Genomic DNA, 50388 nt, shown 5'->3' on the forward strand with positions numbered 1-50388 from the left:
TGTTGACTATGTGATTGTGAAAGATGAAACGGCACCTATTGAAACGGAAATTCTCAAAGGCTGCAGTCGTGATGATATTGATGTCATTTTAACAAATGGCGGTACCGGGATCGCCAAGCGCGATGTTACAATTGAAACGGTTCAAAATCTTTTGGAGAAGGAAATTGTCGGCTTCGGTGAATTGTTCCGGATGTTAAGTTATCATGAGGATATTGGGGCCTCGGCCATCCTTTCGAGAGCGATTGCCGGAGTGGTCCAAAATAAAGCTGTATTCTCCACTCCAGGCTCAACAGGAGCTGTTAAGCTTGCAATGAATAAATTAATCCTGCCTGAACTAGGCCATGTAGTAAGAGAAATAAAGAAAGATTTATAAAATAGGCTATGTTAAAGAGCAGTGTTGATTTTTAACACTGTTGATTGGAGTGGAAGGCGCGAAGCGCCTGGAGCGCAAATCAACAACTAAGTTTAACAGAACCATAAAAAGAGAAAAACTCCCTGTTTGAGGGAGTTTTTTTAGTGATGGGATTTAGCAGATAAAGTTTGGTTTGCTCGGAACCATAACCATAAATCATTAATGATTGAGGCCAAATCTGCTATTTCGGTATTTAATTGACATGAACGCTTAAAGTCACTTTCATCGGAAAGCTGTGCTTGTTTATGATTGATTTCGTTTTCGAGATCGACAATCCGGTCAGGAATGGAGCCGCGGATTTGTTCCCAATTAAATAAAATGTCTTGCTGGGTTTCTTTACTAAATTCGTCCCAATCAATGGTTAAATCAGGCAGGAAAATACCAAGACGTTCATCGAAAGAAAAATGCTCTTTCATTTTTTGCCTCCAAGCTAGAGTTGTTTTATTAATTGTACTACACATCTAGTATTCATTCACGATAAAACTATTAAAAAAGCACGAAACTGGATTAGCTTCGTGTCTTACCGTTATTAATTTTCTTTTACTGTACGGACAACTAGAACGTCACATGGAGCATACCGGGTAATATGCTCAGAGACACTTCCGATAAAGAACCTTTCGACAACATTCAGTCCAGTTGCTCCACAAAGGATTAAATCTACCTTGTGCTTTCTAGCTAATTCCCTAGGGATTCTAACTTTAGGAGAGCCAAAATCAATTTCATATTGAACTTCTGGTAATCCAGCATCAATTGCCTGTTGTTGATAATTTTCAAGCATATCCTTGGCCAGCTTTTCTGCCCGATCTCCAATGACAGTATCGTACGCATCTACTAATGCAAATGATCTTGTGTCGATTACATGGACTAAAAGTAGTTTGGCATTATTTCTTTTAGCAATTTCAATTCCTTTTTTAAATGCCCAATCAGCTTCCTTTGAACCATCAACTGCGACTAAAATATTTTGATATTTAAGTCCCATGATCATCATCTCCTCACCTTTATTATACAAAATTTAACAGCGTATAAATGTTGCAATTTTTCGAACAATAATCAGGAATCTTACAATGAAAAGGAGAATAATATGATAATTAATCGTGACCCTAATAAACAGTTTTCATTTGAGTTTGATGAACAAGGGGCAAATGAGGTAAGCGAGCAAATTTTTGATTCGTATAATTCGGGTTTTATTGATCAAGGAACTGCGCTGGCTGATAGTGATGATTTTACGGAAGCAGAAGAATAGTAGAAATTTATATGAAGAAGAAGACTGTCCCTGAACTGGACAGTCTTTTTTTGGACAAATGTCTTGGGAAATTCGTATAAGAAGGGCATTTACCCAAGAATTCGGTTAAGCAAATGCATATTCTTTAGTGTGGAATTTTATTAAATATGAGGTGGAAAAAGATGAATACCATAATGCCTGCTGAGGTGCATTATGATATTCCAACCTGGTGCTAATAAGGCACCCCCCGCTAACCCAGTTAAGAATGGGAACCCGAAGCCAAAACCAAATGGGCAACCGAATCCACCAAATCCAAAGCCGGGTCGGCCCAATCCACCAAATCCACCAAAATGTCCAAAACCTCCAAATGGGATCGTTAACTTTCATAGGAATTGCTAATAGCTACATCTTCCTTAGGGAAAAGGTTATAATAAAATAGTCTTGGTATATTTTAGGATTGATAATTTAATGTGGAGGTAAGCGCATGCGGATCGGGGTACCTAAAGAGATTAAAAATAATGAAAACCGTGTAGCTATGACACCGGCAGGAGTGGTTAATCTTGTGAAATTTGGTCATGAGGTTATGATTGAAATTGGCGCAGGACTCGGTTCGGGTTTTTCCGATGAGGATTATAGCTCTGCTGGTGCGAAACTAGTAGAAACTGCAGAAGAAGCATGGTCAATGGAAATGGTTATGAAGGTAAAAGAGCCGCTTCCAAGCGAATATAAAAACTTCCGTGAAGGGTTAATCTTATTTACATATTTACATTTAGCACCTGAACCAGAATTAACGAAGGCGTTAATTGATAATAAAGTGGTCGGCATCGCTTATGAAACGGTTCAGTTAGAAAACCGCAGCCTGCCGCTATTAACGCCGATGAGTGAAGTAGCAGGGAGAATGGCTGCCCAGATAGGTGCTCAATTTTTAGAAAAAGTTTACGGTGGTAAGGGAATACTTCTCTCCGGTGTTCCTGGTGTTCATAGGGGAATAGTAACGATTATTGGCGGTGGAGTAGCTGGAACAAATGCCGCTAAAATGGCGATTGGCTTAGGAGCCAAGGTTACGATTATTGATTTAAATCCTGACCGTTTACGCCAATTAGATGATATTTTTGGATCAGATGTAACTACATTAATGTCTAACCCTTATAATATTGCCGAGGCGGTTAAGGAATCCGATTTAGTCATAGGTGCGGTTCTCATCCCTGGGGCGAAGGCGCCAAAGCTTGTAACGGAGGAAATGATACAATCGATGAAACCTGGCAGCGTGGTCGTTGATATTGCTATTGATCAAGGCGGTATTTTTGAAACAACTGACCGAATCACCACACATGATAATCCAACATACGAAAAGCATGGTGTAGTTCATTATGCTGTAGCCAATATGCCGGGTGCGGTACCGAGAACTTCGACGATTGCATTAACTAATGTGACTGTTCCATATGCAGTGCAAATTGCCAATAAGGGCTATCAAAAGGCGTGCCTGAGTAATGAAGCACTTTTAAAGGGAATTAATACACTTGGCGGTTTTGTTACCTATGAGGCAGTCGCAGAGGCCCATGGCTTAGAATTTAAAGATACGAGAACATTGCTGGAAAAATAAATATTTAACATGGCTTCATGAGGACAGCTCTAGTAGTTTTCGAACTAGTTCTGTTCTTATGGAGCTTTTACGAGGACAGTTTCCGTGGTTTTTGAGCTAGTTTTGTCCGCATAGAGCTTCCATGAGAACAGGTCCGGTGGTTTTTGGATTGATTTTGTCCACATGGGGCTTCCATGAGGACAGATTTCGTAGATTTTGAACTGATTTTGTCCTCAACCCGAATAAATAATTATTATTTACCAGCTTTTTATTCTACAAAATAGAAAAACCAGTTCCAAAATGGAACTGGTTTTAAGATTAAAACTTATGTAGCCGCCTTTGCCGTATCTATATAAGAAAGTTTTAAACCACCACTCCTCAAAGTGGGTGTTTTCAGAAACTTTTCTGCGTGTCCTCCATGTCTTTTAGACAGAGGCTTGTCATGCCAGCTTCGATGTTTAAACTCCCTATTACAGCTTAAAGGTTAAAACTTTATTATCATTACGTACAACGCAGCTTGTATTTGTATAATACACCAATTAGCCGTGTGATTCAATGTAAAAAAAATCCAATTACTTAATAATTTGAAGCTCTTTCGGGAATTTCGTTAAAATTTTAGCACCATCTGCTCCAATAAACAAATCATCCTCAATCCGGACACCGGCAACTTCAGGTACATATATTCCCGGTTCTATTGTATAAACCATGCCTTCTTCAATAATTAGCTGATTGGTCTCCGTTAATGACGGATATTCATGAACGCTTATACCAAGTCCATGTCCAAGGCGGTGTGGGAAATACTCGCCATATCCTGCTTCAGCAATAATCCTGCGTGCCGTTAAATCTACTTCAGCAGCAGACACACCAGGCTTACTTGCCTCAACCGCAGCAAGCTGTGCTTTTAAAACAGTATCATAAATTTCCTTTTGTTTATCATTAATATCCCCATAAGCAACTGTCCGGGTAATATCCGAACAATAGCGATCAACGACGACTCCTAAATCAAATAAAACTAAATCACCTTTTTGAATTCTCGTTGTCCCAGGATTGCCGTGAGGGGAAGCTGCATTTGTTCCAGTCAAAACCATCGTTGAGAAGGACATTTCAGTGACGCCCTTTTGTTTTAGCGCATACTCAACCGCATTTAGAACTTCCAGCTCTGTCCGGCCCTCTTTTATTTCACTTACACCGACTTCAATTGCATAATCCGCTAGGGCACATGCTTCTTCGATAATCTTTAATTCTTTGGCATCTTTGATCATACGAAGTATTCTTAGTTTTTCCTCTGCTGAAACATATGCTGCACCAGGGAATAGTCTTGAAAGATGTTCATAGCGCTCTACATTCAAATGTTCTTTTTCAATAGCAACCTTTGCAACAGCATTTATCCGCTTATTGATAGCATTTAACACCATTTCCCATGGATTTTCTATATCGCTGAATCCAATGATTTCATGCTCCCAGCCAGAACGTCTGGCATCATGGACTTCCATGGCCGGACAGACCAGAAACGGCTCCTGCTCTTGAAAAACGGCAAGCGCAAGCAAGCGTTCATGCGGGTTAGTATAATAACCGCTTAAATAAAATACGTTTTCAGAAGAGGTTAGGAAGCTAACTTCAATATCATTTTCCTTCATCCATGTCTGAAGCTTTTTTAAACGTTGATTCATTATTTGGAGCCCTCCTAAAAAATTCAAATCCACTATGAGATTATCAATATTAAAAGTAATTGTAAACTATCTGACCTTAGCATGTGCTAAAACAAATCAGTTCTGGATATAAATGAGGAAGGAAATCCAAGCTTTTTATGGAAGTACATAATAGAGCATATTTGAAAGGGGATAAAAAATGAAAATTTCTTACCATGGCCACTCTGTTGTACAAATTTTTTCTAATGGAAAAACGATTATGATTGATCCATTCATTTCAGGCAACTCATTGACAGATTTAAAAGTCGAGGATGTAAAACCTGATGTCATCATTTTATCACATGGCCACGGTGACCATGTCGGTGATACCGTGCAATTGGCGAAAAAGCATAATGCTCTTGTCATCGCCAACGCTGAGCTTTCTGAATTTTTAAGCTGGCAAGGAGTAAATACCCATGCTATGCATATTGGCGGTGCTTATCAGTTTGATTTTGGGAAAGTGAAGCTGACGCAGGCGTTTCATGGTTCGAGCTATACGCTAGAAAATAATCAAATCGTCTATTGCGGCATGCCTGCAGGAATTCTATTTATGAATGAAGGAAAAACGGTTTACCACGCCGGTGACACCGGATTATTCTCTGATATGAAATTAATAGGGGAACGTCATCCAATTGATCTCGCCTTCCTGCCAATCGGTGATAATTTTACAATGGGACCTGAAGATGCTGCTTATGCAGCAAAACTATTGAATGCAAAAACAGTTGTTCCAATGCACTATAATACCTTCCCGCCTATCAAACAGGATCCATATCAATTTATTGAAATGCTCGATGCTAAAAATGGTAAGGTGTTAAATCCTGGAGAAGCGATAGAATTATAAAGTTCCTGGGCATTCGCATACTTTTTTTCCTCCCAAATGCATAAAAATGAAACAAGCACTTATGAAGGAGGAAGAAAGTTGAAGAAAAATAGATATTTACTATGCCTGTTGCTCTGTGGATTTATGCTTTATTTTGCTGTACCACGATTATCGCTACATGCTGAGGGGCTAGAGGGTGCTTTTTCGCTCGTCTGGCTGGCCTTTGCATTAATTGTATTGGCAGGGAATTTAACAGGAATCTTATATAGTCCAAAGAAAACTGTTCAAAAAAACCAGTCTCAGAAATTAAAGAGAAAATCACGCTCTTTTCATTAATCCGTGAGAAACCGCATTGAATCAAGGCTTTTTAAACTTTATAATAAAATTTATACGTAATTTGCTAATCTTGACAGAATAGATTGGAATTTGATTATAAAGGGTGAAGGTCTTGGCTACTAAGCATGAACAAATTTTACAATACATTGATGGACTTCCAATCGGTGAAAAAATATCTGTGCGGCAAATCGCCAAGGCGATGACTGTAAGTGAAGGAACAGCCTATCGTGCGATTAAAGAGGCAGAAAATAAAGGCTATGTCAGCACGATTGAACGAGTTGGAACGATTAGAATTGAACGGAAAAAGAAAGAAAATATCGAAAAGCTTACATTTGCCGAAGTGGTAAACATTGTTGACGGTCAGGTTCTAGGCGGACGAGCGGGATTGCATAAAACCCTTAATAAATTTGTTATTGGTGCGATGAAATTAGAGGCTATGATGCGCTACACAGAGGCTGGCAACCTGTTAATTGTCGGGAACCGAACACAGGCCCATGAGCTTGCCTTAAAGGCTGGTGCAGCTGTCCTTATTACGGGTGGATTTGATACGGAGGACCATGTTAAAAGAATAGCAGATAAACTGGAACTGCCGATCATCTCCACCAGTTATGATACGTTTACGGTTGCCACAATGATAAACCGGGCTATTTATGACCAGTTAATCAAAAAAGAAATTATTTTGGTGGAAGATATTTTAACTCCTATTTCGGAAACCTTTTTTCTAAAAACCTCTGATAAAGTGTCAAAATGGCATGAATTAAATCAGCAAACAACACATAGCCGATATCCTGTAGTCGACCAAAACATGAAGATTCAAGGGATGGTGACGAGTAAGGATGTATTAGGTCAGGATGCGGATACTTCTATCGATAAAATTATGACCAAACATCCGATGACCGTAAATGGGAAAACAAGTGTTGCGTCCACTGCCCATATGATGGTATGGGAAGGAATTGAGGTTCTTCCAGTTGCGGATGACGCCAATCGTCTGGAAGGCTTGATCAGCAGGCAGGATGTCATAAAAGCTCTGCAAATGAACCAAAGACAGCCTCAAGTCGGTGAAACGATTGATGATATCGTGACCAATCAGATGGTGTTAATGCAAGGAAGGGCAAAAGGGGAAGATGTCTTTTCATGTGAAGTAACCCCGCAAATGACGAACCATCTAGGGACGATATCCTATGGTGTATTTACGACCATTGTCTCAGATGCCGCGAACCGAGTGCTCAGAAGCTACAAAAAAGGCGACCTCGTAGTAGAAAACATGACCATCTACTTTATTAAACCAGTTCAAATGGAAAGCAGGCTGGAGATTTTCCCAAAAATACTAGAAGTTGGCCGTAAGTTTGGGAAAGTGGATGTAGAAGTGTTCAATGAAGGAGTCTTAGTCGGAAAAGCGATGATGATGTGCCAGTTGATAGACCGGACATAAAAGGATATACCAAAAGAAAGCCGCTTCTTATGGAAAGAAGCGGCTTAGCTATTATTTTTGCATTTCTAGTTCTTTAGCTTCCTCAATCGCAAAAGGCAGGTAGTGTTTATATTTTTTGTATCCTACCCAGCTGAATAATGCTCCATAGATAATAAAAATTGCGGCAACAATGTAGGTGCCGGTTGACTGAGATACAAATAAGGAATTAATCCCAAAAAAGAAAACAAAAAGCCCAAGGGCAATATTTGATTTAGCAGAAAGCCATTTCTTTTCAACTAAACGGTTGCTTCGGATGTATTTTGTTTTATAAAATAAATAAAAAGCAAATAATATGACGATTAAAAAGGCAAAAACAAGCATTGTCTGTTCCTCCAAGTTTCAAAATCATCTATTATTGTAACTTTTATTTTTAAAAAACGCCATATTTCGTTGTAAAAAGGAGATCGTATGAAAGAGAAAATTTTAGAAACGATTGAACAATATGAAACGATTATTGTCCATCGTCATGTTCGCCCCGACCCAGATGCCTATGGCTCCCAAGGTGGATTAGTTGCGATTTTACAAGCATCCTATCCGGAGAAAAAGATTTATGCAGTTGGCCAAGAGGAATCGACTCTGAATTACATGCGTAGACTCGATGTGATTGAAGACGATGTTTATAAAGGAGCGCTGGTGATTATCTGTGATACCGCCAATGCTGAAAGAATTTGTGATAAGCGGTATTCACTGGGAGATAAGCTCATTAAAATTGACCATCATCCAAATGAAGACCCGTATGGTGACTTATTATGGGTCGAAACGAGCGCAAGTTCATGCAGTGAAATGATTTATGAGTTTTATCTGTATGGAAAAGATAAAGGCTTGAAAATGAATGATGAAGCGGCACGGCTGTTGTTTGCTGGAATAGTCGGGGATACCGGAAGATTTCTGTTTCCTAGTTCAACAGAAAAAACATTCACTTATGCAGGGGAATTAATCCATTACAATTTCTCTCGGACAGAGCTATTTGATAAAATGTACGAATTGGATGCCAATATTATTAAGCTAAAGGGTTACATATTACAAAACTTCGGGTTACATGAGAACGGCGTAGCCACTGTGAAGTTAACAAAAGAATTATTAGCCGAATACAATGCGAGGCCGGCTGAGGCATCGCTTCTTGTTGGGATATTAGGAGATGTAAAAGGGATTAAAGCATGGGTTTTCTTTATCGAGGAAAACGACCAAATTCGCGTGCGTTTACGCTCAAAGGGTCCTGTCATTAATGGGGTTGCCAGAAAGTTTAAAGGAGGCGGTCATCCGCTTGCTGCCGGTGCGTCCATCTATTCATGGGATGAGGTAAGCCAAGTCCTCAAAGAATTAGAGGAAGTATGTAAAGGTTAATTAATAAAGGCATTGTTGATTTTGAAACACTGTTGATTGGAGCGAAGCACCTGAAGCAGAAATCAACTGTTAAGTTTAACACAGCCAAAATAAAAATCGGTCCCTTTCAAATGGACCGATTTTTTATTTGTCAAATTGCAGCTCTACTTGAATAGAGAGGGTGGTATAAATGACCATTTCCTTAACCTTGAGCTTATATCTCTTTTCATTGATTTTCAATGGCTTGTTTTCAATGATTTTTTTCAGAAGATCCTTGCTTTTGTATACAGTATCTAAGTCCTTGGCAAGCATGATACTTAATTCATCCCTAACCGCTTCTTCGGTTTGAAAGGCACTAAAATAATCAAGCTTATACTTTTCATAATTAGTGATTTTAATGTTTATTTTTTGGACCGTAATTTTTTCTAGGTTCCGTTTATTTAACTCCTTATATTCTTCCTGCCAAATTTTCTTTTCATTATTTAAATCAGAAATATTATCCTGGAGACTAAGGATTTGTTTTGAATACTTCTCCTGCCAAACTCCGTGTATATATAAAAAAATGCACCAGCTAATCGCGCCGCCAATCACCATTCCAGAAAAAAATCGCTGCCAAGAGGGCCTGCGGTAATAGGGAGGGATTCTCATGATGAAATATGCTCCTGAGTCAGCCAATTGATGATAAGAGCCCCAGTCTGAGCGCCGCCTAATGCCGAGAGAATAAGTAAAAATTGTTTAAAAAGATCTCTTGTTTCCGCATTAAGGATTCCCCTCTCAAAACTATACACGGTATCAAACGTTCCGCCAATCGCCGCGACAATCGCCCAGATTCTAAGTGCTGAAGATAATCGGTACACCGTAGTTAACGGAGGTTGTCCAGTTAAGAAAGAAGCAATCCCCCCGATCAATGCCCCCCCAAGAATGACTCCTAAGGCAATAAAATAGCTTTCGATAAACGCAGGAAAAAAACCAATTTCTTTCATACCTTCATCCGCTCCTACAAAAAAATCCTTATATTCATCTATATGGACAAACCAATTTGATTATGTTCAATTTGAGAACTATCTAGCTGCAGCCCCTGGGCAAGGCGCTTCCGCTTTTAAATTAAAATGAGAACATATTTTCCTTTTTTAGCATGAAGTCCTATAATAGATAGTGAGATAATTTATAAGGGTGTGACGATTATGTCTTTTATTCACCTTCATGTATATAGTGCGTATAGTTTGTTGACCAGTACGGCTTCGGTCCCGGAATTAGTCGGAAACGCCCAATCAAAGGGCTTTCGGGCACTTGCATTAACTGACAGAAATGTAATGTATGGGGCCATTGAATTTTATAAGCTCTGTAAAAAGCATAATATAAAACCGATAATCGGCTTAACCGTGGATGTTGCCAGTGAGATAAACGAAAACGAAGCGTATCCACTCGTTTTACTCGCCGAAAATGATCGTGGTTTTAAGAATCTATTAAAAATATCCAGTGCTGTTCAAACAAAAGTAGAAAATGGGATACCGCTAAAATGGTTAAAACATTATTCAGATGGACTGATTGCCATCACACCGGGACTTGAAGGAGAAATCGAACAGCTTTTATTAAAGGGCAACGAGGATTCTGCCCGTGCATTAATTAGAAAATTAACCGCTATTTTCAGCAGCGGCAACTTTTTTTTATCACTGCAAAATCATCAGCTTGAGCAAGAGAGGACTATCCGAAATCAGCTACAGTCCCTTTCGAGAGAAATGAAAATCCCATTGGTTGCCTCCAATCGTGTCCATTATTTAGAAAAGGAAGATACCTTTGCTCACGAATGTTTGCTGGCGATTAAGAATGGTGATAAATTGCAGGATGATCTTAGAGAGAAATTGGGAAGCGATCAATTCTATTTAAAACCCACATCAGAAATGATAGATGCTTTCTTAGATGTTCCTGAAGCTTTAGAAAATGCCCTGAATATTGCCGATAGATGCCAGGTAAATATCGAATTAAATAAAACCTATTTGCCGACTTATCCGACGGAAAATGGGATACCCTCAGAGGAATACCTTGAAATGCTTTGTAAAAGAGGCCTTCTCGAACGCTTTTCCTCTCCTGACGAAGAGTATCACAACCGTTTATCCTATGAATTAGAAGTAATTAAACGAATGAAGTTTAGCAATTATTTTTTAATTGTCTGGGATTTTATGAAATATGCCCGTGAAAATGGAATATTAACAGGCCCTGGAAGGGGGTCTGCTGCAGGATCACTGGTTGCATATGTTTTATATATTACCGATGTCGATCCGTTAAAACATAATTTGTTATTTGAACGTTTTTTAAATCCAGAGCGGATTTCAATGCCTGATATTGATATCGATTTTCCAGACCATCGCCGCGATGAAGTAATTGAATATGTTGCAAAGAAATACGGAGAACTTCATGTCGCGCAAATTGTTACATTTGGGACACTTGCTGCCAAGGCATCATTAAGAGATGTCGGGAGAGTATTTGGCTTAAATTCAAAAGAGCTCGAGCAATTATCGAGGTTTATCCCTTCTCAGTTAGGCATCAATATCCAATCTGCCTACAATGAATCAGAGGGGTTTCAACGGTTTGTCCAGGAATCTTCGATCAACCGAAAACTTTTTGAAACAGCCTTAAAGCTGGAAGGCTTGCCGCGTCATACCTCTACACATGCCGCAGGTGTGGTTATTAGTGAAAAGCAGCTCATAGAGTTAGTTCCGATTCAAAAGGGTTCGAATAATGTCTATCTAACCCAATATTCAATGGAATACTTAGAAGAGATTGGCTTGCTGAAGATGGATTTTTTAGGACTTCGGAACCTATCGCTTATAGAATCCATCTTATCTTCCATTTCACGTCATACAGGAACGAATCTGGATATCAGGTCGATCCCGTTAGATGATCCAACTGTCTTCGATCTATTGTCAAAGGGGGAAACGACAGGAATTTTCCAACTGGAATCGGAAGGGATGAGAAAGGTTTTAACACGGTTAAAGCCATCAAGATTTGAAGATATTGTCGCAGTTAATGCACTTTATCGGCCTGGTCCAATGGAGAATATTCCTCTGTTTATTGACAGGAAGCATGGCAGGCAGGCAGTCGAATACCCACATCCGGATCTAAAGCCAATTCTTGAGAATACATATGGAGTTATTGTTTACCAAGAACAAATAATTCAAATTGCTTCGAAAATGGCAGGGTTTTCTCTCGGGGAAGCAGATCTGTTAAGAAGGGCTGTCGGGAAAAAGCAAAAAGAGGTATTGGACAAGGAGCGCCATCACTTTGTTCAAGGAGCGCTAAAAAAAGGATACAATTCATCCCTCGCCAATGACATTTATGATTTAATTGTCCGATTTGCCAATTATGGATTCAACAGAAGCCATGCGGTTGCCTACAGTATGATTGCATACCAGCTAGCATATTTAAAAGCTAATTTTCCAGTGTATTTTATGGCTGGACTACTGACATCTGCCATCGGAAATGAGGCAAAAATCGCGCAATATATTATGGAAACAAAGCAGAAGGATATCATTATTCTGCCCCCGTCGATTAATCAGAGCGGTTATTCCTTTTTAGTTGAAAAAGGGGCAATCCGCTATAGCCTTGCAGCGATTAAAAGCGTGGGCGGCACCGCTTTAAAAGAAATTTTTCAAACAAGGAAAACAAAGAAGTTTCTCGACTTATTTGATTTTTGTATTCGGGTTTCCCCGAAAGCCATTAATCGGAAAACACTGGAGTCTCTCGTTCATTCTGGAAGCTTCGATGAATTTGGCGAGGATCGTGCCGTAATGCTAGCCAGTTTAGATGTTGCCATAGAACATGCCCAAATATTTAAACCAGATGATTCTAATCAATTTGATTTATTTGAGGAAGAATTTAATCTCAAGCCCAAGTATGTTGAAGTCGACCCAATCAGCCAGGAAAATAAACTATACTTTGAGAAAGAAGCACTTGGACTCTACCTGTCAGACCATCCAATTTCTATTTTCGAAAAGAATCTAAAAAAGATAAGTGCGCAAGTATTGTTTCATCTAAAAGCTGATCAGCGAAGAGTTGGTGTGGGTGTCTATATTTCCTCAATGAAACCCATTCGCACAAGAAAAGGAGATTCGATGGCATTTTTAACAGTGGGTGATGGCAGCGGAGAAATGGAGGCAGTCGCATTCCCAAATGTATATAAAAAAGCTTCGCTATTTTTAGTGCAGGGAAAATTCGCCTGGCTGGAGGGAAAAATAGAAGAACGGGACGGAAAACGGCAATTTATCATTCAACAAGTATTTGATTTAGAACAGTGGCTAGAAACCAAAATAGGTAAACAATCCGTTTTGTATTTAAGAATTGTCAGGGAAAAACAGGATGAAAAATCGCTTATGCAAATTAATCATGTTTTAAAGGAAAATAAAGGGGAAACGGGAGTCGTATTACATTATGAAACAACTCGTAAAACCATTAAATTAGGATCAGAAAATAATGTTAATCCAACCTCAGTTTTATTGGATAAATTAATGTCCATTCTTGGATCAGAAAATGTTGTACTAAAAGATTAAATCTTTACAACTATCGAAGATATGTTATAGTGATAAATAGACAAGTGTGGTCTGACCACCAATTTATCAGTATATTCTATTAATTATATTGTAATTATTCGAGGGGTGACATGTCTTGACTTTACGTGAAGAAGCATTACATATGCATCGAATTAACAAGGGCAAATTAGAATCAAAATCAAAGGTCCAAGTTCGGAATGCGACTGATTTAAGCCTAGCTTATTCACCAGGTGTAGCCGAGCCATGTAAAGAGATTTATGAGAAACCAGAAACCGTATACGACTATACCATGAAAGGAAACATGGTTGCGGTAGTATCTGATGGTACAGCGGTTCTTGGACTTGGAAATATTGGTCCTGAAGCAGCTCTCCCAGTAATGGAGGGAAAAGCAGTATTATTTAAAAGCTTTGCCGGGGTTGATGCTTTTCCGATTTGCTTAAACACTACAGATGTTGATAAAATTGTTGAAACTGTTAAGTTACTTGAGCCAACCTTTGGCGGCGTAAATCTTGAAGACATTGCAGCTCCAAATTGTTTTGTTATTGAAGAAAGACTGAAAAAGGAAGCAAATATCCCAATCTTTCATGATGACCAGCATGGTACTGCGATTGTAACTGTTGCAGGTCTAGTCAATGCCTTAAAGCTTGTTGGCAAGAAAATGACAGAAATTAAAGTCGTTGCAAACGGTGCTGGGGCCGCTGGTATTGCTATTATTAAATTATTATATAGCTATGGTGTAAGAGATATCATCATGTGTGATACGAAGGGCGCCATCTACGAGGGCCGCCCTCATGGTATGAACAATGTAAAAGCAGAAGTGGCAAAATATACGAATCGTGACAATCTTTCAGGCAGCCTTGCAGATGTTATTAAAGGTGCCGATGTCTTTATTGGTGTATCCGTTGCTGGGGCTCTAACGAAAGAAATGGTAGCATCCATGAATCCTGACTCAATCATTTTTGCGATGGCTAATCCAGTTCCAGAAATTATGCCTGATGATGCGAAAGAAGCTGGAGCGAAAGTAGTGGGAACAGGCCGCTCCGATTTTCCAAATCAAGTAAACAATGTACTTGCCTTCCCAGGCATTTTCCGCGGTGCACTAGATGTTCGTGCTACCCATATTAACGAAAAAATGAAAGTAGCTGCAGTGGAAGCGATTGCGGGTTTAATCCATGAAGATGAACTAAATGCAGATTATGTCATCCCGGCTCCATTTGATCCAAGAGTTGCGCCAAATGTGGCAGCAGCAGTCGCAAAAGCTGCGATGGAAACAGGTGTCGCCCGCATAAAAGTAGACCCAGAAGAAGTAAAAGAAAAAACACAAAGGCTCGCTTTGATTGGCAAAAGTGAGTGATTCAGTAAGTGACAAGCTCAAAAGTATATTTAGAGATTGTAAAGCAATTACGAGAAATGATTACAATTGGTGGACTGAAGACAGGAGATAAAATCCCTTCAGAACGAGAATTGTCAGAGCGCCTGAATTTCGGGCGCTCTTCAGTTCGAGAAGCATTAAGAGCATTAGAATTACTTGGCCTAATTGAAACACGCCGTGGAGAAGGGACATTTATCAGAGACTTCCGCGGTCATCAGCTGGTCCAGCTTCTCGGCACATTTATTTTACAGGATGAAAAAGCCAAACGGGATGTGTTCGAAACAAAAAACTATATCGAGATGGATTGTCTGCGTTTGGTCCTTAAAAGGATGGACGAACATCATTTAGCCATTTTGCATGATTGGATAAATAAAGATGAACATTTTACTGATGATGAGTTCTTTTACCGAATCATCGAAATGTCTGACAATCACCTGTTCTTGAGGATTTGGTTAATTTTAAAAGAGTATTATTATTCTTTAGATCCCACCCGGGGTACCTATAAGTTTGAAGACTATATACTTTTACTAAATGGATTAGCTGAGAAAGATGAAGCAAAAACCCTTTCTGCTTACTGCAATTTAAGAAATTTGTCTTCATTCTAACGACAAGAACTAACAAATTTTGAACTCTTTTTATTTTATAGTGAATTCTGTACAAGCCCAATTTTAAGGGTATTTAAAATCATCCGGTGGTCTGACCACTTTTGTGAATATAAACGTATGAAGTTTAAATAAGATAGAAAGACTTCTGAATAGAACTATAGTGGGGAATCGTCCCATAATGCAGAAGCGAACCAGGGAGGTTTAATTTTGGCGCTTAAAGATCTATTTACAAAAAACCAAACAAAAAAGAAAAAATACGCAACTATACCGACAGAAGCAGCAAAAAGTGATGTTCCAGAAGGAATTATGACGAAGTGTCCCACATGTAAGAAAATCATGTATTCAAAAGAGCTCAATAAAAATTTTATGGTTTGTTTACATTGCGGACATCATTTTCCGATGAATGCGAAAGAAAGAATAGATAGCTTTATTGATGAGGGAAGCTTTGAAGAAATTAATGAAAATATGATTTCCAAAAATCCACTTGATTTTCCGGATTATTTGGAAAAGCTTGAAAAGGACCGGCAAAAAAGTAAGTTAAACGAAGCAGTTGTAACGGGAATAGGGACGGTTAGCGGACATAAAATCGTCGTGGCCATCATGGATTCATCCTTCCGAATGGGGAGTATGGGATCAGTTGTTGGCGAGAAAATTACACTTGCAATTGAAAAAGCAGATGAAATTGGTGTACCATTTGTCATTTTTACAGCCTCTGGCGGTGCTAGAATGCAAGAGGGTGCTTTAAGCTTAATGCAAATGGCTAAGACGAGTGTCGCTTTAAAGAAATTCAGCGATAACGGCGGCTTAATTATTTCCATCATGACTCATCCGACTACAGGCGGCGTTTCGGCAAGCTTTGCTTCATTAGGAGATTATAACCTCGCAGAACCTGGAGCGTTAATTGCATTTGCTGGACGGAGAGTAATTGAGCAATCAATCCGTGAAGAATTGCCGGAGGATTTTCAAACAGCAGAGTTTCTATTAAAGCATGGTCAGCTGGATGCAATTATTTCACGTCTTGAAATGGTAGATAAAATTTCAACTATTCTAGATATTCATCAACCAGGGGGTGAACTGGCATGATCGGGGAATTGGAATTTGAACGTCCGGTAGTGGAGTTAAGGAAGAAAATAAGTGAATTAAAGGAATTCACAAAAAACGCTGATGTGGATTTAAGCTCTGAAATTAAAAAGTTAGAGGGACGTTTACAAAAGCTTGAGCAGGATATTTACGAGAATATTAAACCGTGGGACAGGGTGCAAATCGCTCGTCTAGCGAACAGACCGACAACCCTCGATTATATTTCCTTCCTGTTTGAGGATTTCTTTGAATGTCATGGTGATCGCACCTTTGCTGATGATGAAGCAATTGTGGGCGGAATAGCTAAATTTAAAGGTCTTCCGGTTACGGTCATTGGTCATCAGAGAGGAAAAGACACGAAGGAAAACATTCGCCGAAACTTTGGAATGCCACATCCTGAGGGCTATAGAAAAGCCCTTCGCTTAATGAAGCAGGCAGATAAATTTAATCGGCCAATTATATGCTTTATTGATACAAAAGGTGCCTATCCAGGGAAAGCTGCAGAAGAACGGGGCCAAAGTGAAGCGATTGCCCGCAATCTGTTTGAGATGGCTGGTTTAAAGGTACCCGTTATTTGTATTGTTATTGGAGAAGGCGGCAGCGGCGGGGCCCTGGCACTCGGAGTAGGAAATCGCATTTATATGCTCGAAAACTCAACCTACTCGGTTATTTCACCAGAGGGGGCAGCTGCAATTTTATGGAAGGATGCCTCTTTCGCTAAAAATGCAGCCGAAACGATGAAAATTACAGCTCCTGACTTAAAAGAACTCGGTGTAATTGATGACATCATCCCTGAAATAAAGGGCGGTGCTCATAAGGATGTTCAAAAACAGGCTGAGGAAATTGATAAGGTTCTTAACGCCTCCTTGCAGAAATTGTTAAAATTATCTGAGGATGAGTTAATTTCCGATCGGTACAATCGATTCCGCACAATCGGTGAATATGCTTTGATCAATGATCTAATTGGAGTTAAATAAAAAATCGTGCTCACTGGGGCACGATTTTTTACTCGTTCAAAAAAGAAACACGGAAATTTCAAGGAAAAGACAATGATGACGCTTACAACGACTGATGAAACGCTTCCAGTTGACTAACTATTCTGTCTATTATAATTACTAATACGATTGGGTTGTTATGGCTATTTCTTCATGTTATTTTATTAATATTCAAAGGTTTTATGCTAATAATAAAAGAAGGTATTTTGGCATTTTCTGTGTTTCTTTCAAGGAATGATTACATAATTTTTTATTTTGATATTGAGGTGGTAGCCATGAAAAAAATTGGGGTACTTACGAGCGGTGGAGACTCCCCGGGGATGAATCCAGCCATCCGGGCTGTCGTTCGAAAAGCAATCTATCATAATGTTGAGGTTTATGGTATTTATGGCGGATATTCCGGATTAATCTGTGGAAATATTAAAAAATTAGAGCTTGGTTCCGTTGGGGACATTATTCATCGCGGTGGTACAATGCTGCATTCAGCACGGTGTCCGGAGTTTAAAACAAAAGATGTCCAGCAAAAAGGGATTGAGCAGCTGAATGTCCATGGGATTGAAGGTCTAGTTGTTATTGGCGGGGATGGTTCATACCGTGGGGCGAAGGCATTAACAGAGCTTGGCTATCCGTGTGTTGGTGTTCCTGGAACGATTGATAATGATATTCCAGGAACAGAACTTACAATTGGTTTTGATACGGCATTAAATACAGTTATAGATGCAGTAGATAAAATCCGTGACACTGCTACATCTCATGAAAGAACATTTGTCATTGAAGTAATGGGCCGGGACGCAGGGGATATTGCTCTATGGGCAGGACTTGCCGGCGGAGCAGAAACGATTCTTATTCCTGAAGAAAATTATGACATGAATGAGGTAGCAGAAAGGCTCCGTAAAGGACAAGAGCGTGGGAAAAAGCATAGTATCATCATTGTTGCTGAAGGCGTCTGCAGCGGCGTTGAATTTGCCAAGCAGCTTCAAGATTTAACGAACTTTGACACACGGGTTTCAGTGTTGGGGCATATGCAGCGCGGAGGATCCCCGACAGCTGCTGACAGAGTATTAGCCAGCAGATTAGGAGCAAGAGCAGTTGAGCTCCTCATTGAAGGAAAAGGCGGCCGTGCCGTAGGAATCGAAAAAAATCAGCTCGTGGATTACGACATTATTGAAGCTTTAGGTCGGAAGCATGTATTAGATCTAGAATTGTTTAAGCTATCAAAGGAATTATCTATTTAACTATTTTGTAGTATCGGAGGATATAAGGATGTTACGTAAAACAAAAATCGTTTGTACGATTGGTCCTGCTAGTGAAAGTGTCGAAAAGTTAACCCAATTAATAAATTCAGGAATGAATGTGGCCCGGTTAAATTTCTCCCATGGGGATTTTGAAGAGCATGGCGCACGGATTCGAAATATCCGCGAAGCAGCAGAGCAGACTGGAAACACCGTTGCCATTTTACTTGATACAAAGGGCCCGGAAATTCGGACAAACAATATGGTAAACGGTGCGATTGAGTTAAAGGCCGGAGAAAATATTATTGTTTCAATGACAGAAGTCGAAGGTACGGTTGAAAAATTCTCTGTTACATATCCAGGGCTGATAGAAGATGTGCATATCGGTTCAAAAATCCTACTAGACGATGGATTGATCGGACTTGAAGTTATTAAGATAGATAATGCCGAAAATGAAATTCATACTAAAATTTTAAACAGCGGCACGTTAAAAAATAAAAAAGGTGTCAATGTTCCAGGTGTTTCGGTCAAACTGCCGGGAATTACGGAAAAAGATCGACAAGATATCCTTTTTGGAATCGAACAAGGGATTGATTTTATTGCCGCTTCATTTGTTCGTACGTCAAAAGACGTGTTAGAAATCCGTCAGCTTTTAGAAGAGAATAATGCTGCACATATCCATATTATCCCTAAGATCGAAAACCATGAGGGCGTCGATAACATCGATGAAATTCTAGAGATTTCTGATGGTTTGATGGTGGCCCGTGGAGACCTTGGCGTCGAAATTCCTGCAGAAGAGGTTCCGCTTGTTCAAAAAATGCTCATAAAGAAATGTAATGCTCAAGGAAAGCCTGTCATTACAGCTACACAGATGCTGGACTCAATGCAGCGAAATCCAAGACCAACAAGAGCAGAAGCAAGTGACGTAGCCAATGCAATTTTTGATGGAACAGATGCCATTATGCTTTCTGGAGAAACGGCTGCAGGACTTTATCCGGTGGAAGCAGTTCAAACCATGCACAATATTGCTTCTAGAGCAGAACAAGCTTTGGACCATAAGGAAATTCTCTCAAGCCGCAGTAAAGACACTGAGCACAATCTTACCGATGCGATTGGCCAGTCTGTGGCACATACAGCTTTAAATTTAGAGGTAAATGCGATTATTACTCCGACTGAGAGCGGACATACAGCAAGAATGATTTCTAAATATCGTCCAAAAGCTCCGATTGTTGCGGTTGCTGCTGATGATTCTGTTTCCCGCCGTTTATCTCTTGTTTGGGGCGTTTATCCGCGAGTTGGAATAATGTGCGCAACAACTGATGAAATGCTTGATATTGCTGTTCAAGAAAGTTTAAACAGCGGGATTGTTAAGAGTGGTGATTTAGTAGTCATTACTGCAGGTGTGCCAGTCGGTGAAGCTGGAACAACGAATCTGATGAAAATTCATGTTGTCGGCGATATTATCACTAAAGCTCAAGGAATTGGCCGAAAGTCTGCTTTCGGTAAAGTGGTCATTGCGCATAATGCACAGGAGGCTTTAGAAAAAGTAAAGCCAGGTTCGATTCTTGTGACAATTGGTTCGGATCGTGATATGGTTCCTGCGATTGAAAAATGTGCCGCTCTCATTACTCAGGAAGGCGGATTAACAAGCCATGCAGCTGTGGTTGGATTAAACCTAGGTATCCCAGTAATTGTCGGCGTAGATAATGTATTGGAATTATTGAGAGATGGCCAAGAGATAACCGTCGATGCAACAAGAGGAGTTATTTATAACGGGCATGCAAGCGTCTTATAATAAGAAAGTCAGCTTCCTATAGGGAGCTGACTTTTTTATGCTATGCTTGCTTTCCTTTTATAAAGGACCACACATCATGAAAAACATTGGCGCGATATAGAGTGCTAATGATGACGAGAGTAACCGGTCCAACAATCAAGCCTAGAAAGCCGATTAATTTAAAACCAACAAAAAGTGCAATCAAAGTGGCTAATGGGTCGAGGCCAATACTGGAAGAAAGAATTTTTGGCTCCATGATTTGCCTTTGTACTAAGACAATGATATAGAGAACCCCAAGTCCAATCGCAAGGCCCATATCACCGCCGATTGCTTCATAAATAATCCACGGTACAAACACAGCACCTGTTCCCAGGTATGGGATGATGTCAACGATTCCCGTAACTAAAGCAATCGTAATCGCATAATCAACCCTTAAGACAAGCAGACCAATAAGAATAATAACAGTTGTAATAGAGATAAGTGTTAATTGTGCTCTTATAAAGCCAAATAAGGCCCTCTTTAAGTCAACGAAAACCGTTCTGCCGCTCCTTTTTGCTTTTTCAGGTAAAAGCCGTCCTCCCAATGCCGATAAACGATACCAATCTTTGCTGATAAAGAAAGTAGCCAATAGCGAAAAAATGAGCACGGTTGCCACATTTGGAAACCAGGAAATGATATTTGGTATTTTTAAAAATAAATTTTGAATGAACGAGCCAACTGTAGAGCCGATTTTCTGTCCGACATTTTGGATATTGGAAATGATCGTATCCTGCTGTCCGGTTTCAAGTTTATTAAAAACACTCGTTAATTGATTGTAAAGCGGGAGAATTTGCCCTGTAAAATAATCCTCAAGATAGCTAATAAGTGTATCAAGATGTTCTGGAACTACCTTAGCTAAATATGTGGCACCAGATACAATCTCAGCTACTAATAGTGTAATTAAGCCGGCAAATAAGGCAAATATAATAATTAGGGCAAGGAAAACAGAAAGTACCCGGGGCATTTTTGCCTTTTTTTCAAAAATATTGACGAGAGGGTTAATCATAAGTGCAATAATAAGGCCGATAATAAAGGGATAAGCTACCTTTGATACAAAATAAAAAGAATAGAGTGCCAATATCACGACACCAATGACCAGTAAAAATCTTAATGACTGATATATGTATTTAGGATTCAACCATAGACCTCCTATTCAATACGAAATATTGGTTTTAGTTTACCATTTTATAAGCATTTGTGCATAATTTTCCAAACCTTAAACATTAATACGAAAGTAATGAATAAAAGTTTCAAAAATTTAGAGTACAAACATTTCTTGTCAATTCAGAATTCTGCCCTTTTTTAAATGTTATGGTACAATAATTTATATGTGGAAATGGTGTGACAAAATGATAAGCCAGCCTGTTGTATTCCTTATTTTATTACTGGTAATTGGATTTTTTGCTAAAAATAGTTCATTAATGTTGGCTATAGCAGTCCTGCTATTTTTAAAGCTAATCGGCATGGATACGAAATCTTTCTCTTTTCTACAAGCGAAGGGAATTAATTGGGGAGTCACCGTGATTACCATCGCTGTGTTAGCACCGATTGCGTCGGGTGAAATTGGCTTTCGAGACTTAACAGGAGCCTTTAAAACTCCATATGCTTGGATTGCACTAGTCTCAGGGATGCTAGTAGCATTGCTGGCAAAGGGCGGCGTAACCTTATTAGCAAATGATCCACAGATTACCACAGCCCTGGTTTTAGGTACTATTCTTTCAGTTTCCATCTTCAAAGGTGTGGCGGTTGGTCCATTGATTGGTGCCGGAATTGCCTATGCCTCGATGAAAATCTTTAGTTTTTTTACTTAGATTTTTTGTGAAATAATATTTTTTTTGCAAATTCAGGTCCTTTTCATTCACAAAGTTCTGATAATTGTTTATAATAGGCTTGTAAGCGTCACCTTTTTTACATAAACCATATATGCATACTGTATTACTTGTGAAAATTTTTTTACCATTTTGAATGAAAAGGCATTCAAATTTTTTATTCTTATCCTGAGCAGTCGCTCAATCAAATTTTTTTGTTAACAAAATGGGTAATGGGGAAAATAAGTTTGTGAAGGAGAGATTAACTATGTCAGTAACACGTGGTCTTGAAGGGGTAGTGGCAACAACTTCCTCAATTAGTTCAATTATTGATGACACACTAACATATGTTGGCTATGACATTGATGATTTAGCTAAAAATGCTAGCTTTGAAGAAGTCATTTATTTATTATGGCACCGCAAGCTTCCTAATTCCGAACAATTAGCGGAATTGAAACAACAGCTTGCAGAAAGTGCTGCACTGCCAAAAGAAGTGATTGAGCATTTTAAAATGTACCCAATTCAAAAAGTACATCCAATGGCAGCACTTCGTTCAGCTGTATCTTTATTAGGCTTATACGATGAGGAAGCAGATGTTATGGATACAGAAGCGAATTATCGAAAAGCTGTCCGTCTGCAGGCAAAAATGCCAGCAATTGTAACTACGTTTGCCCGCGTTAGAAAAGGTCTTGACCCAATCGCTCCAAGACAAGATTTAAGCTTTGCAGCAAATTTCCTTTATATGTTAACAGGCAATGTACCAGATGCAATTGCGGTAGAAGCAATTGACAAAGCATTGGTATTACATGCTGACCATGAATTAAATGCATCTACATTTACTGCGCGTGTATGTGTGGCTACATTATCGGACGTTTATTCAGGTGTAACCGCAGCGATTGGTGCTTTAAAAGGCCCTCTTCACGGTGGTGCCAATGAAGCCGTAATGAAAATGCTGACAGAAATCGGTACTTTGGAAAATGTTGATCCATATGTACGCGGTAAGCTTGAAAACAAAGAAAAAATCATGGGCTTTGGCCACAGGGTATATCGTCAAGGCGACCCGCGTGCCAAGCACTTAAAAGAAATGTCAAAAAAATTAACAGAGTTAACAGGCGAACCGCATTGGTACGATATGTCTGTTAAAATTGAAGGCATCGTTACTGGAGAAAAGAAACTTCCGCCAAACGTTGACTTCTATTCTGCATCTGTCTATCACAGCTTAGGAATTGATCATGACTTAATGACACCAATCTTTGCCGTAAGTCGTGTTTCCGGCTGGCTTGCTCATATTTTAGAGCAATATGAAAACAATCGTTTGATTCGTCCTCGTGCTGAATACACGGGTCCAGGAATGCAGAAATATATTCCAATTGAACAAAGAGGATAATATTTTTCATTTTTTTTAAAATTGTTGTAAAATAGGAGAGTATGAAAAGGTTAGGGACCTTGGTTCTCTAACCTTTGATTCAGTCCAACAATTTTAGTTTTCATACATAATAGGAGGGAGAACATCTATGCAAGGCGAAAAAATTACTGTAACAAATGGAGTATTAAATGTACCAAACAATCCAATTATCCCATTTATTGAGGGAGACGGTATTGGTCCTGATATCTGGGCTGCTTCCGAACGAGTTTTAAATGCAGCTGTAGAAAAAGCCTATAAAGGCGAGCGCAAATTGGTGTGGAAAGAAGTTCTTGCTGGAGAAAAAGCATTTAATCAAACTGGCGAATGGCTTCCAAAAGAAACTTTAGATGAAATTAGTGAATATCTAATTGCCATCAAAGGCCCACTTACAACTCCTGTAGGCGGTGGAATCCGTTCGTTAAACGTTGCTCTACGTCAAGAGCTAGATTTATTTGTGTGCTTACGTCCTGTAAGATGGTTTGAAGGTGTTCCTTCACCAGTTAAGCGTCCTCAAGATACGGATATGGTTATCTTCCGTGAAAACACAGAAGATATTTATGCTGGTATTGAGTATGAAAAAGGAACTGAAGCAGTTAAAAAGGTCATCGAATTCCTTCAAAACGAAATGGGTGTAAATAAAATCAGATTCCCAGAAACGTCTGGTATCGGTATTAAACCTATTTCTGAAGAAGGTACATCTCGTCTTGTCCGTGCTTCTATTAACTATGCTATTAAAGAAGGCCGTAAATCCGTTACCCTCGTGCATAAAGGAAATATCATGAAATTCACTGAGGGTGCATTTAAAAACTGGGGTTATGAGCTAGCTGAAAAAGAATTCGGCGATAAAGTCTTTACATGGGCTCAATATGATCGCATTAAAGCTGAGCAAGGTACAGATGCTGCTAACAAGGCGCAGGCTGATGCTGAAGCTTCAGGCAAAATCATTGTTAAAGATGCGATTGCTGATATCTTCTTACAACAAATCCTAACTCGTCCTCGTGAGTTCGATGTTGTAGCAACAATGAACCTAAACGGTGACTTCATTTCTGATGCTCTTGCAGCACAAGTTGGTGGTATCGGTATTGCTCCTGGAGCTAACATCAACTATGAAACTGGACATGCCATTTTTGAAGCAACTCACGGAACTGCTCCAAAATACGCAGGTCTTGATAAAGTAAATCCTTCATCAGTTATTTTATCAGGTGTATTATTGCTTGAGCACTTAGGCTGGAACGAAGCGGCTACAATGGTCATTAAATCAGTGGAAAAAACTATTGCATCTAAAGTTGTAACTTATGACTTTGCCCGCTTAATGGACGGAGCAACTGAAGTGAAAACTTCTGAGTTTGCTGACGAGCTAATCAAAAACATGGAGTAATTTTTCGAGGGCTGTTTTTAACAGCCCTTTGATTAAATTTTTATAACGGAAAAAGGGGAGAGCTAATATGTCATTAAAGCGTAAAAAGGTTTCTGTAATCGGTGGCGGATTTACTGGTGCAACTACTGCATTTTTACTTGCACAAAAAGAACTTGCTGACGTTGTTTTAGTTGATATCCCGCAAATGGAGAACCCAACAAAGGGTAAAGCATTAGATATGCTTGAAGCTAGCCCAGTTCAAGGCTTTGATGCTAATATCACAGGTACTTCCAACTATGAAGATACAAAGGATTCTGATATCGTTGTTATCACAGCAGGGATTGCCCGTAAACCAGGCATGAGCCGTGACGATTTAGTGCAAACCAACCAAAAAGTAATGAAGAGTGTAACACAGGAGATTGCAAAGTATTCTCCAAACTGCACAATTCTTGTATTAACAAACCCGGTTGATGCAATGACGTATACAGTATTCAAAGAATCTGGCTTCCCTAAGAACCGTGTAATCGGTCAATCAGGTGTTCTTGATACAGCTCGTTTCCGTACATTTATTTCACAAGAATTAAACCTTTCCGTAAAAGATATTACCGGCTTCGTATTAGGCGGACATGGTGATGACATGGTTCCTCTTGTTCGTTACTCTTATGCAGGCGGTATCCCGCTCGAAACTTTAATTCCGAAAGATCGCCTTGATTCAATCGTTGAACGCACTCGTAAAGGCGGCGGTGAAATCGTAAACCTACTTGGAAACGGAAGCGCTTACTATGCTCCTGCAGCCTCTTTAGTGGAGATGTGTGAAGCGATTCTTAAAGACCAGCGCCGCGTTCTTCCTTCAATCGCTTATCTTGAAGGCGAATATGGTTACGATGGAATTTACCTTGGGGTACCAACGATCCTAGGTGCGGGCGGTATTGAAAAGATAATCGAGCTTGAGTTAACTGCAGACGAAAAAGCAGCATTAGACAAATCTGTTGATTCTGTTCGCAACGTAATGAACGTATTAGCTTAATAGATTGTCTTCGAATTCGGGGTTATTGGGGCCCCGAATTTTCTCTATATATTTTTGGAATCGCTTACAAAGGGGGCGTTTTAGATGCTTTTAGGGAAAAAAAGAAAACTAGGGAGAAGAATTGAAGAAATAAACGTTGGGGAAAAATTAACTTTAACTGAAAAGATTGAGGATAAAGATCTACTTCTTTATTTAGGTTTAACCGATGATGCCAACCCGCTCTATATTCAACATGACTACGCATCGCAAACACCATTTGAAAAACCAATTGTTCCAAGTATTATGCTGACCGGTATGATCACTTCGGCCATTTCAAAATATTTACCTGGCCCGGGGAGCCATATTTTAAGCCAAAATCTTGAGTTCCCTAAGCCTGTTTATCATTACGGAACCGTCGAGTTTATATTCCAGATTATCGATGTGAACAGTGACGATCATACTGTTTTAATTCAGGTTGCAGCTGTCAACGAAAAAAATGAAACCGTCATAAATGGGACGGTGAAAGTATGCCCGCCTCATCGATTGCAGGAGATTCATGGGACGGCTTTAGATAATTTTTAAGTAACGGTCTCTTTGGTGTTCATGAGGACAAAAATCAGGAAGATGAAGCTAATCCTGTCCGCATGGAGCGTTCATGAGGACAAAAATCGCAAAGAAGAAGCGGAACTTGTCCGCATGGACCGTTCATGAGGACAAAAATCTCAAAGAGGAAGCCGAATCTGTCCTCATGGAGCGTTCATGAGGACAAAAATCGCAAAGAGGAAGTCGAATCTGTCTGCATGGAGCGTTCATGAGGACAAAAATCGCAAAGAAGAAGCGGAACTTGTCCGCATAGAGCGTTCATGAGGACAAAAATCGCAAAGAAGAAGCCGAATCTGTCCTCATGAATCTTCCGGTGGGCCATAAAAGGAAAACATTATTCACTAACATAGTAAGAATATTTACCTTGCCCCATTCTTTTTAAATTTTTCGTCAATACTCTATTTATTTTCTTCTTTGACACAGCCTCCCCACACCACTCAAAAACACAATTCGTTGTTATTTTTCTATCCGGAAACAATAGCTTTATTTCCTCGACAAACCTTAAAATCGCAGAATCAACCTCTTCCTCGGATCCACAATCATTACAGAACACTTTCCCGCCTGAAACCGAAACCTTAAAAGAATTGCAGAATCCACAGGTTTGCCCCTTCCGTATTTTTTCAAAAGAATAAGCTGGCACAGTCGTATATGGTGATTCAACCTGGTGCAAAGAAGCTAGTTTCTCCGCTAGCATTTTATGCTTATTAGATAGTTTTGACGGCAGGGAATTTAATTTTTTCATGAACTTTTTTAATTGTGTCGGATGAATAATAGGCTCGTTAGGGGGCGATTGATATAAGGTGAACTCGGGGTTGATAAATACAACGTAGCCCTTAATGGGGAAATTATATCCCATATTTTGGAGTAATTGACGGAGTAGTAAAGTATTCTTATTCAGCTGATCCAACGGATTCTGATATTCCTTCCCAGAAAAAGATTCCAATTTGTTTGTCCTGAAAATAAGTTCGTATTCATAATTTTTTACCTCAAATAGATGGATTGTTTCTTGAAAAAGAATCACTGAATCATTTTGGAAACTAGTATTACCTACCTTAAGCAGCAAATCATTTAAAATATAGCATTCATTCTGGAGCTGCTCTGTTAATAAATCAAACTGGAGTTCCCCTTCATAGCCTTTCTTAAGGTTCAAATAGTGCCTCCTTTCTTCCGCTGTTAATTCCATCCTTGTGTTTAAAATTCTTAATATCTTTAATTCTTTTGATTCAGTACGAGGTTTAAAAGCCATAACCCACTTCCTTTCTAGATTTAACCCTAATTTTACAAAAAAATGCAACAGTGACCAGGTGAAAAAACGACTATTTTGTTAACTTTTCCACCCGGATTATTTTCTCAAATAAAAGGAAAGATAAAAATAAATCATGGAAGGAAATGGTGAGTATGTGGAAAGCTGTAGTCGATTATCTTCCTGACTGGAAAGTTTTTATCCAAGCCTTCATTACCTTCCTTATCCCTTTTACAATTTCACGATTGTTTAATTGGATAGGTTCTTCTAAGGAGAGGTTTGAAATTGAAAAGACGGAAGATCGAGATAAAATTCCCCGAACAACAGACCAATCAAATTGAAAAGCAGACGGAGGATGAAACATTTCCATTTACAGGTAAAATCACCATTGATTTAGACCAAATTAGGAGTGAACTTGGTCATAACTATGACGTGAGTTTTCGCGAGTTTTATTTAGGAAACACAGGTATTAGAGCGGCCATTATTTTTCTTAAAGGACTAACAGACAAAGAGCTCATCAATAATCAAATTTTATGCTCACTTATGGCCAACTTTCCAGAAAGACATGAACACCGTGAAGTCAGTTTAAAAGAATTTATTACTAATCAAGCTCTTTCAATTAGTGACCTAACAGAAGTAAATAATTTGCAAGACTTACTTTCTGAAATATTGACAGGTTGTACAGCACTTTTAATCGATGGTATACAGGAAGTCATCATTCTCGGCACTACAAAAGCGAAAGCGCGCAATATCGAAGAGCCTGTTTCAGAAGCTTTGGTTCGCGGACCTAGGATCGGATTTACAGAAACGTTATGCGATAATACGGCCATTTTACGACAGGTTGGTTGTAATCACAATTTATCCATTATCCAATTTCGAGTAGGTGTCAGAGCTAAAAAGGAACTTGTTATCGCTTTTATAAAAGACATTGCAGATCCAGCATTGGTAGATGAGGTCAAAAAAAGAATTAAGACAATTAATATCGATGAGCTGGCGGAGTCAGGCTATGTGGAGCAGCTGATCGAGGATAATTACCTCAGCCCATTTCCTCAGGTGCAGAATACGGAGCGTCCAGACAGGGTTTACAGTGCTTTGATGGAAGGTAGAATTGCGATTTTATTAGATGGCTCACCTTTTGCTTTGATTGTTCCAGTTACCTTTTGCATGCTGCTGCAATCACCTGAGGACTATTATGAACGCTGGATTCCTGGTTCATTAATCCGACTCTTACGCTTTTTAGCTGCATTTTTATCTCTTTTTGCACCTTCGATGTATATTGCTTTCATCTCGTTTCACCCAGGGTTAATACCGACCAAGTTAGCATTATCTATTATTGCATCAAGGGAAGGCGTACCTTTTCCAGCACTTATAGAAGCACTAATTATGGAAATATCGATTGAAATATTGCGGGAAGCAGGTCTCCGCCTGCCTAAACCGATTGGCCCCGCAATGGGGATTGTCGGAGGATTAATTATTGGGGAAGCTGCAGTACAAGCAGGGATCATCAGTCCTATCATGGTAATTGTGGTCTCATTGACTGCCATTTCCTCCTTTGCAATCCCACAATATAGCGCCGGGATAACGTTAAGGATCCTGCGTTTTGTAGCGATGTTCTGTGCTGCCGTGTTTGGTTTGTATGGAATTGCATTGTTTTTCCTCATGCTTTGCAGTCATTTGGTGAAATTAAAAAGCTTTGGAGTACCATATGTCAGTCCAGCCGTTCCTTATCGAATAAGTGACTGGAAAGATTTTATCGTAAGAATGCCGCTATTTATGATGAAACGCCGTCCGAAAATGCTAAATACCAAAGACTCCACTCGTAAAGGGTAGCCTACTTTAAAAGAGGGATGAACCAGCGATGAAAGTTAGTCCTAAGGACCGAATTACTACTCCTCAAGCAGCAATTGTCCTCATCAATTATATTCTTGCAGCTGGAATCCTCACCCTTCCGCGGACTTCTGTAGAGAAGGTGAAAACTCCTGATGTTTGGATGTCCGTCATATTAGGTGGATTGATTGCAATAATTGCTGGAGTCATCATGGTCAAATTAAGTCAGCAGTTTCCTGAAAAAACCATTTACCAATACAGTCAAATGTTAGTGGGAAAATGGTTAGGAGGCCTGCTCAGCTTGCTAATTGTAGGATACTTCTTTACCCTTGCCGCCTATGAAGTTAGAGCACTAGCTGAGGTAACAGGTTTTTTTTTGCTGGAAGGCACCCCTATCTGGGCCATCATAATGCCGTTTATGTGGGTAGGCCTCTATTTAGTTTTGGACGGAATAAACCCGATTGCCCGTCTGTTTGAAATCATTTTTCCGATCACAGTAGTCATCTTTTTACTTGTTACCTTTATGGGATTCGAAGTATTTGAGATAGATAATGTACGTCCCGTCTTAGGATTAGGACTAATTCCGGTGATAAAAGGTATTAAAACAACGGTTCTAGCATTTTTAGGACCGGAAATTATGTTGCTCCTAACAGCATTTATGCAAAAACCAAATAAAGCCACCAAGGTTATTCTCGTTGGGGTTGCAATTCCTATGATTTTTTACATCATAACCGTTATTATGGTCATCGGTGCATTATCTATTGATGGAGTGGTTACGAGAACATGGCCCACCCTTGACCTCATAAGGAGCTTTGAAATCAAAGGATTGATTTTTGAACGCTTTGAGTCGTTGTTACTAGTTATTTGGATTATGCAAATATTTTCCACCTTTACGATCACGTATTATGCCGCTTCCCTTGGTTTATCCCAAATTTTTAATATGAAGATTAATCCATTTATGTATGGTTTATTGTTCATTATTTATGTCATAGCTTTAATTCCAAAAAATATAAACGACCTTTTTAAATTTGGTGATTTAATAGGAAATGCTGCGTTGGTATTATTTGGTGTATTGCCGCTGCTATTATTGCTAATTTCAAAAGTTAAGGGTGCGAGAACATGAAACGAAGAAATTTTTTTCGGTTTCTCAAGGGTTCCCTAGTGCTTCTGCTGCTGCTGCAGCTTACTGGATGCTGGAGTAGTAAAGAAATTGAGGAGTTGGGTCTAGTTGCAGGTACATCACTTGATTTAGAGAAAAGAACTAACTTAAGTGAAGAAATTGAGGGACAAGAGGAAAGGTATCCTAATAGAGTGTTGATTACAATAACTAACCAATTAATAACGTCTCAAACAACAGGCAGTGGGAAAAAAACAGGTGCCCCGCAGCAAAAATCTTACAAAAATGTATCGGAAACAGGAGATTCCATTCTTCCTATATTACGTAAGATGATATTGGAAATTGATAAACGAGCATTTGCTCAACATTCAAAAGTTATTGTAATTGGAGAGGATCTTGCACGTACTTTGAATCTACAACAGATATTGGATTTTTTTCTAAAAGAACAAGAGATGCGGCTAAGCGGCCTAATACTTATCGCCAAGGACAACGCTAAAAAAACTTTAGAATCGCAAGAAACAACCGTTATTCCAGCCTTTCATCTTTTTCAGATTACAAAAAGTCAAGAAAGAACAACGAGGATTTTGCCTCCCTTATCACTGGCTAAAGTAACGGGTAAGTTGCATTCTGGATCCAGTTTTCTTGTACAGACTGTGGTCTCGGAGAATGGTGAAGTCAAATTTGCAGGAGCGGCTGTAATAAAGGGGAAGACAAAAAAACTGCTCGGGTTTTTGAATGAAAGAGAATTAGAGGGTATAGTATGGCTAACGGGGAAAGGGAAAGGCGGTGTTGTGAAGAGCTTTGATAAAGAGACCAGTCAGCCGATTATTTGCGAGATAAAATCAATGAAAAGTAAAATTCAGCCTCGGGTTGTTAACAATAACATTTCATTTGATGTAAAGATCGAATCTGAAGGTAGTATTGCCGAGCAGTGGGTTCCTTCAGGAAAAGCCTTTAAAAATGAATTTTTAAAAAAAGCGGAAAAAATGACTGAAAAAGAAGTGGAACGTTTAGTTAAACATATATTAGTCAAAACCCAACAAAACTATCAGGTTGACGTTGCAGGTTTTGGAAACAGATTGAGGATTGAATACCCTAGAGTTTGGGAGAAGGTTAAAAAAGATTGGGATCACACGTTTAGTAAGATTCCTATCAAGTACAATGTAAATATAACCCTAAAGGATTATGGGACAAGTGGGGCTAATTAACTTTTCAGCAATACCAAAATATTTAACTGAAGCCTAATTTTTCCTTTAGAGATAAATTAGGCTTTGTTAAGTTTTTGTAAAGATAATCACAATTAAAACCTTTAACCAAAGACAAGACCTAGGTTTTTGACGGTTTTATTAGCGTCAGCCATACTAATATAGTTCAGCCCGTTAAACTAGATAATCCGGATAATTTATTATTATAATGAAGGTAACTTAAGTAGGTGGGGGATATAATGAAAAATAAAATACTAGTAGTCGATGATGAACAGTCAATAGTCACCCTGCTTCAATATAATTTGGAGCAGGCTGGGTTTGAAGTTTTAACAGCAATGGATGGGGAAGAAGGAAAACGATTAGCGGAAATAGAATCTCCTGATATTATCGTTCTCGATTTAATGCTTCCAAAGCTGGATGGAATGGAAGTTTGCAAGCAGCTTCGCCAGGAAAAAATCATGACGCCTATCTTAATGCTGACAGCCAAAGATGATGAACTCGATAAAATATTGGGCCTCGAGCTTGGTGCAGATGATTACATGGTCAAACCATTCAGCCCAAGAGAAGTGTTAGCAAGAGTAAAGGCCATCCTCAGAAGGACGCAAGTTCAACAAGAAACTTCTGAAGAAAGCGTTCAAGATGAAGGACAAATTTTAATTGGAAATTTAACGATTCATCCAGAAAAATATGAGGCCTACTTCAAAGAGAGTCTTATCGAGTTAACCTTAAAAGAATTTGAACTGCTCCTTTATCTCGCACAAAATAAGGGACGAGTATTAACCCGTGATCAATTACTTAGTGCTGTTTGGAATTATGACTTTGCTGGCGATACTAGAATCGTGGATGTACATATCTCTCATTTAAGGGAAAAAATTGAGGAAGATACAAAAAAGCCAGCCTATATTAAAACCATTCGCGGCCTTGGCTATAAACTAGAGGAGCCAAAAGGAGAATGATAAAATTTCGGACCAGAATGATCATTGCTCTAATCACCTTAATTATTTTTGTATTAGTTGGAATAGGATTATTGCTTGGTCAGTTATTTAAAAGCTATTTTTTAGAATCACTTAATGTTCACTCGAAAATAGTCATCTTGTGGAGCATCTCTTTATTTCTGGGACTTGCTTTAATTATCATCATCATTCTTGGATTAAGAATAACGTCGAGGTATACGAAGCCGATTGTCGAAGCGACCAACGTTGCAATTGAACTGACAAAAGGAAATTACCGGGCAAGAACAAGGGTTGACCGGCTCGATGAAACCGGTATGCTGGGCTCATCAATAAACAGGCTGGCTCAAAACCTCCAAGAGCTTGTGAAAACACAAGAAATGCAGCATGATCGTTTGAAGGTATTGATTGAAAATATGGGTGCCGGTTTAGTCTTTATTGATAGCCGCGGGTACATCAATTTAATCAATAAAGGCTTTATTGATATTTTCCAAGTCAGCCCGTCTGATTACTTAAATAAACTTTATTATGAAGTTATTGAAGAAGAAGAAATTAGTGGTTTAATTGCAGAAGTATTTCGAACTGAGAAAAAGGTTAATAAACAAATATTACTTCCTTTATTTATTGAAAGAAAATATTTTGTCGTATATGGTGTGCCAATTATTGGAACCAACAATGTTTGGAAAGGGGTTTTGCTCGTTTTTCATGATATTACCGAACTGAAAAAGCTCGAGCAAATGCGGAAGGATTTTGTAGCTAATGTTTCCCACGAATTAAAAACTCCTGTTACTTCTATTAAAGGGTTTGCGGAAACACTTCTCGATGGAGCAATGAATAATAAAGAGACTTTAGAAGCCTTCCTTTCTATAATTTTAAAGGAAAGCGACCGGCTGCAAACGCTCATTCAGGAATTATTAGATCTTTCAAAAATAGAGCAGCAGGGCTTTCAATTGGCCATGCAGGATTTAGATTTACATACATTACTAGAAGAAGTTATTACACTCCTAAATGGTAAGGCACAAACAAAGGGAATTCATCTGGAACTTATAAATAAACAGCAGCAAGTATTCATAAAAGGTGATGTCGACCGATTAAAGCAGGTATTTATCAATTTAATTGCCAATGCCATTACATACACTCCGTCTGGGGGAGAGGTAAAAGTTATCTTGCTTGAGCATAGGGAAAATGTTCGAATCCATGTGAAGGACTCTGGAGTAGGAATTAAAAAAGAAGAAATTCCCCGTATTTTTGAGCGCTTTTACCGTGTAGACCGTGCTAGAAGCAGAAATTCGGGCGGAACGGGACTAGGGCTGGCCATTGTTAAACATTTAATAGAAGCTCACCATGGGCAAATCAGTGTAAGAAGTGAGCTTGGTGAAGGAAGCGAATTTATCATTGAACTTAAAAAATAATAGAGGGTGAAATTGTTGGAAAAGAAAAAGCTTGTCCTGATTGACGGCAATAGTATTGCCTACCGTGCTTTTTTTGCACTGCCGCTGCTTAATAATGATAAGGGGATCCACACCAATGCGGTATACGGCTTTACGATGATGCTAATGAAAATACTCGAAGATGAAAAGCCAACACATATGCTTGTTGCTTTTGATGCCGGTAAAACGACCTTTCGGCATAAAACCTTTGGGGAATATAAAGGCGGAAGACAAAAAACGCCGCCTGAATTATCGGAGCAATTTCCGTTCATTCGTGAACTGCTCGATGCCTATGGAATTTCAAGATATGAACTGGAAAATTACGAGGCCGATGATATAATTGGAACGCTTTCGTTGTCAGCGGAACAAGACGGCTACGAAGTGAAGGTTATTTCTGGGGACAAGGATTTAACGCAGCTCTCCTCCTCCCATACAACGGTTGGAATCACAAGAAAAGGGATTACTGATATTGAAGAATATACACCGGAGCATATTGCTGAAAAATACGGACTAACACCAGAGCAAATTATTGATATGAAGGGATTAATGGGTGATACCTCCGATAATATTCCAGGTGTTCCAGGGGTAGGAGAAAAGACGGCGATAAAACTACTTAAGGAATTTACAACGTTAGAAAATTTGTTAAACTCGATTGATCAAGTCAGCGGGAACAAATTGAAAGAAAAGCTTGAGGAATTTAAAGGCCAGGCCTTGATGAGCAAAGAACTTGCGACGATTGAAAGACAAGCACCTGTAGAAGTAGATTTAGAAACCATTCATTACGAAGGAATTATTCGCGAAAAACTAGTTGCTTTCTTTAAAGAATTAGGCTTCAATTCGCTTTTGGACAAACTGGGTGAGGATACAACTACTGTGACCGAGGAGAAGGAGCTCGAAGCTGTTGAAGTCAATATCCCGCAAGAAATAACGAATGAGATTTTTACAGACAACAATTATTTTTTCGTTGAAATGCTTGACGATAATTACCATTACGCTGATATTATTGGATTCTCTATCGTAAATGAAAATGGCTATTTCTATCTGCCAACAGAACAAGCCTTGCAATCGGAAGCTTTTAAAAATTGGGCCGAGGATGAAAGCAAGAAAAAAACGGTTTATGATGTCAAACGTTCCGAGGTTTCATTAAGGAGACATGACATCCATTTAAAAGGGGCCGATTTTGATATTTTGATGGCTTCCTATATCATTAATCCCTCTGAAAACATCGAAGATCTCGCCGCGATTGCTAAACGATATGACTTACATAACATCCAATCAGATGAATCGTTTTATGGTAAAGGGGCAAAACGAAAAGTCCCGGAATCGGTTAAGCTTGCGGAACATCTTGTTCGCAAAAGCCTGGCTATGTTCGATTTAAAAGAAAGATTGGAAGATGAATTAAGAAGTAATGAACAGTATGAATTGTTTACAGAGCTTGAAATGCCATTATCACTAATTTTAGCGGATATGGAATCTTGCGGTATCAAAGTAGAGCGGGAACGACTTGAAACGATGGGTAAGGAACTAAATGAACGGTTAATTGATATTGAAGAGAAAATATGTGAATTAGCCGGCGAAAAATTTAATATTAATTCAACCAAACAGCTAGGAGTTATTTTATTTGAAAAGCTAGGTCTCTATTCATTTAAGAAAACGAAAACGGGACATTCCACATCAGCTGATGTCTTAGAAAAATTAGCAGGTGATCATGAAATTATTGAGCATATATTGCTCTACAGGCAATTGGGCAAGCTTCAGTCAACCTATATCGAAGGGCTGCTTAAATTTATTAATCCAATTACTGAAAAGGTTCATACACGATATCAACAAACGTTAACAGCGACTGGCCGATTAAGCTCGATTGATCCCAATCTGCAAAATATTCCTATCCGACTTGAGGAGGGCCGCAGGATTCGACAGGCGTTTGTCCCGTCTGAACCAGGCTGGGTTATTTTTGCAGCCGATTATTCACAGATTGAGCTCCGCGTTTTGGCAGACATTGCCGATGATGAAAAATTGATACAAGCCTTTAAAGAAGACCTGGATATTCATACTAAAACAGCGATGGAGGTCTTCCATGTCGGAAAAGATGATGTAACCTCAAATATGCGTCGGCAGGCAAAGGCAGTTAACTTTGGAATTGTTTATGGAATAAGCGATTATGGTCTGTCACAATCGTTAGGAATTACAAGAAAGGAAGCGGGCGAGTTTATTGAGCGCTACCTTGAGACCTATCCAGGTGTAAAGGAATATATGGATGACATTATCCATTCAGCAAGACAGAAGGGGTATGTTACAACACTTTTGCATAGACGGAGATACCTTCCTGAAATAACAGCCCGTAATTTTAATCTTAGAAGTTTTGCAGAGAGAACTGCGATGAATACACCAATCCAGGGGACTGCTGCAGATATTATTAAAAAAGCAATGATTGATATGGCAGAGGCCTTAAAGGATAAAGGCTTAAAAACCCGTCTATTACTTCAGGTACACGATGAATTAATTTTTGAGTCACCTGAAGAGGAAGTAGAAATTCTTAAAAACTTAGTACCGCTAGTTATGGAAAATGCGCTCGAATTAAAAGTACCATTAAAAGTCGATTATGCGTATGGTCCAACTTGGTTTGACGCGAAATAAAAAAGGGGGCCAATCGAAGTGCCAGAGCTGCCAGAAGTAGAAACAGTCAGGAAAACATTAGAAAAACTAGTTCTCCATAAAACAATCGAACGCATTTCGGTCTACTGGCCCAAAATCATAAAAAATCCTGTCGAGGTGGAGCAGTTTATCGATGCTCTAAAAGGTGAAACGATTCTGGATGTCGGCAGACGAGGGAAATTTTTAATTCTGTATACGGACCAATTCGCTATGGTATCCCATTTGCGCATGGAAGGTAAATATGGACTATACCCTAAAGAAGAGCCATTTGATAAGCATACACATGTAATTTTTCATTTTACAGATGGAACTGAATTAAGGTACCGTGATGTCCGGAAATTTGGAACGATGCATCTATATAAAAAAGGCGAAGAATTCCTTAAGCCGCCGTTAATTGAACTGGGTCCGGAACCCTTTTCCGAGGAGTTTACGGAAGAGTATTTAGCTGAGAAATTGAAAAAGACGAATCGGAAAATAAAACCGGCTTTATTAGATCAGAAGCTCTTTGTAGGTCTTGGGAATATCTATGTCGATGAAGCCCTTTTTCGTTCAAAGATCCATCCTGAGAGGATTGCCAGCACGCTGAATAAGAATGAAATATCCATTCTTCACCGTGAAATTGTCGCGACCTTAAGTGAGGCGGTAAAAAAAGGCGGCAGCACCATTCGATCTTATGTGAACTCTCAAGGTGAAATCGGTATGTTTCAGCTTGAGTTATATGCATACGGACGAAAAGGCGAGGAATGTAAACGATGCGGGACACCCTTAGAAAAAACAACGGTAGGCGGCAGAGGCACCCACTATTGCCCAACCTGTCAAAGACTTTAAGTTTGAAAGAGTGAAGGATAATTGAATAACATCGGATAGGCTCCTGCCATATACTATCTTAGTGATTTTGGAGGAAGGAGTCCTAGACGTCATGGTTCAGTTGTTCTCACTTCTAATACTGGCATTTGCCCTCAGCCTTGACAGCTTTAGCGTAGGTTTTACCTATGGATTAAGGAAAATGGTAATGCCGTTAAAATCAATTATTATTATTGCAACATGCTCGGCAGTTTCTTTATTAATTGCCATTTCAATCGGACATGGTCTTGAAAGGGTTTTGTCCCCGAGGATCACCGCAAGCCTGGGAGGTTTCATTCTGATTGCTCTTGGTGCTGGAGTTCTCTATCAATTTTTCCGGCCTGAGAAAGAAAAAGAAATCCTTAAACACGAAAAAACAATTGTGAATTTTGAAATACGCTCACTAGGGATAGCCATTAATATTTTGAAAAAACCTATGTCAGCCGACTTTGACCAATCCGGTGCCATTACGGGAATAGAAGCCTTAATGCTTGGTTTAGCCCTGTCACTTGACTCTTTTGGAGCAGGAATTGGGGCAGCCATGCTTGGATTCTCTCCATTAATTTTATCTTTTACCGTAGCAATAATGAGTTCCCTCTTTGTTCTATTAGGGATTAAAAGCGGAACCTATTTTCATAAATTTGAATGGATTCAAAAATTTACGTTCATTCCTGGTATCTTATTAATTATAATTGGAATATGGAAATTATAATAATCGAGAAAGGATAAGAGCATGTCACTAATTATCGGTTTAACAGGCGGAATTGCCAGTGGAAAAAGTACCGTATCAAATATGTTTAAGGAAATGGATATTACAGTTGTCGATGCAGACGTTGAAGCACGCCTAGCGGTCCTGAAGGGCGAATCTGCTTACAATCAAATTGTTGAAGAATTTGGTAAGGAGATTTTGCTTGAGGACGGTGAAATCGATAGGCAGAAATTAGGCTCGATTATTTTTCATCAAGCAGAAAAAAGACATCAATTAAATCAAATTGTCCATCCGGAAGTACGGAAAAGAATGAACTTAATGGTTGACGATGCTAAAAATCGTAATGAGAAAGTTGTGGTACTTGATATTCCATTATTATTTGAAAGCAAGCAAACTTATATGGTGGAGAAAACTATTCTCGTATATGTTGACAAAGAAACTCAATTAAAGCGATTAATCGAGAGAAATAATCTTTCAATAGAGGATGCGGAAGCAAGAATTCGTTCACAAATGCCGCTCTCTGATAAAGTCAAATTAGCCGACGCCGTAATTGACAATAATGGATCCATTGGGGATTCAAAAAAACAGCTTATCGAGATTTTATCCAGCTGGGGAATCAAACAGAAATAGACAAAGAAGGAGCAAATCCTTCTTATTTTTTTTGCATAAAAAGTCAGAATAATAAAACATTAAAAAATCCGCTTTTTATTCATCACAATTATGCTTAAATGTGTTATACTAATTACATCAAAGGGAACTAAAAAGTATAACGTTAATACGGAAGGGGTCATACAATGAAGACAAGAGTTGCAATTAATGGATTTGGGAGAATCGGAAGGATGGTTTTTAGAAAAGCGATCCTTGAAAATAAACTTGATATTGTAGCGATAAATGCAAGCTATCCAGCTGAAACATTAGCTCATTTATTGAAATATGATACAAACCATGGACCTTTCCAAGGAGAAGTCATTTCTTTAGATAATGAATTAATTGTTAATGGAAAAAGAATTAAACTGTTAAACAATCGTAATCCTGAAGAACTTCCTTGGAGAGAACTAGGGATTGATATTGTCATTGAAGCCACAGGGAAATTTAATGCTAGAGAAAAAGCTGCGCTTCATCTAGAAGCAGGAGCAAAAAAAGTAATCTTAACTGCACCAGGTAAAAATGAAGATGTAACAATCGTTATGGGTGTTAATGATGAAATGCTCGATATCACAAAGCATGATATTATTTCAAATGCGTCTTGTACGACAAACTGCCTTGCACCTGTTGCAAAGGTATTAGATGATAAATTTGGAATTGAAAGCGGTTTGATGACAACCATTCACGCCTATACAAATGATCAAAATAATATTGATAACCCGCATAAAGACCTAAGAAGAGCCCGTGGATGCGGACAATCTATCATTCCAACTACAACAGGAGCTGCAAAGGCTTTATCCCTAGTGCTGCCTCAGTTAAAGGGAAAATTGCATGGAATGGCACTAAGAGTTCCGACACCAAACGTATCATTAGTGGACTTAGTGGTTGATTTGAAACAAGATGTAACTGTTGATGATATCAATAGAGCGTTTACCGAAGCGGCTGATGGTCATTTAAAAGGAGTTCTAGATTTGACAATGGAACCATTGGTATCCGTGGATTTTAATACAAACGAGCATTCCGCTATTATTGATGGACTTTCCACCATGGTAATGGGTACAAGAAAAGTAAAAGTCCTTGCTTGGTATGATAATGAATGGGGCTATTCTTCACGCGTAATCGATCTTACATTATATGTAGCAGAGGAAATTGCCAATTTATCAAAGGTTAAGGTTGGCTAAAAAGGCTGTCGATTGACAGCTTTTTTTGTTGCCATTTTTCCTAATTTGAATATCATTAAATGGAATTATTTAATACTTGCAAAAATTTCATTTTGATAGGTTGCAAAATAAATATAAACAAAGTATACTAGTCATCGTGAACTTCTTGAAATTGGGAGTGGATAATTACTTAAAGGGTTAGGACCTCTCTGGACTAACTTTCCCCCGTGGTAGTTGTTCTGTACCGTTAATAACAGAATTTCAAGAAAGGATCTGAAAAAGGTTAGAGGGGGAATTGAATATGGAAACAATGGGTCGTCACGTAATCTCTGAATTATGGGGATGCGACTTTGAAAAACTGAATGACATTGACTTTATTGAACAAACTTTTGTAGAAGCGGCTCTTAAGTCAGGTGCAGAAATTCGCGAAGTAGCTTTTCATAAATTCGCTCCACAAGGTGTCAGCGGGGTAGTCATTATTTCTGAATCACATCTAACCATTCACAGCTTCCCTGAGCACGGCTATGCAAGCATTGACGTATATACTTGCGGTGATTTAAATCCAAATATTGCTGCGGATTATATTGCTGAAGCGTTAAATGCTGAAACACGCGAGAACATTGAAATTCCACGTGGAATGGGTCCTGTTCGAGTTAAACAAGCAAGAGTCCTTTAAATTCTAATAAAACTAAAAATCGTAAGAGGTGTATTCAGTACACCTCTTTTTATATTTTTGGTGTAATGTTGTACACTATAATAAAAGCGTAATTTGCGGGGGGTTTTTATGGCTAATTTATTTACTCGATTTAAAAAAGAAATTGAAACATCTGATGGGAACTCTGATGCTTCACTGAAAACACATTATTATAAAGCTACTTTTAATCAACTATTCGAATCAGCAGAAAAAATGTTTCGGGAAGACGCTGATTGCCGGATAATGACCGTTTCAAAAGAACATGGAGAAATTGCCGTTGAAATCCATAAACCATTCTCCTGCTTCCTTATTGCGACAATTGTTTCTGTAAAACCAATGCAAACAGCTGTTGATTTTAATATTTCATCCGAGAAATTCTCCTTGCTGGGCATCTATCCGGACTTGAAAAAGCGGATCAACTCTTATTACGAGCGAATGAATCAATTACATACGACTATAAAAAACTCTTAATACTTCTACTTGTGAAAAGGTATTCTTTTTTATAAGATAATAGTAAGAATGCTGAACGGATTTATTGTTTAGAGTTGGAGTTGATTAGCAAATGAAATGCCCTTCATGTCAAAATTATGGAACTCGTGTGCTTGATTCTCGGCCTGTTGATGAAGGACGAGCGACAAGACGACGAAGAGAATGCGAAGAATGCGGCTATCGTTTTACTACTTTTGAGAAAATCGAAGAAATTCCTTTAATTGTCGTGAAGAAGGAAGGCACAAGGGAAGAATTTAGCCGTGATAAAATACTTCGCGGATTGATAAAAGCTTGTGAAAAGCGTCCTGTTGCCCTAAAGGAACTAGAGGATATTACACATGGAGTGGAAAAGGCACTTCGCAGCCAGGGTATTTCAGAGATCAAAAGTGAAGAAATTGGCGAAATGGTTATGGACAGATTGGCACATGTCGACGAAGTAGCCTATGTCCGCTTTGCTTCGGTTTACCGTCAATTTAAGGACATTAATGTTTTTATTGAAGAATTAAAGGAACTAATAAATAAAGAGAAATCATAAGGGAGCTATCGCTCTCTTTTTAAATTGAAGGGAGTGGTAAATGGGTATGGCGCAGCATTGGCAGGAAATTCTTCCGATCGACCGTTACCGGGTAGCGGCAAATGGGCTCTTGCATGAGTATGACCGAAAAGTGCTGACGTTCTTATATCAGCCCTTAATTGGATCAGTCTGTTTTAGCCTATATATGACACTTTGGTCGGAGCTTGAGGAAAATAGACTGTGGTCGGAACACTCTACACACCATCTCTTAATGAACCTATTAGGGAAGAATTTAAAGGATATCTATGAAGCTCGCTTAAAGCTTGAGGGTATTGGTTTATTAAAAACATATGTGAAGATGGATGAAGGTGAAAGATCCTTTATTTATGAGCTTCACCCTCCATTAAATCCTGAACAATTCTTTTTAGATGGAATGTTAAATATTTATCTCTATCGAAAAATAGGAAAAAAACACTTTAACAGGCTTAAACACTTTTTTTCCGATCAGAAAAAACCAAACGGTAAAGAATTCCAGGATGTAACGAAAGCTTTTCAGGATGTGTTTGCTTCCGCTACACCAGGGAGTCTGCAGTATCTACAGGATACTTCGGAAGAGTTGGAAGCGAAAGAAAATCAGCAATTTATTGGCCGTAATGAGCAAAGAGGAATCCAAATTGATGTTGGAAGCTTCGATTTTGATTTGTTAATGGCTGGTTTAAATGAATCGTTGGTCCCAAAGAAGGCATTAACCCCTAAAGTAAAAGAGGTTATTAGCAATTTGGCTTTCCTTTATACAATTGACCCGCTGCAAATGAAAAATATAATTTTCAGTGCCTTAAATGAATCCAATGAAATTGATATTGAAGAATTAAGAAAGGGAGCCCGTGATTGGTATCAATATGTCAATCATGATCAACTTCCTAACCTGGTTGAACGGGTTCAGCCTGCTATTCATCAAGTTCAAATCACCGAACCCAAAACACAAGAAGAACAATTGATTCGCTATTTGGAGACAACCTCTCCATTGCAATTTTTAATAGACCTTTCAGGGGGAGCAGAGCCTTCAAAATCGGATATCCAAATTATTGAAGAGGTTATGTTTAAACAAAAGCTTCTTCCTGGCGTAATTAATGTCCTCATTCATTTTGTCATGCTTAAAACGGAAATGAAGCTTACAAAAGGCTATGTAGAAAAACTCGCCAGTCACTGGGCAAGATTGCAAATGAAGACCGTAAAAGAGGCAATGGACCTGGCGAAGAAGGAACACCGAACCTATCTCGGCTGGACGGAAAATAAAAAATCAGGCGGAAAAGGGACAACAAACAAAAAGCCTATTCGGACAGAACTTATTCCAGATTGGTTTGATGAAAGCTCTAATAATTCTGCTAAAGATAATCCACAAGCAAACATTTCTGAAGATGAGGCCAAAAAACGCGCCATCGAAGAGAAATTAAAGGCTTTTCGAAAATAGGGGGTGACAAAGGATGGAGAGAATTAATAAAACATTGCAGCGGCTATCGGGAAATGAAAACTTTCAAAAACGGTTTGAAGAGCAGCGTCAGGAGGTGCTCCAAAATCCTGGTGTAAGAGCCTTTTTAATGGAGCATCAGGATGAAGTGACGCATGACATGATTAATAAAGGCCTGATAAAATTATTTGAATTCACCAAACAAAGTATTGGATGTAATAAATGTCCAAGTCTTGATGGCTGTGTCAATATGATGAAGGGCTATCACCCGGAATTAGTAATAAATCGCGGCTCCATTGATGTTGTTTATAAAAGATGCCAGAGAAAAGTAATCGCAGATGAAAAGCGGAAAAACGAACAGCTCATCAAAAGCTTGTATGTCCCACGAGATATTTTGGAAGCATCCTTCGAAGATTTTGAAGGAGATACGGGCAGGCTTGATGCCGTAGATAAAGCAGCCACTTTTTTAATGAACTATGAAAAGGGCAAGAAACAAAAGGGATTATATTTTTACGGCAAATTTGGTGTGGGAAAATCCTATTTGCTAGGTGCCATTGCCAATGAACTTGCAAAGAAACAGATTTCCTCGATGATTGTTTATGTGCCAGAACTGCTAAGGGAAATGAAAAGTTCCATTGCCGATTCCACCTTAAATGAAAAAATAGAAGCGCTAAAAAAAGAACCGATCCTAATGATGGATGATATTGGTGCAGAAGCGGTGTCCAGTTGGACGAGGGATGAAGTATTGGGGCCGATTTTACAGTTTCGGATGCTGGAAAGCCTGCCGACATTTTTCACTTCAAACTTTGATTTTGCAGGGCTCGAGCACCATTTGACCTATAGTCAGCGTGGCGAAGAGGAGAAAATGAAGGCACGCAGGATCATGGAGCGGATTCGGTCCTTGAGTGAACCTGTTCTGGTGGACGGGCCGAACCGTCGTTAATAATATTTATTTGGATTGCCTAAGATAGGGCAGTCCTTTTTTTAATCTAAAATACAAATGCGTCCATTCGCTAACTTCTATTTTGGCCAAGTCCCCCATATATATTTAAAACAAAGATTTGGTTAAAGGGGGGATTTGGTTGGTTGAAATCATTTTCCAAAGTAAGATGGATGCAATGAGGTTTTATAACCACTTACAAAAGTGTTTAAATAATAAATTGGAATGTGAAAATATTCTTCTTTTTGAAGATCGACATATAGTGAAAATTTTAAATGGCTCTTTTAGCGAGAACTTTTTTGAAACAATAAAAAATGCATTTTATGAGTTTATTACCGTCATTAAACGGGATGACTGGTTTTGTGATATTTTGAAGAATCAATATTATTATGAGGACCGAGAAGAACAGCAGCAAATATTAGAGATTGTTTATTCCATACTTGAAGATCAAAGAGAAGACTTTAAAGGTTTATTGAAGGAAACGAGTGAGGAACCGAAGATTAAGGAAGCAATTGAGCAAATTTTTCACGACAATGTCTCGTTTTCATTTGATTCATTGTTAAAGTTTCGCCTGCGGCCCTATCTCCAGCTACTCGAAAGCTATGTGGAGATTTCAATTGACGAATATAAAATGGAGCAGGAATATCAAATGTTTGTCCAAATGCTTAGGGATTTTTTAGCGAACCGGGAACCCAAAATGGATGTACTTCACATTTTGTTTGATGAAGAAATCACTTTTTACAATGAGCAATTGGTTGAAATGAAAAGAGGAGAATTAACAAGATTGATTGATCGGAAGCTGCTTGTTAATCATCCAGTTTATGTGGATTCTGCTTCGATCGCACCGCTTTTATCCATTGCGCCGAACTCTATTTTTATCTATACAAAAAACGCAGAAGAGCCACTGGTTAGAACCATTAAAAACATTTTTGAAGAAAGAGTGTCGATTCATTCCTATGATGCTCTTAGGGGAACAAAAAAACGGACAGCAGATACAAATTCTTCAGAAAATCATGCATAGGAAAATAAAATTTTGTCAATATTTAGTTTTATGTACCTTGATTTTTCAAAAATAAATCATTATAATAACCTACATAGCAAAATACCACAGTAAAAGTAATGATGAGGATAACAGTATTTCTTTACGGTTTAATAGAGAGGGAGTCCAGCGGCTGAAAGTCTCCTAACACGGAAAAAATACTTACCACCTTTAAACTTCGGCAGTCAACACTTCATTTTTTGAGGTCAGTAATCGCCGACGGCTTTCAACCGTTACCCAATCCTAAAGTCATGTTAACGAAGGATTTTAACATGAAAAATTGGGTGGAACCGCGTGTTTATCAAACTCGTCCCTTTTCCAGGGACGGGTTTTTTTATTTTTATAAAGCGAACCTATAATGGCGCACAAAATGAATGGAGGAATTGTTATGTCAGACGTTGTGAAGATTTCGTTTCCTGATGGAGCAGTAAAGGAGTTCCCAAAAGGAACAACAACGGAAGATATCGCCGCATCCATCAGCCCAGGCCTTAAGAAAAAGGCAATTGCGGGTAAATGGAACGGAGAATTGTATGATCTTCGCCGTCCAATCCTTGAGGATGGTCCTATAGAAATTGTTACACCTGAATCTAAAGATGCTTTAGAAGTGTTACGTCATAGTACAGCACACTTAATGGCTCAGGCTGTAAAAAGGCTTTTTCCAAATGTTAATCTTGGTGTGGGTCCTGTAATTGAAGGCGGATTCTATTATGACATGGATTTAGAGGAATCATTAACACCTGAAGACCTGCCTAAGATTGAAAAGGAAATGGCGAAAATCGTCAATGAGAATATCGAAATTGTCCGCAAAGAAGTCAGCCGATCCGAAGCTGTTCAGATTTTTAAAGAAATGGATGATCCATATAAGCTTGAACTTATTGAAGCGATTCCAAATGAAGAAACTGTAACTATTTATCAGCAAGGTGAATTTTTAGATCTTTGCCGTGGTGTCCATGTTCCATCAACTGGAAAAATTAAAGAATTTAAGCTATTAAGTATTGCCGGTGCCTACTGGCGCGGCGACAGCAACAATAAAATGCTGCAGCGCGTTTATGGAACTGCCTTTTTCAAGAAAGAAGATTTGGCTGAACACCTTCGCTTGCTAGAAGAAGCAAAAGAGCGTGACCACCGCAAAATTGGTAAAGAATTGAGCCTTTTCACTAATACGCAATTGGTTGGTCAGGGCTTACCAATTTGGCTTCCTAAAGGAGCAACTATCCGCCGTATAGTTGAGCGCTATATTGTTGATAAGGAAGTACGTTTAGGTTATGACCATGTATATACTCCTGTAATGGGCAGTGTCGATTTGTATAAAACTTCAGGTCACTGGGATCATTATCAGGAAGACATGTTCCCGGTAATGGACATGGATAACGAGCAGTTGGTATTACGTCCAATGAACTGTCCACATCATATGATGGTTTATAAAAATGCGATCCACAGCTACCGTGAGCTTCCGATCCGAGTTGCTGAACTTGGTACAATGCACCGATACGAAATGTCTGGCGCATTATCTGGTTTGCAGCGCGTACGCGGAATGACTTTGAACGATGCCCATATCTTTGTTCGTCCAGATCAAATTAAAGATGAATTCAAACGAGTTGTAAACCTGGTCTTGGATGTTTATAAAGACTTTAATCTGAATGACTATTCTTTCCGGCTTTCCTACCGTGACCCACAGGATACTGAAAAGTATTTTGATGATGATGCCATGTGGGAAAAGGCGCAGAGCATGCTGAAGGAAGCAATGGATGACCTTGGACTCGATTATTATGAGGCAGAGGGAGAAGCAGCTTTCTATGGTCCTAAGCTCGATGTTCAAGTTAAAACTGCATTAGGTAAGGACGAAACACTTTCAACTGTTCAATTAGACTTCTTACTTCCAGAACGCTTTGATTTAAACTATGTAGGAGAAGATGGCAAACAGCACCGTCCGGTAGTTATTCACCGCGGTGTTGTGTCTACAATGGAACGTTTCGTGGCCTTCTTAATTGAAGAATACAAAGGAGCCTTCCCAACATGGCTCGCACCTGTTCAAGTTCAAGTAATTCCTGTTTCACCTGGAGCGCATTTTGACTATGCCCGCAAGGTTCAAGAGCAGCTTCAAAATGAAGGATTCCGTGTGGAATTAGATGGCCGTGATGAAAAGATCGGCTACAAAATCCGCGAAGCCCAAATGCAAAAAATACCATATATGCTCGTTGTTGGTGACAAAGAAGTTGAAAACGGTGAGGTTAACGTCCGTAAATATGGCGAACAAAACTCAGAAACAAAGCCATTTGCAGACTTCCTTGCTTCCATCAAAGCAGAAGTGCAAAAAGGATAATGTATTGTAAGGGAGGTTTTTCCTCCCTTTTTTTATTAAAAAAACTATTGAATAATTTTTTATTTCTTGCTAAAATAAATTTCGTTGTCATATGAAATGTTCATTTGACATCACATCTTTGTTTATGTTATAGTTACTAAGGTAAAAATTGAATACGAGTTTTTGGGAAAAGAAGAAGCACCCGCTTCTCACCTGATTTGACGCTGTTTAAGCAGTTGGCAGGTTTTACGTGAACTTTTTTGTTTATTACTTATGTTTCGTAAAGTGTGGGTGTATTCATCCGCACTTTTTTATTTGTGTACTTAATGAAAAGCTCTGCTTGATCCTGTCGATTCAACATGGTGTCACAAATCAAGGTTCGAATGGTGAGCCTTTCAAATCTTCTTGGACCCGATAAAAGTATTCGTGATTAAACCTTGGAGGTGGCTAATTATTAGCAAAGATATGTTGTTAAATGAGGGCATTCGATCTCGTGAAGTTCGCTTAATCGATCAAAATGGTGAGCAGCTAGGAATAAAATCCAAAAACGAGGCGCTTGAAATTGCTGGAAGAGTAAATCTTGATTTGGTACTTGTTGCACCAAATGCAAAGCCTCCGGTAGCCCGGATCATGGACTATGGCAAATTTAAATTCGAGAATCAAAAGAAAGAAAAAGAAGCTCGAAAGAATCAAAAAATCATCACTACCAAAGAAGTTCGTCTAAGCCCAACGATTGATGAGCATGACTTTAATACAAAGCTTCGCAATGCAATTAAGTTTTTGGAAAAAGGCGACAAGGTAAAAGCTTCAATCCGTTTCAAGGGCCGGGCGATTACCCATAAAGAAATCGGTCAGCGTGTGTTAGACCGTTTTAGTGAAGCGTGCAAGGAAGTTGCAACGATTGAATCTCATCCTAAAATGGATGGACGAAGCATGTTCCTGGTTTTAGCACCGAAAAACGATAAGTAATAAGGAGGATATCCCAATGCCAAAAATGAAAACTCACCGCGGCGCTGCAAAGCGTTTCAAGAAAACAGGTTCTGGTCAATTAAAGCGTGACCACGCTTATACAAGCCACTTATTTGCTAACAAATCAACAAAAGCTAAGCGTAAACTTCGCAAAGGAACTCTTGTTTCTAAAGGCGATTTCAAGCGCATTCGTCAATTATTAACTTACGTAAAATAGTCTCAGACAGATTGATTTATTATAGGAGGGAAATTACATGCCACGTGTAAAAGGCGGTACTGTTACTCGCAAACGTCGTAAAAGAGTTCTTAAATTAGCTAAAGGTTATTTCGGTTCAAAACATACATTATATAAAGTTGCTAACCAACAGGTTATGAAATCATTAATGTATGCATTCCGCGATCGTCGTCAAAAGAAGCGCGACTTCCGCAAACTTTGGATTACTCGTATCAATGCAGCAGCTCGTATGAATGGTCTTTCTTACAGCCGTTTAATGCATGGTTTAAAGCTTGCTGGTATCGAAGTAAACCGCAAGATGCTTGCTGAATTAGCAGTTAGCGATGCAAACGCATTTGCTGAATTAGCAAACGTTGCTAAACAACAATCTAACAAGTAATATTTCATAAATGCCATTCTCTTTGATGAGAATGGCTTTTTCTATAAGGGGGAAATGACTGAATGACAATATTATTCGCGGCCTATTTCATCATGAATATTATTGGACTCGTGATAATGTGGGAAGATAAGAGGCGGGCTAAAAAGCATGAGTACCGAATCCGCGAAAGAACTTTGTGGCTGGTAGCTTTGTTTGGCGGTGCAGTGGGGACGACGGCAGGAATGCAGCTTTACCGTCATAAAACAAAGCATTTATCGTTTAAACTCGGATTTCCCGGTCTTGCAATACTAGAGGTAATTCTGTTTATTAAAGCACTAGGAGTGATTTCATAATGAATCTTGAAAAATTGTTTCAAATGCAAAAAGCGCTGGATGCTCATATTGAAGAAAAACATCAATTACAAAATGAAGATTTATTTAACCGGAAGGTGCTTGCCTTGCTTGTAGAATTAGGTGAATTGGCAAATGAAACACGCAGCTTTAAGTTTTGGAGCGTGAAACCTTCATCACCAAAGGATGTCATTTTAGAAGAATTTGTGGATGGCATTCACTTTATTTTATCGCTTGGGATTGAATGTGGATTCAATCAACAGGAATTAGATTTGTCCATGAAGCCATCACTGTTGACTGTGACAGATCAATTCTTAAAGATGTATGTAGGAATAAGTATGTTTCAAACCAGTAGAAGCATTCATGATTATGTAAGATTATTTGAGGCATACTTAGAATTAGGATTTTTACTAGGAATTACCTCTGAAGAAATGGAACAGGCATATTTTCATAAAAACGAAGTAAATTATCAGAGACAGCAGAATAACTATTAACAGTTAAATTTGTTAATATACCAGAGGGTTCGGTATAATGAAAGCTGTACATACATATAAAGGAGGTCTAAAAAA

At 38.9% G+C, this 50388-nt stretch carries 49 protein-coding genes, 1 other RNA gene and 1 other annotated feature (1 of these 51 cut by a window edge); of the genes, 41 read left to right on the top strand and 9 right to left on the bottom strand.

Annotation, left to right across the window (positions count from 1 at the left end; genetic code table 11):
• Window positions 1-373, top strand: partial view of a MogA/MoaB family molybdenum cofactor biosynthesis protein gene (locus AC59HZ_RS00590; protein ID WP_496543990.1) — the 3' portion only. 140 nt of this gene lie to the left of the window's left edge; 373 of the gene's 513 nt are visible here — the last part of the coding sequence; its start codon lies off the left edge, out of view; it ends in the stop codon at window positions 371-373.
• Between the two features lie 140 nt (window positions 374-513).
• On the opposite strand, the gene AC59HZ_RS00595 is transcribed toward AC59HZ_RS00590, so the two are convergent.
• Window positions 514-828 carry a hypothetical protein gene (locus tag AC59HZ_RS00595; RefSeq protein WP_496543991.1) on the bottom strand — a complete coding sequence of 105 codons (315 nt, stop codon included), beginning with the start codon at window positions 826-828 and terminating at the stop codon, window positions 514-516.
• A gap of 113 nt (window positions 829-941) precedes the next feature.
• A complete protein-coding gene (locus AC59HZ_RS00600) occupies window positions 942-1391 on the bottom strand; it encodes a universal stress protein (RefSeq protein ID WP_496543992.1) in 450 nt (149 codons plus the stop codon).
• A gap of 102 nt (window positions 1392-1493) precedes the next feature.
• On the opposite strand from AC59HZ_RS00600, the gene AC59HZ_RS00605 reads away from it, so the two are divergent.
• Together AC59HZ_RS00605 and ald are read left to right on the top strand one after the other, a co-directional pair.
• The gene (locus AC59HZ_RS00605) at window positions 1494-1655 is read left to right on the top strand and encodes a hypothetical protein (protein WP_496543993.1); all 162 of its coding nucleotides are present in this window, start codon (window positions 1494-1496) and stop codon (window positions 1653-1655) included.
• Window positions 1656-2118: 463 nt separating this feature from the next.
• Window positions 2119-3237 (top strand): alanine dehydrogenase, encoded by a 1119-nt coding sequence (gene ald, locus AC59HZ_RS00610; protein ID WP_496543994.1) that lies wholly within the window; start codon window positions 2119-2121, stop codon window positions 3235-3237.
• A gap of 305 nt (window positions 3238-3542) precedes the next feature.
• Here the strand turns inward: ald and ssrS are convergent.
• Both ssrS and AC59HZ_RS00620 read right to left on the bottom strand, forming a co-directional pair.
• Window positions 3543-3738: non-coding RNA, 6S RNA (ssrS, locus tag AC59HZ_RS00615), on the bottom strand.
• Window positions 3739-3788: 50 nt separating this feature from the next.
• Entirely contained in the window at window positions 3789-4886 is a 1098-nt protein-coding gene (locus AC59HZ_RS00620; protein WP_496543995.1) for a M24 family metallopeptidase, read from the bottom strand.
• Between the two features lie 178 nt (window positions 4887-5064).
• Between AC59HZ_RS00620 and AC59HZ_RS00625 the strand changes: the two genes are divergently transcribed.
• From AC59HZ_RS00625 to AC59HZ_RS00635, 3 genes are all read left to right on the top strand, one after another.
• Entirely contained in the window at window positions 5065-5745 is a 681-nt protein-coding gene (locus AC59HZ_RS00625) for a metal-dependent hydrolase (protein ID WP_496543996.1), read from the top strand.
• 78 nt (window positions 5746-5823) lie between these two features.
• Window positions 5824-6060: a hypothetical protein gene (locus AC59HZ_RS00630; protein WP_496543997.1), complete on the top strand. Its 237-nt coding sequence runs from the start codon at window positions 5824-5826 to the stop codon at window positions 6058-6060.
• 112 nt (window positions 6061-6172) lie between these two features.
• A complete protein-coding gene (locus tag AC59HZ_RS00635) occupies window positions 6173-7492 on the top strand; it encodes a DRTGG domain-containing protein (protein ID WP_496543998.1) in 1320 nt (439 codons plus the stop codon).
• 51 nt (window positions 7493-7543) lie between these two features.
• Here AC59HZ_RS00635 and AC59HZ_RS00640 read toward each other — a convergent pair whose 3' ends face one another.
• Complete coding sequence (locus AC59HZ_RS00640) at window positions 7544-7852, bottom strand: YtpI family protein (RefSeq protein ID WP_496543999.1); 309 nt, start codon at window positions 7850-7852, stop codon at window positions 7544-7546.
• An 87-nt stretch (window positions 7853-7939) separates the two neighbouring features.
• Here AC59HZ_RS00640 and AC59HZ_RS00645 point away from each other — a divergent pair, with 87 nt between their 5' ends.
• Window positions 7940-8875: a DHH family phosphoesterase gene (locus tag AC59HZ_RS00645; protein ID WP_496544000.1), complete on the top strand. Its 936-nt coding sequence runs from the start codon at window positions 7940-7942 to the stop codon at window positions 8873-8875.
• A 123-nt stretch (window positions 8876-8998) separates the two neighbouring features.
• Here AC59HZ_RS00645 and ytrI read toward each other — a convergent pair whose 3' ends face one another.
• Window positions 8999-9502: a sporulation membrane protein YtrI gene (gene ytrI, locus AC59HZ_RS00650; protein WP_496544001.1), complete on the bottom strand. Its 504-nt coding sequence runs from the start codon at window positions 9500-9502 to the stop codon at window positions 8999-9001.
• Complete coding sequence (gene ytrH / locus AC59HZ_RS00655) at window positions 9499-9837, bottom strand: sporulation membrane protein YtrH (RefSeq protein WP_223591012.1); 339 nt, start codon at window positions 9835-9837, stop codon at window positions 9499-9501. The genes ytrI and ytrH overlap by 4 nt, the downstream gene beginning before the upstream one ends.
• Window positions 9838-10038: 201 nt before the next feature.
• Here ytrH and dnaE point away from each other — a divergent pair, with 201 nt between their 5' ends.
• The 7 genes from dnaE (at window position 10039) to pyk (ending at window position 20480) form a co-directional block, all read left to right on the top strand.
• Window positions 10039-13401, top strand: a complete 3363-nt coding sequence (gene dnaE, locus AC59HZ_RS00660; protein WP_496544002.1) for a DNA polymerase III subunit alpha — start codon at window positions 10039-10041, stop codon at window positions 13399-13401.
• 115 nt (window positions 13402-13516) lie between these two features.
• Window positions 13517-14755: an NADP-dependent malic enzyme gene (ystJ, locus tag AC59HZ_RS00665; RefSeq protein ID WP_496544003.1), complete on the top strand. Its 1239-nt coding sequence runs from the start codon at window positions 13517-13519 to the stop codon at window positions 14753-14755.
• A 56-nt stretch (window positions 14756-14811) separates the two neighbouring features.
• Window positions 14812-15378 (top strand): FadR/GntR family transcriptional regulator, encoded by a 567-nt coding sequence (locus AC59HZ_RS00670; RefSeq protein WP_496544628.1) that lies wholly within the window; start codon window positions 14812-14814, stop codon window positions 15376-15378.
• Window positions 15379-15585: 207 nt separating this feature from the next.
• The gene (accD, locus tag AC59HZ_RS00675; RefSeq protein WP_496544004.1) at window positions 15586-16461 is read left to right on the top strand and encodes an acetyl-CoA carboxylase, carboxyltransferase subunit beta; all 876 of its coding nucleotides are present in this window, start codon (window positions 15586-15588) and stop codon (window positions 16459-16461) included.
• Window positions 16458-17435 (top strand): acetyl-CoA carboxylase carboxyl transferase subunit alpha, encoded by a 978-nt coding sequence (gene accA, locus AC59HZ_RS00680; RefSeq protein WP_496544005.1) that lies wholly within the window; start codon window positions 16458-16460, stop codon window positions 17433-17435. Before accD ends, accA begins: the two co-directional genes overlap by 4 nt.
• A gap of 293 nt (window positions 17436-17728) precedes the next feature.
• Window positions 17729-18688 carry a 6-phosphofructokinase gene (gene pfkA / locus AC59HZ_RS00685; protein ID WP_496544006.1) on the top strand — a complete coding sequence of 320 codons (960 nt, stop codon included), beginning with the start codon at window positions 17729-17731 and terminating at the stop codon, window positions 18686-18688.
• A gap of 28 nt (window positions 18689-18716) precedes the next feature.
• Window positions 18717-20480, top strand: coding sequence for a pyruvate kinase (pyk, locus tag AC59HZ_RS00690; protein ID WP_496544007.1), 1764 nt, complete (start codon window positions 18717-18719; stop codon window positions 20478-20480).
• 40 nt (window positions 20481-20520) lie between these two features.
• Here pyk and ytvI read toward each other — a convergent pair whose 3' ends face one another.
• Window positions 20521-21636, bottom strand: a complete 1116-nt coding sequence (gene ytvI, locus AC59HZ_RS00695; protein ID WP_496544008.1) for a sporulation integral membrane protein YtvI — start codon at window positions 21634-21636, stop codon at window positions 20521-20523.
• Between the two features lie 211 nt (window positions 21637-21847).
• Here ytvI and AC59HZ_RS00700 point away from each other — a divergent pair, with 211 nt between their 5' ends.
• The 5 genes from AC59HZ_RS00700 to AC59HZ_RS00720 all read left to right on the top strand — a co-directional run bounded on the left by AC59HZ_RS00700 (window position 21848) and on the right by AC59HZ_RS00720 (window position 26656).
• Window positions 21848-22309 (top strand): DUF441 domain-containing protein, encoded by a 462-nt coding sequence (locus AC59HZ_RS00700; protein WP_496544009.1) that lies wholly within the window; start codon window positions 21848-21850, stop codon window positions 22307-22309.
• Between the two features lie 265 nt (window positions 22310-22574).
• Window positions 22575-23693: a citrate synthase gene (gene citZ / locus AC59HZ_RS00705; RefSeq protein WP_496544010.1), complete on the top strand. Its 1119-nt coding sequence runs from the start codon at window positions 22575-22577 to the stop codon at window positions 23691-23693.
• Window positions 23694-23820: 127 nt separating this feature from the next.
• The gene (gene icd, locus AC59HZ_RS00710; protein WP_496544011.1) at window positions 23821-25089 is read left to right on the top strand and encodes an NADP-dependent isocitrate dehydrogenase; all 1269 of its coding nucleotides are present in this window, start codon (window positions 23821-23823) and stop codon (window positions 25087-25089) included.
• A gap of 67 nt (window positions 25090-25156) precedes the next feature.
• Window positions 25157-26095, top strand: coding sequence for a malate dehydrogenase (gene mdh, locus AC59HZ_RS00715; protein WP_496544012.1), 939 nt, complete (start codon window positions 25157-25159; stop codon window positions 26093-26095).
• Window positions 26096-26179: 84 nt separating this feature from the next.
• Window positions 26180-26656: a MaoC/PaaZ C-terminal domain-containing protein gene (locus AC59HZ_RS00720; RefSeq protein WP_496544013.1), complete on the top strand. Its 477-nt coding sequence runs from the start codon at window positions 26180-26182 to the stop codon at window positions 26654-26656.
• A 355-nt stretch (window positions 26657-27011) separates the two neighbouring features.
• On the opposite strand, the gene AC59HZ_RS00725 is transcribed toward AC59HZ_RS00720, so the two are convergent.
• Entirely contained in the window at window positions 27012-27923 is a 912-nt protein-coding gene (locus tag AC59HZ_RS00725) for a nuclease-related domain-containing protein (protein WP_496544014.1), read from the bottom strand.
• Window positions 27924-28199: 276 nt separating this feature from the next.
• On the opposite strand from AC59HZ_RS00725, the gene AC59HZ_RS00730 reads away from it, so the two are divergent.
• From AC59HZ_RS00730 to AC59HZ_RS00835, 22 genes are all read left to right on the top strand, one after another.
• A complete protein-coding gene (locus AC59HZ_RS00730) occupies window positions 28200-29750 on the top strand; it encodes a spore germination protein (RefSeq protein WP_496544015.1) in 1551 nt (516 codons plus the stop codon).
• 28 nt (window positions 29751-29778) lie between these two features.
• Window positions 29779-30870 carry a spore germination protein gene (locus tag AC59HZ_RS00735; protein WP_496544016.1) on the top strand — a complete coding sequence of 364 codons (1092 nt, stop codon included), beginning with the start codon at window positions 29779-29781 and terminating at the stop codon, window positions 30868-30870.
• Window positions 30867-32072 (top strand): Ger(x)C family spore germination protein, encoded by a 1206-nt coding sequence (locus AC59HZ_RS00740; protein WP_496544017.1) that lies wholly within the window; start codon window positions 30867-30869, stop codon window positions 32070-32072. The genes AC59HZ_RS00735 and AC59HZ_RS00740 overlap by 4 nt, the downstream gene beginning before the upstream one ends.
• Window positions 32073-32308: 236 nt before the next feature.
• Window positions 32309-33025 carry a winged helix-turn-helix domain-containing protein gene (locus AC59HZ_RS00745; protein WP_496544018.1) on the top strand — a complete coding sequence of 239 codons (717 nt, stop codon included), beginning with the start codon at window positions 32309-32311 and terminating at the stop codon, window positions 33023-33025.
• Complete coding sequence (gene pnpS, locus AC59HZ_RS00750; RefSeq protein ID WP_496544019.1) at window positions 33022-34431, top strand: two-component system histidine kinase PnpS; 1410 nt, start codon at window positions 33022-33024, stop codon at window positions 34429-34431. Before AC59HZ_RS00745 ends, pnpS begins: the two co-directional genes overlap by 4 nt.
• Window positions 34432-34443: 12 nt before the next feature.
• Window positions 34444-37086, top strand: a complete 2643-nt coding sequence (polA, locus tag AC59HZ_RS00755; protein WP_496544629.1) for a DNA polymerase I — start codon at window positions 34444-34446, stop codon at window positions 37084-37086.
• A gap of 18 nt (window positions 37087-37104) precedes the next feature.
• Window positions 37105-37932: a DNA-formamidopyrimidine glycosylase gene (mutM, locus tag AC59HZ_RS00760; protein ID WP_496544020.1), complete on the top strand. Its 828-nt coding sequence runs from the start codon at window positions 37105-37107 to the stop codon at window positions 37930-37932.
• Window positions 37933-38023: 91 nt separating this feature from the next.
• Entirely contained in the window at window positions 38024-38659 is a 636-nt protein-coding gene (gene ytaF / locus AC59HZ_RS00765) for a sporulation membrane protein YtaF (protein ID WP_496544021.1), read from the top strand.
• Window positions 38660-38680: 21 nt separating this feature from the next.
• A complete protein-coding gene (coaE, locus tag AC59HZ_RS00770; protein ID WP_496544022.1) occupies window positions 38681-39286 on the top strand; it encodes a dephospho-CoA kinase in 606 nt (201 codons plus the stop codon).
• Window positions 39287-39450: 164 nt separating this feature from the next.
• Window positions 39451-40482 carry a glyceraldehyde-3-phosphate dehydrogenase gene (locus tag AC59HZ_RS00775; protein ID WP_430066745.1) on the top strand — a complete coding sequence of 344 codons (1032 nt, stop codon included), beginning with the start codon at window positions 39451-39453 and terminating at the stop codon, window positions 40480-40482.
• 280 nt (window positions 40483-40762) lie between these two features.
• Window positions 40763-41137, top strand: a complete 375-nt coding sequence (speD, locus tag AC59HZ_RS00780) for an adenosylmethionine decarboxylase (RefSeq protein WP_430066744.1) — start codon at window positions 40763-40765, stop codon at window positions 41135-41137.
• A 108-nt stretch (window positions 41138-41245) separates the two neighbouring features.
• Window positions 41246-41626 carry a hypothetical protein gene (locus AC59HZ_RS00785; RefSeq protein ID WP_496544023.1) on the top strand — a complete coding sequence of 127 codons (381 nt, stop codon included), beginning with the start codon at window positions 41246-41248 and terminating at the stop codon, window positions 41624-41626.
• Between the two features lie 91 nt (window positions 41627-41717).
• Window positions 41718-42179, top strand: coding sequence for a transcriptional regulator NrdR (gene nrdR / locus AC59HZ_RS00790; protein ID WP_496544024.1), 462 nt, complete (start codon window positions 41718-41720; stop codon window positions 42177-42179).
• A gap of 46 nt (window positions 42180-42225) precedes the next feature.
• Entirely contained in the window at window positions 42226-43629 is a 1404-nt protein-coding gene (locus tag AC59HZ_RS00795) for a replication initiation and membrane attachment family protein (RefSeq protein ID WP_496544025.1), read from the top strand.
• A gap of 13 nt (window positions 43630-43642) precedes the next feature.
• The gene (dnaI, locus tag AC59HZ_RS00800; protein ID WP_496544026.1) at window positions 43643-44569 is read left to right on the top strand and encodes a primosomal protein DnaI; all 927 of its coding nucleotides are present in this window, start codon (window positions 43643-43645) and stop codon (window positions 44567-44569) included.
• 139 nt (window positions 44570-44708) lie between these two features.
• A complete protein-coding gene (gene ytxC, locus AC59HZ_RS00805) occupies window positions 44709-45587 on the top strand; it encodes a putative sporulation protein YtxC (protein WP_496544027.1) in 879 nt (292 codons plus the stop codon).
• A 406-nt stretch (window positions 45588-45993) separates the two neighbouring features.
• Window positions 45994-47928, top strand: a complete 1935-nt coding sequence (gene thrS / locus AC59HZ_RS00810) for a threonine--tRNA ligase (RefSeq protein WP_496544028.1) — start codon at window positions 45994-45996, stop codon at window positions 47926-47928.
• A gap of 163 nt (window positions 47929-48091) precedes the next feature.
• Window positions 48092-48226, top strand: a sequence feature (ribosomal protein L20 leader region).
• 146 nt (window positions 48227-48372) lie between these two features.
• A complete protein-coding gene (gene infC / locus AC59HZ_RS00815; protein WP_430066814.1) occupies window positions 48373-48876 on the top strand; it encodes a translation initiation factor IF-3 in 504 nt (167 codons plus the stop codon).
• A 16-nt stretch (window positions 48877-48892) separates the two neighbouring features.
• Complete coding sequence (rpmI, locus tag AC59HZ_RS00820) at window positions 48893-49093, top strand: 50S ribosomal protein L35 (protein ID WP_101649425.1); 201 nt, start codon at window positions 48893-48895, stop codon at window positions 49091-49093.
• Window positions 49094-49130: 37 nt separating this feature from the next.
• A complete protein-coding gene (gene rplT / locus AC59HZ_RS00825; RefSeq protein WP_496544029.1) occupies window positions 49131-49490 on the top strand; it encodes a 50S ribosomal protein L20 in 360 nt (119 codons plus the stop codon).
• 62 nt (window positions 49491-49552) lie between these two features.
• Window positions 49553-49822, top strand: coding sequence for a DUF1294 domain-containing protein (locus AC59HZ_RS00830; RefSeq protein ID WP_496544030.1), 270 nt, complete (start codon window positions 49553-49555; stop codon window positions 49820-49822).
• Window positions 49822-50313, top strand: a complete 492-nt coding sequence (locus AC59HZ_RS00835; RefSeq protein ID WP_496544031.1) for a dUTP diphosphatase — start codon at window positions 49822-49824, stop codon at window positions 50311-50313. Before AC59HZ_RS00830 ends, AC59HZ_RS00835 begins: the two co-directional genes overlap by 1 nt.
• Window positions 50314-50388: the final 75 nt, after the last annotated feature.

The organism is Neobacillus sp. DZ-9 (assembly GCF_059587065.1).

What these genes read in the sequence shown, in the direction of transcription:
- AC59HZ_RS00740 (WP_496544017.1), top strand. Translation starts at nt 30,867, where the DNA reads ATGAAACGAAGAAATTTTTTTCGGTTTCTCAAGGGTTCCCTAGTGCTT.
- AC59HZ_RS00670 (WP_496544628.1), top strand. Translation starts at nt 14,812, where the DNA reads ATGATTACAATTGGTGGACTGAAGACAGGAGATAAAATCCCTTCAGAA.
- AC59HZ_RS00700 (WP_496544009.1), top strand. Translation starts at nt 21,848, where the DNA reads ATGATAAGCCAGCCTGTTGTATTCCTTATTTTATTACTGGTAATTGGA.
- AC59HZ_RS00775 (WP_430066745.1), top strand. Translation starts at nt 39,451, where the DNA reads ATGAAGACAAGAGTTGCAATTAATGGATTTGGGAGAATCGGAAGGATG.
- ytaF (WP_496544021.1), top strand. Translation starts at nt 38,024, where the DNA reads ATGGTTCAGTTGTTCTCACTTCTAATACTGGCATTTGCCCTCAGCCTT.
- dnaI (WP_496544026.1), top strand. Translation starts at nt 43,643, where the DNA reads ATGGAGAGAATTAATAAAACATTGCAGCGGCTATCGGGAAATGAAAAC.
- AC59HZ_RS00735 (WP_496544016.1), top strand. Translation starts at nt 29,779, where the DNA reads ATGAAAGTTAGTCCTAAGGACCGAATTACTACTCCTCAAGCAGCAATT.
- rpmI (WP_101649425.1), top strand. Translation starts at nt 48,893, where the DNA reads ATGCCAAAAATGAAAACTCACCGCGGCGCTGCAAAGCGTTTCAAGAAA.
- icd (WP_496544011.1), top strand. Translation starts at nt 23,821, where the DNA reads ATGCAAGGCGAAAAAATTACTGTAACAAATGGAGTATTAAATGTACCA.
- AC59HZ_RS00605 (WP_496543993.1), top strand. Translation starts at nt 1,494, where the DNA reads ATGATAATTAATCGTGACCCTAATAAACAGTTTTCATTTGAGTTTGAT.
- dnaE (WP_496544002.1), top strand. Translation starts at nt 10,039, where the DNA reads ATGTCTTTTATTCACCTTCATGTATATAGTGCGTATAGTTTGTTGACC.
- AC59HZ_RS00640 (WP_496543999.1), bottom strand. Translation starts at nt 7,852, where the DNA reads ATGCTTGTTTTTGCCTTTTTAATCGTCATATTATTTGCTTTTTATTTA.
- AC59HZ_RS00835 (WP_496544031.1), top strand. Translation starts at nt 49,822, where the DNA reads ATGAATCTTGAAAAATTGTTTCAAATGCAAAAAGCGCTGGATGCTCAT.
- AC59HZ_RS00830 (WP_496544030.1), top strand. Translation starts at nt 49,553, where the DNA reads ATGACAATATTATTCGCGGCCTATTTCATCATGAATATTATTGGACTC.
- infC (WP_430066814.1), top strand. Translation starts at nt 48,373, where the DNA reads ATGTTGTTAAATGAGGGCATTCGATCTCGTGAAGTTCGCTTAATCGAT.
- AC59HZ_RS00720 (WP_496544013.1), top strand. Translation starts at nt 26,180, where the DNA reads ATGCTTTTAGGGAAAAAAAGAAAACTAGGGAGAAGAATTGAAGAAATA.
- ytrH (WP_223591012.1), bottom strand. Translation starts at nt 9,837, where the DNA reads ATGAAAGAAATTGGTTTTTTTCCTGCGTTTATCGAAAGCTATTTTATT.
- AC59HZ_RS00625 (WP_496543996.1), top strand. Translation starts at nt 5,065, where the DNA reads ATGAAAATTTCTTACCATGGCCACTCTGTTGTACAAATTTTTTCTAAT.
- AC59HZ_RS00745 (WP_496544018.1), top strand. Translation starts at nt 32,309, where the DNA reads ATGAAAAATAAAATACTAGTAGTCGATGATGAACAGTCAATAGTCACC.
- pfkA (WP_496544006.1), top strand. Translation starts at nt 17,729, where the DNA reads ATGAAAAAAATTGGGGTACTTACGAGCGGTGGAGACTCCCCGGGGATG.
- coaE (WP_496544022.1), top strand. Translation starts at nt 38,681, where the DNA reads ATGTCACTAATTATCGGTTTAACAGGCGGAATTGCCAGTGGAAAAAGT.
- ytrI (WP_496544001.1), bottom strand. Translation starts at nt 9,502, where the DNA reads ATGAGAATCCCTCCCTATTACCGCAGGCCCTCTTGGCAGCGATTTTTT.
- citZ (WP_496544010.1), top strand. Translation starts at nt 22,575, where the DNA reads ATGTCAGTAACACGTGGTCTTGAAGGGGTAGTGGCAACAACTTCCTCA.
- ald (WP_496543994.1), top strand. Translation starts at nt 2,119, where the DNA reads ATGCGGATCGGGGTACCTAAAGAGATTAAAAATAATGAAAACCGTGTA.
- pnpS (WP_496544019.1), top strand. Translation starts at nt 33,022, where the DNA reads ATGATAAAATTTCGGACCAGAATGATCATTGCTCTAATCACCTTAATT.
- AC59HZ_RS00620 (WP_496543995.1), bottom strand. Translation starts at nt 4,886, where the DNA reads ATGAATCAACGTTTAAAAAAGCTTCAGACATGGATGAAGGAAAATGAT.
- AC59HZ_RS00600 (WP_496543992.1), bottom strand. Translation starts at nt 1,391, where the DNA reads ATGGGACTTAAATATCAAAATATTTTAGTCGCAGTTGATGGTTCAAAG.
- nrdR (WP_496544024.1), top strand. Translation starts at nt 41,718, where the DNA reads ATGAAATGCCCTTCATGTCAAAATTATGGAACTCGTGTGCTTGATTCT.
- pyk (WP_496544007.1), top strand. Translation starts at nt 18,717, where the DNA reads ATGTTACGTAAAACAAAAATCGTTTGTACGATTGGTCCTGCTAGTGAA.
- AC59HZ_RS00645 (WP_496544000.1), top strand. Translation starts at nt 7,940, where the DNA reads ATGAAAGAGAAAATTTTAGAAACGATTGAACAATATGAAACGATTATT.
- AC59HZ_RS00595 (WP_496543991.1), bottom strand. Translation starts at nt 828, where the DNA reads ATGAAAGAGCATTTTTCTTTCGATGAACGTCTTGGTATTTTCCTGCCT.
- AC59HZ_RS00785 (WP_496544023.1), top strand. Translation starts at nt 41,246, where the DNA reads ATGGCTAATTTATTTACTCGATTTAAAAAAGAAATTGAAACATCTGAT.
- AC59HZ_RS00795 (WP_496544025.1), top strand. Translation starts at nt 42,226, where the DNA reads ATGGCGCAGCATTGGCAGGAAATTCTTCCGATCGACCGTTACCGGGTA.
- rplT (WP_496544029.1), top strand. Translation starts at nt 49,131, where the DNA reads ATGCCACGTGTAAAAGGCGGTACTGTTACTCGCAAACGTCGTAAAAGA.
- speD (WP_430066744.1), top strand. Translation starts at nt 40,763, where the DNA reads ATGGAAACAATGGGTCGTCACGTAATCTCTGAATTATGGGGATGCGAC.
- thrS (WP_496544028.1), top strand. Translation starts at nt 45,994, where the DNA reads ATGTCAGACGTTGTGAAGATTTCGTTTCCTGATGGAGCAGTAAAGGAG.
- accA (WP_496544005.1), top strand. Translation starts at nt 16,458, where the DNA reads ATGATCGGGGAATTGGAATTTGAACGTCCGGTAGTGGAGTTAAGGAAG.
- AC59HZ_RS00725 (WP_496544014.1), bottom strand. Translation starts at nt 27,923, where the DNA reads ATGGCTTTTAAACCTCGTACTGAATCAAAAGAATTAAAGATATTAAGA.
- mdh (WP_496544012.1), top strand. Translation starts at nt 25,157, where the DNA reads ATGTCATTAAAGCGTAAAAAGGTTTCTGTAATCGGTGGCGGATTTACT.